Annotated in this window: 54 protein-coding genes, 4 tRNA genes and 1 riboswitch (2 of these 59 only partly in view); of the genes, 37 read left to right on the top strand and 21 right to left on the bottom strand. The window is 69.2% G+C overall.

Annotated elements, in window-relative coordinates; genetic code table 11:
* Positions 1–504 carry the 3' end of a cysteine desulfurase family protein gene (locus IFU30_RS10235; protein WP_159878423.1) on the top strand. It extends 720 nt beyond the left edge of the window, so 504 of the gene's 1,224 nt are visible here — the last part of the coding sequence; its start codon lies beyond the left edge, outside the window; it ends in the stop codon at positions 502–504.
* 60 nt (positions 505–564) lie between these two features.
* Complete coding sequence (gene mnmA, locus IFU30_RS10230; RefSeq protein ID WP_229938575.1) at positions 565–1,683, top strand: tRNA 2-thiouridine(34) synthase MnmA; 1,119 nt, start codon at positions 565–567, stop codon at positions 1,681–1,683.
* A 61-nt stretch (positions 1,684–1,744) separates the two neighbouring features.
* On the opposite strand, the gene IFU30_RS10225 is transcribed toward mnmA, so the two are convergent.
* Positions 1,745–3,223 (bottom strand): sugar porter family MFS transporter, encoded by a 1,479-nt coding sequence (locus tag IFU30_RS10225; RefSeq protein ID WP_079705678.1) that lies wholly within the window; start codon positions 3,221–3,223, stop codon positions 1,745–1,747.
* 151 nt (positions 3,224–3,374) lie between these two features.
* Between IFU30_RS10225 and ligA the strand changes: the two genes are divergently transcribed.
* Positions 3,375–5,702 (top strand): NAD-dependent DNA ligase LigA, encoded by a 2,328-nt coding sequence (gene ligA, locus IFU30_RS10220; protein WP_192005106.1) that lies wholly within the window; start codon positions 3,375–3,377, stop codon positions 5,700–5,702.
* 2 nt (positions 5,703–5,704) lie between these two features.
* Here the strand turns inward: ligA and IFU30_RS10215 are convergent, their stop codons facing one another.
* Positions 5,705–7,426 carry a long-chain-fatty-acid--CoA ligase gene (locus IFU30_RS10215; protein ID WP_342450847.1) on the bottom strand — a complete coding sequence of 574 codons (1,722 nt, stop codon included), beginning with the start codon at positions 7,424–7,426 and terminating at the stop codon, positions 5,705–5,707.
* Positions 7,427–7,516: 90 nt separating this feature from the next.
* Between IFU30_RS10215 and gatC the strand changes: the two genes are divergently transcribed.
* The 4 genes from gatC to IFU30_RS10195 all read left to right on the top strand — a co-directional run bounded on the left by gatC (position 7,517) and on the right by IFU30_RS10195 (position 11,539).
* Positions 7,517–7,816 carry an Asp-tRNA(Asn)/Glu-tRNA(Gln) amidotransferase subunit GatC gene (gene gatC, locus IFU30_RS10210; RefSeq protein ID WP_064295120.1) on the top strand — a complete coding sequence of 100 codons (300 nt, stop codon included), beginning with the start codon at positions 7,517–7,519 and terminating at the stop codon, positions 7,814–7,816.
* Entirely contained in the window at positions 7,813–9,324 is a 1,512-nt protein-coding gene (gene gatA / locus IFU30_RS10205; protein WP_064295121.1) for an Asp-tRNA(Asn)/Glu-tRNA(Gln) amidotransferase subunit GatA, read from the top strand. Before gatC ends, gatA begins: the two co-directional genes overlap by 4 nt.
* Before the next feature lie 3 nt (positions 9,325–9,327).
* Positions 9,328–10,827 carry an Asp-tRNA(Asn)/Glu-tRNA(Gln) amidotransferase subunit GatB gene (gatB, locus tag IFU30_RS10200; protein ID WP_137241849.1) on the top strand — a complete coding sequence of 500 codons (1,500 nt, stop codon included), beginning with the start codon at positions 9,328–9,330 and terminating at the stop codon, positions 10,825–10,827.
* A gap of 115 nt (positions 10,828–10,942) precedes the next feature.
* A complete protein-coding gene (locus IFU30_RS10195; protein ID WP_137241848.1) occupies positions 10,943–11,539 on the top strand; it encodes a hypothetical protein in 597 nt (198 codons plus the stop codon).
* Here the strand turns inward: IFU30_RS10195 and IFU30_RS10190 are convergent.
* The gene (locus IFU30_RS10190; protein WP_192005104.1) at positions 11,510–12,835 is read right to left on the bottom strand and encodes an acyltransferase family protein; all 1,326 of its coding nucleotides are present in this window, start codon (positions 12,833–12,835) and stop codon (positions 11,510–11,512) included. The two genes, IFU30_RS10195 and IFU30_RS10190, sit on opposite strands and share 30 nt — an antisense overlap.
* A gap of 82 nt (positions 12,836–12,917) precedes the next feature.
* Here IFU30_RS10190 and dinB point away from each other — a divergent pair, with 82 nt between their 5' ends.
* From dinB to IFU30_RS10160, 6 genes are all read left to right on the top strand, one after another.
* Positions 12,918–14,216 carry a DNA polymerase IV gene (dinB, locus tag IFU30_RS10185; protein WP_079705685.1) on the top strand — a complete coding sequence of 433 codons (1,299 nt, stop codon included), beginning with the start codon at positions 12,918–12,920 and terminating at the stop codon, positions 14,214–14,216.
* 9 nt (positions 14,217–14,225) lie between these two features.
* Complete coding sequence (locus tag IFU30_RS10180) at positions 14,226–14,555, top strand: hypothetical protein (RefSeq protein WP_079705686.1); 330 nt, start codon at positions 14,226–14,228, stop codon at positions 14,553–14,555.
* Positions 14,556–14,605: 50 nt separating this feature from the next.
* Positions 14,606–14,714, top strand: a riboswitch (TPP riboswitch).
* A gap of 36 nt (positions 14,715–14,750) precedes the next feature.
* Complete coding sequence (locus tag IFU30_RS10175) at positions 14,751–15,380, top strand: ECF transporter S component (protein ID WP_086473536.1); 630 nt, start codon at positions 14,751–14,753, stop codon at positions 15,378–15,380.
* Between the two features lie 86 nt (positions 15,381–15,466).
* Complete coding sequence (locus IFU30_RS10170) at positions 15,467–16,864, top strand: ABC transporter ATP-binding protein (protein ID WP_159880253.1); 1,398 nt, start codon at positions 15,467–15,469, stop codon at positions 16,862–16,864.
* Positions 16,861–17,661 (top strand): energy-coupling factor transporter transmembrane component T family protein, encoded by an 801-nt coding sequence (locus IFU30_RS10165; protein ID WP_192005102.1) that lies wholly within the window; start codon positions 16,861–16,863, stop codon positions 17,659–17,661. Before IFU30_RS10170 ends, IFU30_RS10165 begins: the two co-directional genes overlap by 4 nt.
* A complete protein-coding gene (locus IFU30_RS10160) occupies positions 17,658–18,230 on the top strand; it encodes a hypothetical protein (RefSeq protein WP_192005101.1) in 573 nt (190 codons plus the stop codon). The genes IFU30_RS10165 and IFU30_RS10160 overlap by 4 nt, the downstream gene beginning before the upstream one ends.
* A 148-nt stretch (positions 18,231–18,378) precedes the next feature.
* Here IFU30_RS10160 and IFU30_RS10155 read toward each other — a convergent pair.
* Both IFU30_RS10155 and IFU30_RS10150 read right to left on the bottom strand, forming a co-directional pair.
* Positions 18,379–18,451, bottom strand: a tRNA-Arg gene (locus IFU30_RS10155).
* Positions 18,452–18,481: 30 nt separating this feature from the next.
* Positions 18,482–18,706: an SCO4848 family membrane protein gene (locus tag IFU30_RS10150; protein ID WP_064295131.1), complete on the bottom strand. Its 225-nt coding sequence runs from the start codon at positions 18,704–18,706 to the stop codon at positions 18,482–18,484.
* 52 nt (positions 18,707–18,758) lie between these two features.
* Between IFU30_RS10150 and orn the strand changes: the two genes are divergently transcribed.
* The 4 genes from orn to nadE all read left to right on the top strand — a co-directional run bounded on the left by orn (position 18,759) and on the right by nadE (position 20,824).
* Positions 18,759–19,379, top strand: coding sequence for an oligoribonuclease (gene orn, locus IFU30_RS10145; RefSeq protein WP_064295132.1), 621 nt, complete (start codon positions 18,759–18,761; stop codon positions 19,377–19,379).
* 50 nt (positions 19,380–19,429) lie between these two features.
* Positions 19,430–19,505 (top strand) — tRNA-His (locus tag IFU30_RS10140).
* A gap of 55 nt (positions 19,506–19,560) precedes the next feature.
* Positions 19,561–19,911: a metallopeptidase family protein gene (locus tag IFU30_RS10135; protein ID WP_079705689.1), complete on the top strand. Its 351-nt coding sequence runs from the start codon at positions 19,561–19,563 to the stop codon at positions 19,909–19,911.
* A gap of 91 nt (positions 19,912–20,002) precedes the next feature.
* Positions 20,003–20,824: an ammonia-dependent NAD(+) synthetase gene (gene nadE / locus IFU30_RS10130; RefSeq protein ID WP_124769163.1), complete on the top strand. Its 822-nt coding sequence runs from the start codon at positions 20,003–20,005 to the stop codon at positions 20,822–20,824.
* A gap of 69 nt (positions 20,825–20,893) precedes the next feature.
* Here the strand turns inward: nadE and IFU30_RS10125 are convergent, their stop codons facing one another.
* Together IFU30_RS10125 and IFU30_RS10120 are read right to left on the bottom strand one after the other, a co-directional pair.
* On the bottom strand, positions 20,894–21,610 hold the full coding sequence (locus IFU30_RS10125; RefSeq protein WP_192005100.1) for a hypothetical protein: 717 nt from the start codon (positions 21,608–21,610) through the stop codon (positions 20,894–20,896).
* Positions 21,611–21,688: 78 nt separating this feature from the next.
* Complete coding sequence (locus tag IFU30_RS10120) at positions 21,689–21,889, bottom strand: hypothetical protein (protein WP_192005099.1); 201 nt, start codon at positions 21,887–21,889, stop codon at positions 21,689–21,691.
* A 282-nt stretch (positions 21,890–22,171) separates the two neighbouring features.
* Between IFU30_RS10120 and IFU30_RS10115 the strand changes: the two genes are divergently transcribed.
* The 5 genes from IFU30_RS10115 (at position 22,172) to IFU30_RS10095 (ending at position 26,985) form a co-directional block, all read left to right on the top strand.
* Positions 22,172–22,630 carry a single-stranded DNA-binding protein gene (locus IFU30_RS10115; protein WP_124769166.1) on the top strand — a complete coding sequence of 153 codons (459 nt, stop codon included), beginning with the start codon at positions 22,172–22,174 and terminating at the stop codon, positions 22,628–22,630.
* A gap of 22 nt (positions 22,631–22,652) precedes the next feature.
* The gene (locus IFU30_RS10110) at positions 22,653–23,177 is read left to right on the top strand and encodes a DUF6993 domain-containing protein (protein ID WP_241160868.1); all 525 of its coding nucleotides are present in this window, start codon (positions 22,653–22,655) and stop codon (positions 23,175–23,177) included.
* Positions 23,178–23,282: 105 nt separating this feature from the next.
* Positions 23,283–24,728 carry an amino acid permease gene (locus tag IFU30_RS10105; RefSeq protein WP_192005098.1) on the top strand — a complete coding sequence of 482 codons (1,446 nt, stop codon included), beginning with the start codon at positions 23,283–23,285 and terminating at the stop codon, positions 24,726–24,728.
* Positions 24,729–24,741: 13 nt separating this feature from the next.
* Positions 24,742–26,424: an energy-dependent translational throttle protein EttA gene (ettA, locus tag IFU30_RS10100; protein ID WP_085510665.1), complete on the top strand. Its 1,683-nt coding sequence runs from the start codon at positions 24,742–24,744 to the stop codon at positions 26,422–26,424.
* Between the two features lie 87 nt (positions 26,425–26,511).
* Positions 26,512–26,985 (top strand): acyl-CoA thioesterase, encoded by a 474-nt coding sequence (locus IFU30_RS10095; protein ID WP_192005097.1) that lies wholly within the window; start codon positions 26,512–26,514, stop codon positions 26,983–26,985.
* A 10-nt stretch (positions 26,986–26,995) separates the two neighbouring features.
* On the opposite strand, the gene IFU30_RS10090 is transcribed toward IFU30_RS10095, so the two are convergent.
* Positions 26,996–27,868: an acyl-CoA thioesterase gene (locus IFU30_RS10090; RefSeq protein WP_234993952.1), complete on the bottom strand. Its 873-nt coding sequence runs from the start codon at positions 27,866–27,868 to the stop codon at positions 26,996–26,998.
* A gap of 126 nt (positions 27,869–27,994) precedes the next feature.
* On the opposite strand from IFU30_RS10090, the gene IFU30_RS10085 reads away from it, so the two are divergent.
* Positions 27,995–28,675 (top strand): hypothetical protein, encoded by a 681-nt coding sequence (locus tag IFU30_RS10085; protein WP_192005096.1) that lies wholly within the window; start codon positions 27,995–27,997, stop codon positions 28,673–28,675.
* 3 nt (positions 28,676–28,678) lie between these two features.
* Here the strand turns inward: IFU30_RS10085 and IFU30_RS10080 are convergent, their stop codons facing one another.
* From IFU30_RS10080 to pepN, 6 genes are all read right to left on the bottom strand, one after another.
* Complete coding sequence (locus IFU30_RS10080) at positions 28,679–30,361, bottom strand: FAD-binding dehydrogenase (RefSeq protein ID WP_192005095.1); 1,683 nt, start codon at positions 30,359–30,361, stop codon at positions 28,679–28,681.
* A gap of 55 nt (positions 30,362–30,416) precedes the next feature.
* Positions 30,417–30,821, bottom strand: a complete 405-nt coding sequence (locus tag IFU30_RS10075) for a globin (protein WP_079705698.1) — start codon at positions 30,819–30,821, stop codon at positions 30,417–30,419.
* Between the two features lie 20 nt (positions 30,822–30,841).
* Entirely contained in the window at positions 30,842–31,849 is a 1,008-nt protein-coding gene (locus IFU30_RS10070; protein ID WP_079705699.1) for a mechanosensitive ion channel family protein, read from the bottom strand.
* Between the two features lie 81 nt (positions 31,850–31,930).
* A complete protein-coding gene (locus IFU30_RS10065; protein ID WP_192005094.1) occupies positions 31,931–32,605 on the bottom strand; it encodes a response regulator in 675 nt (224 codons plus the stop codon).
* Positions 32,602–33,891 (bottom strand): histidine kinase, encoded by a 1,290-nt coding sequence (locus tag IFU30_RS20670; protein ID WP_192005093.1) that lies wholly within the window; start codon positions 33,889–33,891, stop codon positions 32,602–32,604. Before IFU30_RS20670 ends, IFU30_RS10065 begins: the two co-directional genes overlap by 4 nt.
* A gap of 144 nt (positions 33,892–34,035) precedes the next feature.
* Positions 34,036–36,579 carry an aminopeptidase N gene (pepN, locus tag IFU30_RS10055; RefSeq protein ID WP_192005092.1) on the bottom strand — a complete coding sequence of 848 codons (2,544 nt, stop codon included), beginning with the start codon at positions 36,577–36,579 and terminating at the stop codon, positions 34,036–34,038.
* A gap of 142 nt (positions 36,580–36,721) precedes the next feature.
* Between pepN and IFU30_RS10050 the strand changes: the two genes are divergently transcribed.
* The 6 genes from IFU30_RS10050 to IFU30_RS10025 all read left to right on the top strand — a co-directional run bounded on the left by IFU30_RS10050 (position 36,722) and on the right by IFU30_RS10025 (position 42,687).
* Positions 36,722–37,345 (top strand): mycothiol-dependent nitroreductase Rv2466c family protein, encoded by a 624-nt coding sequence (locus tag IFU30_RS10050; protein WP_064295146.1) that lies wholly within the window; start codon positions 36,722–36,724, stop codon positions 37,343–37,345.
* Positions 37,346–37,380: 35 nt separating this feature from the next.
* Positions 37,381–37,869 (top strand): ribose-5-phosphate isomerase, encoded by a 489-nt coding sequence (locus IFU30_RS10045; protein WP_079705703.1) that lies wholly within the window; start codon positions 37,381–37,383, stop codon positions 37,867–37,869.
* Positions 37,870–37,931: 62 nt separating this feature from the next.
* Positions 37,932–38,933 carry an Fpg/Nei family DNA glycosylase gene (locus tag IFU30_RS10040; RefSeq protein WP_192005091.1) on the top strand — a complete coding sequence of 334 codons (1,002 nt, stop codon included), beginning with the start codon at positions 37,932–37,934 and terminating at the stop codon, positions 38,931–38,933.
* Positions 38,934–38,970: 37 nt separating this feature from the next.
* Complete coding sequence (locus IFU30_RS10035) at positions 38,971–40,521, top strand: amidohydrolase (protein WP_192005090.1); 1,551 nt, start codon at positions 38,971–38,973, stop codon at positions 40,519–40,521.
* A gap of 110 nt (positions 40,522–40,631) precedes the next feature.
* Positions 40,632–42,005 carry a sensor histidine kinase gene (locus IFU30_RS10030; protein ID WP_192005089.1) on the top strand — a complete coding sequence of 458 codons (1,374 nt, stop codon included), beginning with the start codon at positions 40,632–40,634 and terminating at the stop codon, positions 42,003–42,005.
* Between the two features lie 4 nt (positions 42,006–42,009).
* Positions 42,010–42,687, top strand: coding sequence for a response regulator transcription factor (locus IFU30_RS10025; protein ID WP_342450846.1), 678 nt, complete (start codon positions 42,010–42,012; stop codon positions 42,685–42,687).
* Between the two features lie 81 nt (positions 42,688–42,768).
* Here IFU30_RS10025 and IFU30_RS10020 read toward each other — a convergent pair whose 3' ends face one another.
* On the bottom strand, positions 42,769–43,257 hold the full coding sequence (locus IFU30_RS10020) for a Dps family protein (protein WP_064295149.1): 489 nt from the start codon (positions 43,255–43,257) through the stop codon (positions 42,769–42,771).
* A gap of 215 nt (positions 43,258–43,472) precedes the next feature.
* On the opposite strand from IFU30_RS10020, the gene IFU30_RS10015 reads away from it, so the two are divergent.
* Entirely contained in the window at positions 43,473–44,009 is a 537-nt protein-coding gene (locus tag IFU30_RS10015) for a gamma carbonic anhydrase family protein (protein ID WP_137241835.1), read from the top strand.
* Here IFU30_RS10015 and IFU30_RS10010 read toward each other — a convergent pair.
* Positions 44,006–44,197, bottom strand: coding sequence for a hypothetical protein (locus IFU30_RS10010; RefSeq protein ID WP_079705708.1), 192 nt, complete (start codon positions 44,195–44,197; stop codon positions 44,006–44,008). The genes IFU30_RS10015 and IFU30_RS10010 overlap by 4 nt on opposite strands.
* Before the next feature lie 210 nt (positions 44,198–44,407).
* Between IFU30_RS10010 and IFU30_RS10005 the strand changes: the two genes are divergently transcribed.
* Complete coding sequence (locus tag IFU30_RS10005; RefSeq protein WP_192005088.1) at positions 44,408–45,682, top strand: HNH endonuclease signature motif containing protein; 1,275 nt, start codon at positions 44,408–44,410, stop codon at positions 45,680–45,682.
* 466 nt (positions 45,683–46,148) lie between these two features.
* Here the strand turns inward: IFU30_RS10005 and IFU30_RS10000 are convergent.
* A tRNA-Gly gene (locus IFU30_RS10000) sits at positions 46,149–46,219 on the bottom strand.
* A gap of 193 nt (positions 46,220–46,412) precedes the next feature.
* Here IFU30_RS10000 and IFU30_RS09995 point away from each other — a divergent pair.
* From IFU30_RS09995 to clpX, 6 genes are all read left to right on the top strand, one after another.
* Positions 46,413–46,486 (top strand) — tRNA-Pro (locus tag IFU30_RS09995).
* A 55-nt stretch (positions 46,487–46,541) separates the two neighbouring features.
* On the top strand, positions 46,542–48,008 hold the full coding sequence (gene tig, locus IFU30_RS09990) for a trigger factor (protein WP_192005087.1): 1,467 nt from the start codon (positions 46,542–46,544) through the stop codon (positions 48,006–48,008).
* Positions 48,009–48,092: 84 nt separating this feature from the next.
* Positions 48,093–48,599: a tetratricopeptide repeat protein gene (locus IFU30_RS09985; protein WP_192005086.1), complete on the top strand. Its 507-nt coding sequence runs from the start codon at positions 48,093–48,095 to the stop codon at positions 48,597–48,599.
* Positions 48,600–48,743: 144 nt separating this feature from the next.
* The gene (locus tag IFU30_RS09980) at positions 48,744–49,337 is read left to right on the top strand and encodes an ATP-dependent Clp protease proteolytic subunit (RefSeq protein WP_056006680.1); all 594 of its coding nucleotides are present in this window, start codon (positions 48,744–48,746) and stop codon (positions 49,335–49,337) included.
* A 30-nt stretch (positions 49,338–49,367) separates the two neighbouring features.
* On the top strand, positions 49,368–50,036 hold the full coding sequence (locus IFU30_RS09975) for an ATP-dependent Clp protease proteolytic subunit (protein WP_192005085.1): 669 nt from the start codon (positions 49,368–49,370) through the stop codon (positions 50,034–50,036).
* 111 nt (positions 50,037–50,147) lie between these two features.
* The gene (gene clpX, locus IFU30_RS09970; RefSeq protein WP_064295154.1) at positions 50,148–51,425 is read left to right on the top strand and encodes an ATP-dependent Clp protease ATP-binding subunit ClpX; all 1,278 of its coding nucleotides are present in this window, start codon (positions 50,148–50,150) and stop codon (positions 51,423–51,425) included.
* 72 nt (positions 51,426–51,497) lie between these two features.
* On the opposite strand, the gene IFU30_RS09965 is transcribed toward clpX, so the two are convergent.
* The 4 genes in view from IFU30_RS09965 to valS are tightly spaced (at most 33 nt apart) and all read right to left on the bottom strand, a layout consistent with a single transcriptional unit that may run on beyond the window.
* Complete coding sequence (locus IFU30_RS09965) at positions 51,498–53,531, bottom strand: M3 family metallopeptidase (RefSeq protein WP_192005084.1); 2,034 nt, start codon at positions 53,529–53,531, stop codon at positions 51,498–51,500.
* Between the two features lie 33 nt (positions 53,532–53,564).
* Positions 53,565–53,822, bottom strand: a complete 258-nt coding sequence (locus IFU30_RS09960) for a hypothetical protein (RefSeq protein WP_192005083.1) — start codon at positions 53,820–53,822, stop codon at positions 53,565–53,567.
* Positions 53,822–54,268: a GNAT family N-acetyltransferase gene (locus IFU30_RS09955; RefSeq protein WP_191940915.1), complete on the bottom strand. Its 447-nt coding sequence runs from the start codon at positions 54,266–54,268 to the stop codon at positions 53,822–53,824. Before IFU30_RS09955 ends, IFU30_RS09960 begins: the two co-directional genes overlap by 1 nt.
* Positions 54,265–55,957, bottom strand: partial view of a valine--tRNA ligase gene (valS, locus tag IFU30_RS09950; protein WP_192005082.1) — the 3' portion only. It continues 905 nt past the right edge of the window; the window shows 1,693 of its 2,598 coding nt (coding positions 906–2,598); its start codon lies beyond the right edge, outside the window; the stop codon is at positions 54,265–54,267. The genes IFU30_RS09955 and valS overlap by 4 nt, the downstream gene beginning before the upstream one ends.

Below are 55,957 nucleotides of genomic sequence, written 5' to 3'. Positions count from 1 at the left end.
GGCGGACAGCAGCGCGGACTCCGCTCCGGCACGCAGGACGTCGCGGCAGCCGTCGGATTCGCCGTCGCCGCGGAGCTCATGGCGCTCGAGCGGACCGCGGAGCAGGAGCGTCTCGGCACCTTGCGCGACCGACTCGTGGCCGGCGTGCGGGCGACCGTTCCGGAGGCCGAGCTGACGGGCGATCCCAGCGAGCGACTCGCGTCGAACGCGAACTTCGTGTTCCCCGGCGCACAGGGAGACTCGATGCTCTTCCTCCTCGACCTCGCAGGGGTGGCGGTCTCGACGGGTTCCGCCTGCCAGGCCGGCGTCCCGGAACCGTCGCATGTCCTGCTCGCGATGGGACGCCCGGAGACGGAGGCCCGATCGGTCCTCCGGATCACGCTGGGTCGGACGACGACCGAGACGGACGTGGACGACTTCCTCCAGGCCCTGCCGCGCGCGTACGCACAGGCGAGTCGGGCCGGTTCCGCCGACCGCGACACGGCGCTGGGCGCTCGTCCCTGAGCAGCCGTCTCGTCACCGCTTGCAGGTGGCCGTCCAGCGGCTGGCGCGTAGACTTGCCCGGTGAAAGTTCTGGCAGCGATGAGTGGCGGAGTCGACTCCGCCGTGGCAGCGGCACGCGCCGTCGACGCAGGCCATGAGGTGGTCGGCGTCCACCTGGCGCTCAGCCGGATGCCGGGCACGCTCCGGACCGGCAGTCGCGGGTGCTGCACCATCGAGGACTCGATGGACGCCCAGCGTGCGGCGAACCTGATCGGCATCCCGTACTACGTGTGGGACTTCTCGGAGCGCTTCAAGCTCGACGTGGTGGACGACTTCATCGCCGAGTACCGCGCCGGCCGGACCCCGAACCCGTGCATGCGTTGCAACGAGAAGATCAAGTTCGCGGCGTTGCTCGAGAAGGCGCTCGACCTCGGGTTCGACGCGGTCGTGACCGGTCACTACGCCACGATCGTCACGAGCCCCGAGGGTGATCGTGAGCTGCACCGCGCGAGTGCCTGGGCCAAGGACCAGTCGTACGTCCTGGGCGTGCTCACCGCCGAACAGCTCGCGCACTCGATGTTCCCGCTCGGCGCGACACCGTCGAAAGCCGAGGTCCGAGCCGAGGCCGCGGAGCGCGGCTTCACGGTGGCGAACAAGCCCGACAGCCACGACATCTGCTTCATCCCCGACGGCGATACGAAGGGCTGGCTGGGGGAGCGGGTCGGCACCGAGACCGGCCAGGTCCTCGACCGAGACGGAGCCGTCGTCGGTTCGCACGAGGGTGCCCACGCCTTCACCGTCGGCCAGCGCAAGGGCCTGCACCTCGGCGTGCCCGCGCCGGATGGACGTCCGCGCTTCGTCCTCGAGGTGCGTCCGAAGGACAACACGGTCGTCGTCGGGCCGAAGGAGGCGCTCGCCATCGGCGAGATCGCCGGTTCGCGCTTCACCTGGGCGGGGAGGGCTCCGGAGGTCGGTGTCGCACCGATCCCGTGCGACGTCCAGATCCGAGCGCACGCCGATCCGGTTCCCGCCGCACTGACGCTCGTCGACGGCGAGCTCGTCGTCCACCCGGAGACGCCACTCGACGGCGTCGCTCCCGGACAGACCGCCGTGCTGTACAGCGGGACGCGCGTCCTCGGCCAGTTCACGATCGACCGCACCGTCAGTGCGGTGCCCGTCGGAGCCGCCGCCTCCGCCTGAGGACCCCAGGAACGACGGAACGCCCGACGAGCCAGGCTCGTCGGGCGTTCTGCGTCGGTCGTCAGGATCGGGTCTGTGCGCCCGCCTTGGACTTCTTGGGCTTCTTGACGAAGAGGGTCTCCGCCTCCTCGAGCGTCAGGCCGTTCGTCTCGGGGATCTTCGCGAGGACGAAGACGAACGAGAGGAGCGCGAACAGCGCGTACATGCCGTAGGTCACCGGCAGGGAGAACGCGGCGAGGGCCGGGAAGCTGACTGTGATGAGGAAGTTCGCGATCCACTGCGCCATCGCCGCGACACCGAGCGCCTTCGCGCGCAGGCGGTTCGGGAAGATCTCGCCGAGGAGCACCCAGACGAGCGGTCCCCACGACGCGCCGAACGCGACGACGAACACGTTGGCGGCCACGAGGGCGATCGTGCCCCAGGGCTGGGGCAGCGAGACCTCGCCGGCGCTGTCGGTGACCGACTGCGTGAACGCGATCGCCATCGCGCCGAGCGAGACCGTCATACCGATGGAACCCGCGAGGAGGATCGGCCGTCGACCGATGCGGTCCACGAGCAGGATGGCGACGACGGTGACCGCGACGTTCGTCACTGAGGTGATGACCGAGATGAGGAGCGAGTCGGACTCCTGGAACCCGACGGCCTTCCACAGCGTCGTCGAGTAGTAGAAGATCACGTTGATGCCGACGAACTGCTGGAAGATCGACAGGATGATGCCGATCCAGACGATCGGCAGGAGCCCGAAGCGTCCGCCCCAGAGGGTCGCCTTCTTCTGCTGCTCATCGTCCTTCACCGCCTGCTCGGCGAGCTTGACGGCGCGATCCACCTCCTCCTGCGGCCAGACGGTCGCGAAGATCCGACGGGCCTCGTCCGACTTGCCCTTGCGGACGAGGAACCGGGGCGACTCGGGGAGCCGCATCGCGAGCACGCCGTAGACCACGGCCGGGAGCGCGCAGGCGATGAACATCCAGCGCCAGGCCTCGACGCCGAACCACAGCGGGTTCGAGGCGCCGCCGGCGGCGCCCGCCAGGACGGAGTCGGACAGGAGCGCGGCGAAGATGCCGAGCGTGATGGCGAGCTGCTGCAGCGAGGCGAGACGGCCGCGGATGGCGCTCGGGGCGATCTCGGCGATGTACGCCGGAGCCACGACCGAGGCGATGCCGATACCGAGCCCGCCGACGATGCGCCAGATCACGAGGTCCCAGGGGGAGAAGGCGAAGCCGGCTCCGAAGGAGGAGATGAAGAACAGGCCTGCACCGAGCAGCATCGTGAAGATGCGGCCGCGGCTGTCGGCGATCCGGCCCGCGAGGTAGGCGCCGAGCGCGCAACCGAGCAGCGCTGACGCGACCGCGAAGCCGATGAGCGCCTCACTGAGCGCGAAGTGGTCCTGCATCGCGTCGACCGCGCCGTTCACCACGGAGGAGTCGAATCCGAAGAGGAAGCCACCGACCGCGGCCGAGACGGAGATGCCGATGACGCGCGCGGTCAGCTGCTTGCTGGTAGGAGCCGCCCCCGTTCCCGGACTGCTGGACTGGGACATGGTTCCTCCGATTCCGCGCGCATGGTTCCTGCGGCACTGCGACACCCTACTCCTCGATGAGACCCGCCCCGACCCGGTTGCGCACATCTGGGAGGACGTGCCGGGTGTCAAGCGCCCGCCGGTGTCGGACGCCGCTCGTAGACTGGACGCCGTGGCGAACAGCACCGGACAGACCCTCCAGCAGGCATCGACCGAGGCCGAGGAACTCACCTCGCGCATCCTCGAGCTTCGCGACGCGTACTACGAGCGCGACGAGTCGCTCGCCTCCGACGAGGAGTACGACGCGATGCTCCGTCGGCTCGAGGAGCTCGAGCGTCTCTTCCCCGAGCTGCAGAGCCAGGACAGCCCCACCCAGACCGTCGGTGGGCGTGCCGAGACCACGCTGTTCGCCCCGGTCACCCACCTCGAGCGCATGCTCAGCCTCGACAACGTCTTCTCGATCGAGGAGTTCCTCGCCTGGGCCGCCAAGGTCGAGCGCGACGCCGGAGGGTCCGTCCAGTACCTCTGCGAACTGAAGATCGACGGCCTCGCCATCAACCTCCGGTACGAGCGCGGCCGCCTCGTGAGCGCGGCCACGCGCGGCGACGGCGTCGTCGGCGAGGACGTCACGGAGAACGTGCGGTACATCCGTTCCATCCCCGAACGCCTGACGTCGTCCGACCCCGAGGTCGAGTTCCCGGAGGTCGTCGAAGTCCGGGGCGAGATCTTCTTCCCGGTCGAGGCCTTCCGCGAACTGAACGCCAACCAGGCGGCCGCCGGTGAACGGGTCTTCGCCAACCCGCGCAACGCGGCGAGCGGTTCCCTGCGCCAGAAGGCGGAGAGCAAGAACCCGGCCCAGCTCGCACTCATGCACGACCGGCTCGGCCGACTGCAGATGCTCGTCCACGGCATCGGCGCCTGGGAACAGCCGCCCGTCGCCCGGCAGTCGCAGGTCTACGAGTTGCTGCACAGCTGGGGGCTCCCGACCTCCTCGCACTACCGGGTCCACGACGAGGCGACCGGCGCGGCGGACTTCATCGAGTACTTCGGCGCCCACCGCGACAGCGTCGAGCACGAGATCGACGGCGTCGTCGTCAAGGTCGACGATCTCGCGCTCCACGGCGAGCTCGGCGCGACGAGTCGTGCTCCGCGATGGGCCATCGCCTACAAGTACCCGCCCGAGCAGGTGAACACGAAGCTCCTCGACATCGTCGTGAGCGTCGGGCGCACCGGCCGCGCTACCCCGTTCGCCGTCATGGAGAAGGTGCTCGTCGCCGGCAGCGAGGTGCGTCAGGCGACCCTGCACAACCAGGACGTCGTGAAGGCGAAGGGCGTGCTCATCGGCGACACCGTCGTCCTCCGGAAGGCCGGCGACGTCATCCCCGAGGTCCTCGGCCCGGTCGTCGAGCTCCGCGACGGCTCGGAGCGGGAGTTCGTCATGCCCGAGCGCTGCCCCGAGTGCGGTACCCCCCTCGCCCCCGCGAAGGAGGGCGACATCGACCTGCGCTGCCCGAACGCGCGGAGCTGCCCGGCGCAGGTGCGCGGACGCGTCGAGCACATCGGCTCCCGTGGCGCGCTCGACGTCGAGGCGCTCGGCGAGGTGGCGGCAGCGGCGCTCACCCAGCCGGTGGAGCCCGCGGAACCACCGCTGACGACTGAGGCCGGACTCTTCTCGCTCACGATGGCCGACATCTTCCCGGTCACGGTGATCGTCCGCGACAACGAGACCGGGCTGCCCAAGCTCAACGAGGACGGATCCGAGAAGCGCGTCACGCCCTTCCGCCGCCGACGCGCCAAGAGGGACGGCGTGCACGATCCGGCCGCGGCCGAGTTCGACGGCGACGAGTCCTCGGTGCCGTCCAAGAACGCGATCGAACTCCTCGCCAACCTCGACGGCGCGAAGACCCGCCCGCTCGCCCGGTTGCTCGTGGCACTGAACATCCGCCACGTCGGCCCGGTCGCCGCCCGGTCACTCGCGGAGTACTTCGGTTCACTTGATGCCATCCGTGCGGCCACCCGCGACGAGCTCGCAGAGGTCGACGGCGTGGGCGGGATCATCGCCGACGCCCTCATCGCCTGGTTCGAGGTCGACTGGCATCGCGAGATCGTCGAGGAGTGGACTGCGGCGGGCGTGCAGTGGGCGACACCCGGACACCCGGGGCCGGGCGCGGCGGTCGCGGCCGGTGGTGTGCTGTCCGGTGTCACCGTCGTCGCCACCGGTTCGCTCGACGGCTTCACCCGGGAGGGCGCGCTGGAAGCGATCGTGCAGGCGGGCGGGAAGGCTGCGTCGAGCGTCTCGAAGAAGACCGACTTCGTCGCCGCCGGCCCGGGTGCCGGGTCGAAGCTCGCGAAGGCCGAAGCACTCGGTCTGCGGATCATCGACGCCGAGCAGTTCGCCCTGCTCGTCTCCGAGGGTCCGGCGGCGCTCGGCGAGCCGGAGGCCCCGGCCGCGGATGAGGCCGAGGGTGCGGCGTCCGCCGACGAGGTGCCGACGGACTGACCTCAGTCCTGGTCGGCCTGCAGCAGCTCGTCGCGGACCTGGCGCCGCAGCACCTTGCCGATGAGCGACTTGGGGAGTTCGTCGACGACGACGACCCGCTTCGGCACCTTGTACGGGGTGAGGATCTCCCGCGCCCAGGCTCGGAGGGCATCCGGATCCACGGTGGCACCGGGAGCCGCGACGACGGCCGCGACGACCTGCTCGCCGGAGTGGGGATCGGGGAGCCCGACGACGGCGGCGTCAGCGACCGACGCGTGCCCGCGGAGCACCTGCTCGACTTCGCTCGGCGACACGTTGAACCCGCTGGTGATGATGAGCTCCTTGATCCGGTCGACGACGGTCATGAACCCCTCCTCGTCGATGGACACGATGTCACCGGTGCGGAACCAACCGCCTGGGAGCAGGACGGCGGCGGTCTCCTCGGGCTTGTTGTAGTAGCCGTTGAAGACCTGCGGGCCGCGGACGAGCAACTCGCCCGCCTCGCCGGCCGGACGATCGGTCTCCGGGTCGTCGGGATCCACGACGCGCACCTCGGTGCTCGGCAGCGGGAGGCCGATGGTCCCGGGCTTCCGCGCGGTCGAGACCGGGTTCGCGGAGATGACCGGTGAGCACTCGGAGAGCCCGTAGCCCTCGACGAGGAAGCCGCCGGACGCGGCTTCGAACGGGACGACGAGGTCGTGCGGCAGCGGCATCGCGCCCGAGATGGCGATCTCGGTGCCCTGCAGCGACACGCCCTGCTCGGTCGCCGCGGTCAGGAGTCGGTCGGCGATGGGCGGGACGGCGGGCAGGAAGGTCGGCGGTCGCTTCTTCATGACTTTGAGGACGAGTGCCGGGTCGAACTTCGGGAAGAGGACGAGGCGCGAGCCCATGCTCATGGCGAAGGTCAGGCAGAGCGTCAGGCCGTAGGCGTGGAACATCGGGAGCACCGCGTAGACGACGGCCTCCCCGCGCTTCACCGTGGGCACCCAGGCACGGGACTGCGCCGCGTTCGCGAGCAGGTTGCCGTGGGTGAGTGCAGCACCTTTGGGCGAGCCCGTCGTCCCGCTCGTGTACTGGATGAGTGCGAGGGCGTCGGTCGCGGGCTTCGGGTGGCTCGCCGGCAGCGGCCCCGAGGTCAGGAGCTGCTCCCACCGCACGGTGCCCGAGACCGGCGCGGTGAGCTGAGCCCGTGAGGCTCTCGCCTTCGGGATGGGCAGACGGAGAGCGGCGCGCATGTGGAGCGGCATCGCCCGGGTCACGTCGATCGTCACGAGCGAGTGCACCGCCAGGTCGGCCGGGAAGTCCTGCAGGTGCTCGGCGACCTTGTCCCAGACGATCGCGAACGTCGCGCGGTGGTCCTCGAACTGGTGGCGGAGTTCTTGGGGGGTGTAGAGCGGGTTGTGCTCGATGACGACGGCGCCCAGCCTGAGGACCGCGTAGAACGCGACGATGTGCTGCGGGCAGTTCGGGAGCATGAGGGCGACGGGGTCTCCCGCCCGGACACCGAGTGCGCGCAGGCCGGCGGCGGCACGGGCGATGAGCGTCTCGAGCTCCGTGTAGGTGGTGGTCGACCCGAAGAACTCCAGCGCGACGGCGTCCGGGTAGCTCGCGGCGGAGGCTTCGACGAGATCGCCGAGGCTGCCGGTCTGCTCAGGGATGTCGTCCGGCACGTCGGCGGCGTAGCTCGCGAGCCAGGGACGCTCGTGCGGGGGACGGGGACGGCTGCTCGAGTCGTTCTGGGTCACCGTCCCACTGTAGGGGCGGAGCCCGACGGACGACCACGTCCCTGGCGAATAGACTGGAGCGACCGCCACCGCTACACGTACGGGAGACGCATGTCGGAAATCACTACCGAGCAGGTCGCGCATCTCGCGAACCTCGCTCGAATCGCCCTGAGCCAGGACGAGATCGCCCACCTCACGACGGAGCTCGACTCCATCGTGGACAACATCCAGAAGGTGCAGCAGGTGGCCACGCCTGACGTCCCGGCGACGAGCCACCCGATCCCACTCGAGAACGTGTACCGCGACGACGTCGTCGGCAACACGCTCACGCGGGAGCAGGCGCTGCAGAACGCGCCGGAATCGGCCGACGGTCGCTTCAAGGTCTCGGCGATCCTGGGGGAGGAGCAGTGAGCGGGTTGATCGGTCTCACGGCAGCCGAGCTGTCGAGCAAGCTGCGCGCTGGCGAGGTCTCCAGCGTCGAAGCCACCCAGGCGCACCTCGACCGCATCGCGCAGGTCGACGGCGACGTCCACGCCTTCCTCCACGTGTCGGACCACGCACTCGACGTCGCCGCCGACATCGACGCACGCCGTGCCGCGGGCGAGGACCTCGGCGAGCTGGCGGGCGTCCCGCTCGCCATCAAGGACGTGCTGGTCACGACGGACATGCCGTCCACCTCGGGGAGCAAGATCCTCGAGGGGTACCTGTCACCGTTCGACGCGACCGTCGTAGCCCGGTCGCGTGCCGCCGGTCTCGTGCCGCTCGGCAAGACGAACATGGACGAGTTCGCCATGGGCTCGAGCACGGAGCACTCCGCGTACGGCCCGACCCACAACCCGTGGGACCTCGACCGCATCCCCGGCGGTTCCGGCGGTGGCTCCGCTGCCGCGGTCGCCGCGTTCGAGGCGCCCATCGCCCTCGGCAGCGACACCGGCGGGTCCATCCGCCAGCCGGCGCACGTGACCGGCACGGTCGGCGTGAAGCCGACCTACGGCGCGGTCAGCCGCTACGGGGCGATCGCGCTCGCCTCCTCGCTCGACCAGGTCGGGCCGGTCAGCCGCACGGTCCTCGACTCGGGCCTCCTCCACGACGTCATCGCCGGGCACGACGCCCTCGACTCCACCTCGCTCCGCGACGCCTGGCCGTCGATGGCCGCTGCGGCCCGCGAGGGCGCGCGCGGCGACGTGCTGCGCGGCCTCCGGGTCGGCGTCGTCACCGAGCTCAACGGTGAGGGCTTCCAAGCCGGCGTGAAGAGCCGCTTCCAGGAGGCGCTCGCGGTACTCGAGGCGAACGGTGCTGAGATCGTCGAGGTCTCCGCTCCGAACTTCGAGTACGCCGTCGCCGCCTACTACCTCATCCTCCCCGCAGAAGCGTCGAGCAACCTCGCGAAGTTCGACTCGGTGCGCTTCGGCATGCGGGTCACGCCCGAGGGCGGCGGCACGGTCGAGCAGGTCATGTCCGCAACGCGCGAGGCCGGTTTCGGTCCCGAGGTGAAGCGACGGATCATCCTCGGCACGTACGCGCTCAGCGCGGGCTACTACGACGCCTACTACGGCAGTGCCCAGAAGGTCCGGACGCTCATCCAGCGCGACTTCGCGGCGGCGTTCGACCAGGTCGACGTCCTCGTGAGCCCGAGTGCCCCGACGACGGCGTTCAAGCTGGGCGAGCGTATCGACGACCCACTGGCGATGTACCTGAACGACGTCACCACCATCCCGGCGAACCTCGCCGGCGTGCCCGGCATCAGCGTGCCGATCGGGCTCGCCCCGGAAGACGGTCTGCCCGTCGGCATCCAGTTCATGGCGCCAGCACGGGAGGACGCCAGGCTCTACCGGGTCGGCGCCGCTCTCGAGGCGCTTCTCGAATCGACGTGGGGGCACACCCTCATCTCGCAGGCACCCGCTCTCGGAGGTCGGTAACCCATGGCCAAGGACAAGCTCCTCTCCTACGAAGAAGCCCTCGAACTGTACGAGCCGGTGCTCGGCTTCGAGGTGCACGTCGAGCTGAACACCAAGACGAAGATGTTCTCCTCGGCGCCGAACGGCTTCGGCGACGCTCCGAACACGAACATCTCGCCGGTCTGCCTCGGTCTGCCCGGGTCGCTCCCGGTCGTGAACGAGCAGGCGGTGCGGTACTCGATCAGCCTCGGGCTCGCCCTCGGCTGCTCGATCGCACCCTCGAGCCGTTTCGCGCGGAAGAACTACTTCTACCCCGACCTCGCGAAGAACTACCAGATCTCGCAGTTCGACGAGCCGATCGCCTTCGAGGGCTCGGTCGACGTCGAGCTGGCGGACGGCACCATCGTGACGGTGCCGATCGAGCGCGCGCACATGGAGGAGGACGCCGGCAAGCTCACGCACATCGGCGGTTCCACCGGCCGTATCCAGGGTGCCGAGTACTCGCTCGTCGACTACAACCGCGCGGGTGTGCCGCTCGTCGAGATCGTCACCAAGCCGATCTACGGCACCGAGCACCGGGCACCCGAGATCGCGAAGGCCTACGTCTCCGCGATCCGCGACATCGTCGTGGCACTCGGCATCTCCGACGCGAAGATGGAGCGCGGGAACCTCCGCTGCGACGCCAACATCTCGCTGCGCCCGCGCGGCCAGGAGAAGCTCGGCACGCGAACCGAGACGAAGAACGTCAACTCCCTGCGTTCCGTCGAGCGCGCCGTCCGCTACGAGATCCAGCGGCAGGCCGCGATCCTCAAGGACGGCGGATCCATCATCCAGGAGACGCGGCACTGGCACGAGGACACCGGTGCGACGTCCGCCGGCCGGCCGAAGAGCGACGCCGACGACTACCGGTACTTCCCGGAGCCCGATCTGCTCCCGGTCGTGCCGTCGCCCGAACTCATCGAGGAACTCCGAGCGGCACTGCCCGAGCAGCCGGCCGTCCGTCGTCGTCGGCTGAAGAGCGAATGGGGCTTCACCGACCTGGAGTTCCAGGACGTCGTGAACGGTGGTCTGCTGAACGAGATCACGGCCACCGTCGAGGCCGGCGCCGCTCCGGCCGCCGCACGGAAGTGGTGGACGGGCGAGATCTCGCGGATCGCGAACCAGCGCGATGTCGAGGCGACGAGCCTCGTGTCACCCGAGCACGTCGCGGCACTCGCGGCGCTCGTCGAGGCCGGAACGCTCAACGACAAGCTCGCACGCCAGGTGCTCGAGGGCGTCATCGACGGGGAGGGCACTCCTCAGGAGGTCATCGACGCTCGCGGTCTCGCACTCGTGTCCGACGACGGTCCGCTGATCGCCGCCATCGACGAGGCACTGGCCGCTCAGCCGGACGTCCTCGCCAAGATCCGCGACGGCAAGGTCCAGGCCGCCGGCGCCGTGATCGGCGCCGTGATGAAGGCGATGCGCGGACAGGCCGATGCGGCGCGTGTGCGCGAACTCGTCCTGGAGCGCGCCTCGCAGTAGCGGTCGCCGCTGCACCCTCGGGCCCGCGCCACCGTCGATGACGGCGGCTCGGGCCCGATGTCGTCGGCCAGGGGAAGCCCTGGTGCCGACTGCTGGCCCGGCATACACTTCCGCCATGCTGGTCGAAGGCACCATGCGGTGGCAGGTCACGGAAGACGCTCCGATGGCCCTCATGCTGGCGCTCGCGTTCCGCGACATGGCGGGGCTCGGCGATCGATGCGTCGCGCAGCTTCCGGCAGTCACGCCGGGGCTGGAGCGGGTCGACGTCGCCGGCCTCGACCTCGACGCGCTCGCGGTCCAGTTCGACGGCTGGTGGACCGGGATCGCCCGTCGCGACACGCGCCTCTTCATGGCCGAGGTCCGCCCACCACACTTCGAGGTGTTCGATCGAGCCCTCGACCTGCAGGAGCTCGCCTACCGGGCGTACGACGAGGCGCACCGGTGGGCGGCGGCTCGCATCCGGGAGTACGAGCGTGCGCTCGCAGGCCGGTCGCCGAGCCGCCTCACCGACGTCTACGAACTCATCCGCGAGCGCCAGTTCGAGTTGCGCCGGCAATCCAGCTCGTTCCGGTTGGACCTCGAGGTGCTCCCGATCGGCCGACCGGGGGCCTGGGTGGTCGCGCCCGACACGATCGTGGTCAGTGAGTCGCTCCGGGACGACCGGGAGGCCTTCCGTGAATGGCTACGGCCGCTGGTCCACGGCCTGGTCTGATCCGCTCGCGACGCGCTCGACCGGCCGACGGGTCGGGTTCAGGAGCACGACCGCGATGATCGAGCCGACGGCGCCGGCAGCCGCCATCGCGGCGGTGAGCGGGTGGGAGATCTCCGCGAAGGGCATGATGAAGGCGCTCGCGAGCGCGATCCACACGGCGACGTGTGCAGGCTTGCGCTCCGGGTCGAGGCGCAGCTTGCGGGGGTGCTCGACACGGCCGAGGAGTGTGCCGACGCCCGCGAGCAGAACCGCGACGACGAGCAGTACGACCGGTCGGGTCCACCACCATGCCGCACTCAGCGGTTCCGCGAAGGGGATGCCGAGGGCGAGCTGGAGACCGGCGACCGCGATGATCAGGGGGAGATGCCAGAGGTACACCGTCATCAGCCGGGACCCGATGAGGAAGACGACCGCTCGCGCGGCGCGGGTCCGCATGATCGCCGTGAGCAGCGGGTGCGCCAGGGCGAGCAGGGCGAGCTGCCCGACGCCGAGGACGACGAGGGGGAGGGTCGGTGGGTTGAGGTTGCCGAGCATGCTGGTCGAGTACGGCAGCCAGGTCGTGATCGGCACGAGCGCACCGTAGGAGACGAGCACCACGGCCACGAGGACGAGGCGCGGAACGGAGCGGAGACGTCCGTCGGCCAGGAAGAACCCGAACTGCTGCAGCAGCGGCCAGACGAACACCAGGTTGACGAGACCGATGCCCAGGAGACCGGTCGAGTAACGGACGACGTCGACGAGGATCACGCCGGCCAGCAGTGCCGCACAGGTCAGGAAGGGGTGGCGGTCGTGGCAGGTGGCGAGGAACGGGGCGACCGCCTGGCACAGCAGGTAGGCGGCCAGGAACCAGAGCGGGGAGCCGACGCCTGCGGCGACGGCCTCGATGATGGCCGGGTCGACACCGAGCGCCCCGGCGAGCCACAGCCCCGCGGCGAGGAAGAGCAGGACCGGGATCGTCGGCAGGGCGAGTCGGAACACCCGGGACCGGAGGAAGTCGCTGGTCCCGCCACCACGTCGGACGGTGCTGCGCCAGCCGGTGATCGTCGCGAAGCCGCCAACGATGAAGAACAGCGGCATGATCTGGCCGAACCAGGTACCCGTGTCGAACCACGACTGCTGCTCGAGCGCTCGGGAGATGCCGATCGTGCCGTCCGGCTCGACGGCCACCGCGACCATCAGGAGGTGGACGATGACGACCGTCACGACGCACGCGACGCGCACGAGGTCGAGGGCGAGGTCCCGCCCGGAGAGGTCTGGGACCGCCGGGGCCGACCCGGTCCGCGTTCGCGTGCTCATCGCCGGACAGCCTAGCGTCGCCGGGCCCTCCCGCCTCGGCCCTTGTGGAGAGCGTGTCGGAGGCGACTGAGACAATGGAGGCATGAGTCGGCAGGATGGAGCGTCGCGTCGCGTCTCGGCGCACGATGCCGACGACAGCGGTACCCCCATCCTCCACGTCGACATGGACGCGTTCTTTGTCTCGGTCGAGCTCTTGGAACGGCCCGAGCTGCGCGGTCTGCCGATCATCGTGGGGAACAAGGAGGGGCGGTCGGTCGTCACCTCCGCCAGTTACGAGGCTCGCCGGTACGGCGTGCGAGCGGCGATGCCGGTGTCCCAGGCGATGCGCCTCTGTCCGAGCGCCGTCGTGTTGCCACCCCACCACGGCAGGTACCGCGAGTACTCCGACCGGGTGATGGAGGTCTTCGAGTCGGTCACGCCGCTCGTCGAGCCGCTGAGCATCGACGAGGCCTTCCTCGACGTGTCCGGCGCGGTCCGGTTGCTCGGGAGCCCACGGACGATCGCCGCGCTCGTGAAGCAACGGGTCCTCGACGCGACCGGTCTGCCGTGCTCGGTCGGCTTGGCATCGACGAAGTACGTCGCGAAGCTCGCCTCCGGCCTGTCGAAGCCCGACGGCCTGCTGGTCGTGCCCGCCGACGAGACCCTGGCGTTCCTCCACCCGTTGCCGGTCGGCGCGCTGTGGGGTGTCGGTGGTCGGACGGAGGAGCAGCTGACGAACCGGGGCATCCGGACCATCGGTCAGCTCGCCTCCACCCCGCTGTCGATGCTCCAGCGCGCGGTCGGTGAGGCCTCCGGTCGCCGACTCCTCGAGCTCGCGAACGGGATCGATCCGCGCGGCATCGAGCTGGCACGACGCGAGAAGAGCGTCAGCCACGAGGTGACCTTCCCGACGGACGTCTCCGACCCGACCATCCTCAAGCGCGAGCTGCTGAACCTCGCCGGTCTCGTCGCGATCCGGCTCCGGAAGGGCGGCTACGCCGGCCGGACGATCAGCATCCGTGTCCGCTATGCGGACTTCAGCGTCATCACCCGGTCGCGCACCATCGGCGAGGCCACGAACGTCGGGCGTCGGGTCTACGACGAGGCGGCGTCGCTGTTCGACGACCTCGATCGCGGCGGACGCCTCGTGCGCCTCGTCGGGGTGAAGGTGGACCAGCTCGTCCCCGCCGATGAGGCCGGTGCCGGGCTCTGGGACCCGGACGAGGAGTGGCGTGAAGCCGAGCAGACGATCGACCGGGTCGCGAGCCGGTTCGGCGATCTCGCGATCGCTCCCGCCTCCCTCCTCGGCAAGCCGAGGCGTCGCGGACTCGGCAGTCGCGGAGACTCGCAGGGTGCTGGGAGCACGGATCAACCCCTTGGACCGGTGGATACCGAGCGGTAGCCTCGCGGTATGACGAATCTCGTGGAGAAGCTGGCAGAACAGGCGAAGGGGCTCGGCGTGTCCGCAGCCTACGGGGAGCAGCAGGACGTCGACGGCACGAAGCTCGTGCCCGTCGCGCTGACGTACTACGGCTTCGGCGGCGGCTCCGAGGGCGACGGCGACGACGCCCCGAGCGGCGGTGGCGGTGGCGGCGTCTCGATCCCGGTCGGTGCCTACATCAAGACCGACGAGGGTCTCCGTTTCGACCCGAACCTCATCTCGCTCATCGCCGTCGCGATCCCGTTCATCTGGGTGAGCGGCAAGGCACTGGCCGGCCTCATCAAGGCCCTCAAGAAGTAGCCCTCCCCGTCGAACCCCTGTCGTGCGACTGCGTACGGCAGGGGTTAGACTCGTGCCACCACGGGAGTCCGGTGAACCGGGCTGAGAGGAAGGTATTCGCCTTCGACCGTCGAACCTGATCTGGATCATGCCAGCGCAGGGAGACCATTTCTCGCTATCCCGTGCTCTTTTCCGTCTACAGGAAGGGCACGTATCGTGTCAGCATCGACCAAGATCTCACCCTCTGAACGCGCTGCGTCGCGGACCTTGCGCTGGAGGGTCGTCGACATCGTCGTGGTCGCCGTGCTCGGCGTCGCGACCGGCCTCATCTTCTGGGCGTGGAACACGCTCGGATCACTCTGGTACGCGGGTGCCAGCGCCGTCACGCCCGGTTTCGGCGGGATCGCCGTCGGGATCTGGCTCCTCGGCGGGGTGCTCGGCGGACTCATCATCCGGAAGCCCGGCGCAGCACTCCTCGTCGAGACCATCGGTGCGATCGTCTCCGCCCTCATCGGCAACGCATGGGGCGTCACGACGGTGTACTCCGGCCTCGCTCAGGGCCTCGGTGCTGAGCTGGTGTTCGCGGCGCTCGCGTACAAGCGCTTCGGCCTCGTTCCGGCGATCCTCGCCGGCGCCGGCGCCGGGGCCGGCGCGTGGCTCCTCGAGCTCGTGATGTCGGGCAACCTCGAGAAGGGTGTCGAGTTCAACGCGATCTACCTCGGTTCGCTGCTCGTCTCGGGCGCGATCCTCGCCGGTGTCGTCGGCTGGGCACTCGTCAGGGCACTCGCGTCGACCGGAGCGCTCAGTCGGTTCGCGTCGGGGCGGGACGCTCGGCGCGAGGTCTGATCGTGCCGGGAGCGGCTGGGACCGGTCCGGCGCGCGTCGTCGCGCGGGACTGGGGGTGGCGTCATGCCGGTCGGAAGGCCTGGGCGGTGCGCGACCTCGACCTCGTGATCGAACCGGGCGAGCGGGTCCTCCTCCTGGGGGCGTCCGGTGCCGGCAAGTCGACGCTGATCCACGCACTGGCCGGCGTCCTCGGCGGTGCGGACGAGGGGGAGTCCCACGGCTCGCTCCTCGTGGACGGCGTTCCGCCTGAACGAGCGAGGGGTCGCATCGGGCTCGTGCTGCAGGATCCCGATTCGCAGGTGATCCTGTCCAAGGTCGGCGACGACGTCGCCTTCGGCTGCGAGAACCTCGGCGTCGAGCGCGAGGAGATCTGGCGCCGCGTCGACGCCTCGCTGGAGGCCGTCGGACTGGACCTGCCGCTGGACCACTCGACCTCGGCGCTGTCCGGGGGTCAGAAACAGCGGCTGGCCCTCGCCGGCGTACTCGCCATGCACCCCTCGCTCCTCCTGCTCGACGAACCGACCGCGAACCTCGACCCGGCCGGGGTGGCCGAGGTGCGGGACGCCGTCGCTCGGCTGGTCGATGACGGTTCGTCCACCCTGGTCGTCATCGAACACCGCGTCGACGTCTGGCGCGAGCTGATGACCAGGGTCGTCGTGCTCGACGCCGACGGCGGTGTCCTCGCCGACGGGCCACCCGACCTCGTCCTCGACGACGTCGGGCAGCGCCTGGCCGATGCGGGTGTCTGGGTGCCGGGCATCCCGCTGGGGTTGGCCCCTCGTCCGGTGTCCGGCCCATCAGCGGCGGTCATCACGACCGACGACCTGGCGATCGGTCGAACGCGGAAGCAGCCGGTGCAGGAGCACCTGGGGCTCGCGGTGCCCGAGGGCGCGGCGACCGTCATCGTCGGCCCCAACGGCGCGGGGAAGTCCACGCTCGCGCTCACGCTGGCGGGACTGCTGCCGGAGATCACGGGGACGGTGACCGCCGCTCCGCAGCTCGCCGGCAGGCTGGGATCCCGGCCGATCCGCTGGAAGTCCACCGAGTTGCTCACACGCATCGGGACGGTCTTTCAGGATCCCGAGCACCAGTTCGTCTCATCGACCGTGCGGAACGAGCTCGGTGTCGGCCTGCAGGCCCTCCGCTGGTCCCGGACCGCCATCGACGAGCGGGTCTCCGAGATCCTCGAGGCGCTCGGTCTCGGTCGTCTTGCCGAGGCGAACCCGTTCAGCCTCTCGGGCGGTCAGAAGCGCCGGTTGTCGGTGGCCACCGTCCTCGCCGCCCGGCCGGCGGTCATGGTCCTCGACGAACCGACGTTCGGGCAGGATCGACGCACGTGGTTGTCACTCGTCCGCCTGCTGCAGCACGAGCTCGAGCGCGGCGCGACGATCCTCTCCGTCACGCATGACGCGGGGGTCGTCGAACATCTGGGCGACCATCGCATCCTCCTCGAACCGCTGGAACTCGGGAGGCGGGCCGCATGACGAGCCTCACGGCAGCGGACCGCTCGACGGTGTTGCACCATCGACCGCCACTCGACCGCGTGAATCCGGTGACGAAGGTGCTGGCCGTTCTCATCCTGTCCGTCCCGTTGCTGTTGACGATCGACTGGGTGAGTGCGAGCACGGCGGTGCTGCTCGAAGTGATGCTGTTCCCGCTCTCCGGCCTGCGGTTCACCGCGCTGCTGAAGCGGGCACTGCCGGTGCTCGTCTTCGCGCCCATCGGCGGGATCAGCATGCTGTTGTACGCGAAGCCGGGAGGGACTGAGTACCTGTCGTTCGGGTTCGTCAGGGTGACGGACAACTCGATCGAGCTGGCGGTCGCCGTGACGATCCGCGTGTTGGCGCTCGGTCTCCCGACGATCCTGCTCTTCGCGCGGGTGGATCCGACCGATCTGGCCGACGGCTTGTCCCAGATCACGAAGCTGCCGTCGCGGTTCGTGCTCGGGATCCTTGCTGGCGCGCGGATGCTCGGACTCTTCATCGACGACTGGCGCAGTCTGGCGCTCGCCCGTCGTGCCCGTGGGCTGGGGGACCGGGGAGTGGTCCGGCGGTTCGCGTCCATGGCGTTCGTGCTGCTGGTGTTCGCCATCCGCCGCGGGAGCAAACTCGCGACGGCGATGGAGGCGCGGGGGTTCGGGGCACCGAACGAACGCACCTGGGCCAGACCGTCCCGCCTGGGCCGGGCTGACCTCGTCGCCGTCCTGGTGACGATCGTGATCATGGCTTTCGCGCTGTCCACGGCGGTCCTCGCCGGCACGTTCCGGGTCGTGGGCCAGTGAGCGCGGTTCCGCCGGTCCTGCTCATCGACGGACGGTCGGGCACGGGGAAGACGACGCTCGCCTCCTCGGTGGCGTCCGCATTGACGGCCAGCACGGTCGTCCACATGGACGACCTGTATCCGGGGTGGGAGGGGCTCGACGAGGGTGCTCGACTCCTCGTCGAGTGGATCCTCACACCGTTCTCCGAGCGGCGCGCGGGGGAGTGGCGGCGCTGGGACTGGGAACGGTCCGCCCGTGCGGAGACGCACCTCGTGCCGAGTGACCGTCCACTCATCGTCGAGGGTTGCGGGTCGTCGTCGCGGGCGTCGCGAATACTCGCCGACACGGTGCTGTGGCTCGACGCGCCGGTGGTCCAGCGCACCGACCGCCTCATCGGGCGCGGTGACGGCGTCGACTGGCTCGCCGAGTGGACCCTCCAGGAGGACGCCTTCATCGAGCGGGAGCGGCCCGACCTCGATGCGGGTCTCCGCATCGAGGCGACCGGCGCCGCGGACCAGGTCTCATCCCTCGTCCTTGATGTCCTTGCGCGCGACGAAGCGAAACGCTGGAGCCCCTGGCTCCGTTCCTGAGACCCACGGTCCGGGTTCTCGGTCCTTGAGCCGGTCTGAGGGTCAGGTTCCGGTCATCGGTCCCTGAGCTTGTCGAAGGGTGGTGTGCCCCCGGCAGGATTCGAACCTGCGACCAAGAGATGAGAAGGGTCCGCGATGTCGTGTGAGGTGCCCCCGGCAGGATTCGAACCTGCGACCAAGAGATTAGAAGGCTCCTGCTCTATCCCCTGAGCTACGGAGGCGGGCGTCGTCCAGGATACCGCAGCGGTGTCTCAGGCGCCGACGCCGAGGAGGCCGAGGACTCCGAAGACGAGCGACAGGGCTGCGAGGACGAGGGCGATGCTGATGAGGATGACGTGGACGCGCAGGAACGTCGTCGCACGTCCCTGATCGTCGCGGGCGCGCGGGTCGGCGACGATGCGCTTGAGGAAGCGGGGCCAGACGACGACGTTGTAGACACCGTTGACGAGCAGCAGGACGGAGATGGCGATGATCACCGCTCGAGTCTACGGAACCGGCGGCGTCGGTCGTGCTGAGTAGACTCGACCTATGAGTACAGCTGGGGACCGTCTGGTCTGGATCGACTGCGAGATGACCGGACTCGAGCTGGAGGTCGACGAACTCGTCGAGATCGCCGTCGTGATCACCGACTTCGAACTGAACATCCTCGACCCGGGTTACTCCGTCGTGATCAAGCCCGACCAGTCGGCACTCGACAACATGGGTGAGTTCGTGACGAACATGCACCGCACCTCGGGGCTGCTCGAGGAGATCCCGAACGGCGTGAGCGTCGCGGACGCCGAGTTCCAGGTCATCGAGTACATCCAGCGCTTCGTCCCCGATGAGTCGAAGGCGCCGCTGGCCGGGAACACCATCGGGACCGACCGAGGATTCCTCGCGCGGTACATGCCGCGGCTCGACGCCCACCTGCACTACCGCAACGTCGACGTCTCCTCCATCAAGGAACTGGCCCGTCGGTGGTACCCGCGGGTGTACTTCAACGCCCCGTCGAAGCACGGCGGACACCGCGCGCTGGCGGACATCCTCGAGTCGATCCGTGAGCTCGCCTACTACCGCGGAGCGTTGTTCGTCGACCTCCCCGGCCCGTCCTCCGACGACGCGAAGCAGGTTTCGGAAGCGGTCGTGTCACGGTACGCCCCAAACATGTAATAGACTCGTCCAGTCGCTTGTGACGCGGTCTCCGCGGAGCAGGTCGCATGGTGGGTATAGCTCAGTTGGCAGAGCGCCTGGTTGTGGTCCAGGAGGTCGCGGGTTCAAGCCCCGTTACTCACCCCATGTCGTACAGAAGCCGGAGGATCCCTCCGGCTTCTGTCGTATCCGGGGAGCGGGCATGTTGGAGCTGGACACCGAGGCGTTCGAAGCCCTCGTGGTGGACGAACTCGACCGCTTGCCCGACGAGATGGTCGACGGTCTCGACAACCTCGTCTTCGTCGTCGAGGACCGGCCTGAGAACGGCACGCTCGACACGCTCGGGCTGTACGACGGCGTCGCCCTGACGGAGCGCGACCGCTACGGCTTCGGCGAGATGCCCGACCGGATCATCGTCTACCGCGAGCCGCATCTGGCGGCGTGCGAAACACTCGACGAGCTCGCCGACGAGATCCACACCACCCTGGTCCACGAGATCGCGCACTTCTACGGCATCGACGACGAGCGGCTGCACGAGCTCGGCTGGGCCTGAGACCCGCCTCGCCCACCGAGCCGTGTTTCCGGTGTGTTGCAAGTGTCTCGGAGTTCCGGGTGCGCCTCCGGTGAGCGAGTAGCCTGGGGACATGCGCGAGATCCAGGCCCGCATCATTGCGGAACTCCATGTCAGCCCCACGATCGACCCGTCGGCCGAGGTCCGTTCCCGGATCGACTTCCTGAAGTCGTACCTGCGGGCGACGCACACGAAGGGGTTCGTGCTCGGGATCAGCGGGGGACAGGACTCGTCGCTCGCCGGGCGCCTGTGCCAGCTCGCGGCGGAAGAGGTCCGAGCCGAGGGTGGCGAGGCCCGGTTCGTCGCCGTCCGTCTGCCGTACGCCGTGCAGCACGACGAGGACGACGCCCAGTTGGCGCTGTCGTTCATCCGCCCGGACGACTCCGTCGTGTTCAACATCCAACGTGCGGTCGACGGGTTCGAAGCCGAGTACGCGGATGCAACCGGCGAACCCCTCAGTGACTTCGTCAAGGGCAACGCGAAGGCGCGCGCACGGATGGTCGCGCAGTACGCTATCGCCGGTCAGCAGGGGCTCCTGGTGGTCGGGACGGACCACGCGGCCGAGGCGGTCACCGGCTTCTTCACGAAGTTCGGCGACGGCGGGGCCGACGTGCTCCCGCTCAGTGGCCTGACGAAGCGTCAGGGGCGTGCGCTCCTCGAGTCGCTCGACGCTCCGGAACGCCTCTACCTGAAGGCCCCGACCGCCGATCTCCTCGACGGCACCCCCGGCCAGACCGACGAGGAGAACCTCGGACTCAGCTACCAGCAGATCGACGACTTCCTCGAGGGGAGCGAGATCGATCCGGTGGCCGCCGAAGCGATCGAGGCCCGGTACGCGGCGACGGAGCACAAGCGGCAGGTCCCGGTCAGCAAGTTCGACACCTGGTGGCGCTGACCACGCACCCCTGACACGAAGACGGCGGCCCGATCGGATGATCGGGCCGCCGTCTGTCAGTCGCGGTGGTCAGCTGACGCTGGGCTGCTTGCGTTCGGCTTCCAGGACCGCGACGTCGTCGATGATGCGCTGCGTCGTGCTGGTGTTGATCGTGCCGCCCGTCGAGCGAGTGATGTCGCCGGGCCGTGCAGCCGGGGCGGTGGACGCGGGCTTCACAGCGGCGTACTGCTCGTGGTGCTGCTTGGCGACCCACGACTCCTGCTCCGCGACGAGCGCCTGTTCCGATCCTGTGGACTCGGCACGCCAGCGACGGAGGTCCCCGTCGAAGTCCTTTCGGGCCCGTGCCGGCTTCTTCGACCACTCGACGAGGCGGTCGCGGAAGTCCTCGACCACCGGGTCCAACTCGTACCCGAACGTCGCGGAGTTGCGCTTCATCTCATGGAGCTGGTGGTTCGCCCAGTCTGCGGCGACGGCCGCACCCTTGATCGGGCTGAGTCGCACGAGGGTGTCGGCCTGGGCGACGGCCCGATCGCTGAGCACCTGCTCCTGCGGGGTGAGCGAGTTCCAGACGCTGGCCTCGGTGGCGGCGTCGACGAGCGCCAGGATCGCGACGTTCTTCTGCTCTCGATCGCGTTGGTCCACGATGGCTCGCAGCGCACGACGGCTTGCGCCGGCGGCGACGAGAGAGGACACCACGACGGCCACGATGAAGAGGGCCGCAGCGAACAGCATGGGGCGGACCTCAGCTGAGGTCACCCACTCTACGAAGTCATTCCACCACTGCATGGGCCGCAGACTACCCCTCGTTCGGGCGTGAACACGGGCGACGCACCGGGTTCGACGGAACGGCGGGAGGGTCGTCGCTCAGTTGCGGAATGCGTCGATGGCGATCGCGAGATCGCTGAAGCTGCCCAGTGGGGCGTACCCGAGGACTGCCGGTCGGAACCGGTTGGCCCGGTACTCCGGGACGCCGTCCGCTCCGACGGCCTCGATGTTGCCGAGCACGCGGCCGTCGGGGGTCGTCACGCGCCAGTAGCCGGGACGGATGCTCAGGGCGTTGGGCATGGGACTCCTCGTGCGCTGGTGGGGCGATGCCGGACTGGGACTGCCGGCTGGTACTCGTCAGCGTATGCGGGGCCACCGACATCGGCCCTGGTCAGAGCGGAGCGAGGGTCCTCCACAGCGAGGTGCGCGGTTGTGGACATCGACGAGGGTCGCCCGGCTCGACACGGGGCCCACAGGATCGGTGAGGCTGGCAGCGCGTCCGGGGTGGCGATCGGCACGGACCCGCCCCGGACGCTTCCGCGATCCACCGCCAGGATCGTCGGACCGACAGGAGAGGAACCCATGAACGACCAGATCACCGTCTGCGGACACGTCGCGACAGACCCCAAGCACCATCGCACGACGTCCGGGCTGGACATCACCAGTTTCCGCCTGGCGTCGCAGCAACGTCGGTACGACCAGAAGCAGGGTTCCTGGGTGGCGCAGGAGACGAACTGGTACACGGTGAGCGCCTTCCGTGGATTGGCGACCGCCTCCGCCACATCGCTCGTCAAAGGACAACGCGTGATCGTGCTCGGCCGGTTGCGGATCCGCGACTGGGAGCAGGGTGAGCGACGAGGGACGTCGGTCGACATCGAAGCCGATCACATCGGGCCCGACATCGGCTGGCAACCGAAGGGGTCCGGTGAGTCGCCGGTCGGAGCGGGGGTGTCTCCGGCGCCCGCCGCATCCGAGTCGACCGGTTCCGGAACCGGAACCGGGGAGTGGGCGTCGGCACCGCCGCAGGACACGCCGTTCTGACGCGCCGCGTAGACTGCTCGACGTGCAGAAGAGCCTCCGCGACCGCCCCGTCTCAGCCGTCACCTCGATCCGTCGCCGCACGTCGATCGCCGGCGTCCGGGTCGGCGTGGTGCTCGGCCTGCTCGGCATCGCCGTGACCGGCTGCTCCCAGCCCGCTCCCGAGCCGACGGCCACGCCGAGCCAGACGCCGACCGCCACTGAGACGGCTCCGGCGGCGCCCGTGCTGCTCCCCGAGGGCACCGCCACCGACAACCTGCCGTTCTTCGACGCCGTGAACGCAGCCACGCTCGCCGCGAACCCCGCCGCTGGCGGGCAGGCGATCATCGACGGTCTCGTCGCCGCCGGCTTCCCGAAGGCGGAGATGGAGGTCTCCTCGGACACGACGAGCATCGGCGAGCCGGCCGACTCGATCCAGTTCGCCATCCGGTGGCAAGGGCAGTGCATCCTCGGGCAGAACGGGCCGGCGACGGGGTATCACTCGTCGGTGGTGTCGCAGCTCGACACCGGGCGATGCCTCATCGGGGTCACGCGCGCGATCGACTGGTAGCGCCGCCGACCACTCACGGGCTGGTGCAAGCCGTGGGCATGCCATAACCTGACATTTCAGATATCGCTTCCTCCTAGGTGGCTCGATCCGGAATAGAGGGCCCGCATGACCGCCAACCCATCACCTGGCGGGGAACCTGCCACCGAGGCCGTCTTCCTGGCCGACGAACGTCTGGCCGTGGCGCCGACGGCGTTGGCGCATACACTCAAGCCTCGTCATCTGGCGCTGATCGCCCTCGGCGGCATGATCGGCGCCGGGCTCCTCGTGGCGTCGAGCACGGCGATCCTCGCAGCGGGACCCGGCGTGATCCTCGCGTACGCCCTGGCCGGCGTGGTCGTGGTGCTCGTCATGCGCATGCTGGGGGAGATGGCCTCCGCATCGCCCGAGACCGGGTCGTTCTCCGCCTACGCCTCGCGCTTCATCGGCCCCTGGGCCGGTCTCGCGATCGGGTGGCTGTACTGGTGGTTCTGGGTCGTGGTCGTCGGCATCGAGGCGACGGCCGCAGCGCAGATCGTCAGCCAGTGGGTGCCCGGTCTCCCGCAGTGGATCCCGGCGCTCGTAATCACCGTCGCGTTCCTCGCCGCCAACCTCGTCTCAGTGAGGTCGTTCGGTGAGTTCGAGTTCTGGTTCTCCTCGATCAAGATCACGGCCGTGATCCTGTTCATCGCGCTCGGTTCGCTCATCATCGTCGGCGTCATCCCGACCGAGACGGCGACCGTCACCAACCTCGCTCCAACGGACGGGGGCTTCCTGCCGTTCGGTATCGGCGGCGTCCTGGCGGCGCTGCTGCCGATCATCTTCTCGATGTTCGGTGCCGAGGTCGCCACGATCGCGGCAGGAGAATCGGTGGACCCGAAGGGTGCCGTCCGGCGAGCGGTGAACTCGGTCGTCTGGCGGATCCTGCTGTTCTACATCGGTTCGATCCTGGTCGTCCTCATCGTGGTGCCGTGGACGGAGATCACGCCGGGGATCAGTCCCTTCGTCACCATGCTGCACGCCGCCGGGATCCCCGGCGCCGGCGTGGCGATGGACATCATCGTCTTCACGGCCCTGCTGTCGACGCTCAACGCCTCGCTGTACACGGCGTCGCGCATGCTGTTCTCACTCGGCGGCCGCGGGTTGGCCCCGCGAGCGGTCCGCGCGACGACGCGACGCGGCACGCCGGCGGTCGCGATCCTGTGCTCGGCCGTCGTCGGGCTCGTGTGCGTCCTGTTGAACTACCTCGCACCGGACGAGGTCTTCACGTTCCTCGTCAACTCCACCGGCGCGATCGCGATCTTCGTGTGGATCGTGATCGCCGTCGCTCAATTGCGCAGTCGACGGTTCGACCAGGTCTGGGCGTCGGAGAGCGGCGACCGCGCCGGCGGGATCCGCATGTGGGGACACCCGTGGCTCACGGTCGTGGTCGTCGTCGCGCTCGTCGCGCTGCTGGTGTCGATGTTCTTCGGCGGACCCGCGCGGCTCCTCGAGGTGACGACGAGTTGCGCGATCGCGGCGGCGGCCGTCGTCGCGGGCGTCGTCGTGCAGCGCAAACGGAGGGTCCGCCCGTAGACTGGACGGCGACATGGCTGAATACATTTACTCGATGGTCCGCGCCCGCAAGGCGGTCGGCGACAAGCTCATCCTCGACGACGTGACGATGGCGTTCCTGCCCGGAGCGAAGATCGGCGTCGTCGGCCCGAACGGTGCCGGTAAGTCCACGATCCTGAAGATCATGGCGGGGATCGACACCCCCTCGAACGGCGAGGCGAAGCTCACGCCGGGCTTCAGCGTCGGCATCCTCATGCAGGAGCCGGAACTCGACGAGGACAAGACGGTGCTCGAGAACGTCCAGGAGGGCGTCGGCGAGATCAAGGGCAAGATCGACCGCTTCAACGAGATCTCGCTCGCGATGGCCGAGCCCGACGCCGACTTCGACGCCCTGCTCGCCGAGATGGGCGTGCTGCAGGAGGCGATCGACGCCGCTGACGCTTGGGACCTCGACTCGCAGCTGGAGCAGGCGATGGACGCCCTGCGCTGCCCGCCGTCCGACGCCACGGTCGCCCACCTCTCCGGTGGTGAGAAGCGTCGCGTCGCGCTCTGCAAGCTCCTCCTGCAGAAGCCCGACCTCCTGCTCCTCGACGAGCCCACCAACCACCTCGACGCCGAGAGCGTGCTCTGGCTCGAGCAGCACCTCGCTCAGTACGCGGGCGCCGTGCTCGCCGTCACCCACGACCGGTACTTCCTCGACCACGTCGCAGAGTGGATCTGTGAGGTCGACCGCGGTCGCCTCTACCCATACGAGGGCAACTACTCGACCTACCTCGAGAAGAAGGGCGAGCGTCTCAACGTCCAGGGCAAGAAGGACGCGAAGCTCGCCAAGCGACTCGCGAGCGAACTCGAGTGGGTCCGCAGCAACGCGAAGGGCCGCCAGGCGAAGTCGAAGGCTCGTCTCGCTCGCTACGAGGAGATGGCGACGGAGGCCGAGCGCACCAGGAAGCTCGACTTCGAGGAGATCCAGATCCCCGCCGGTCCGCGACTCGGCTCGACGGTCCTCGAGGCCAAGAAGCTCGAGAAGGGCTTCGACGGACGCGTCCTCATCGACGACCTCTCCTTCAGCCTCCCGCGTAACGGCATCGTCGGCATCATCGGCCCGAACGGTGTCGGTAAGACCACGCTGTTCAAGACCATCGTCGGCATCGAGCCGCTCGACGCCGGTGAGCTCAAGGTCGGCGAGACCGTGAAGCTCTCCTACGTCGACCAGTCCCGTGGGGGCATCGACCCCAACAAGACGCTCTGGGAGGTCGTATCCGAAGGGCTCGACTACATCCAGGTCGGCAACCAGGAGATCCCGTCCCGCGCCTACGTGTCGACCTTCGGGTTCAAGGGCCCGGACCAGCAGAAGAAGGCCGGCGTCCTCTCGGGTGGTGAGCGCAACCGACTGAACCTCGCGCTGACGCTCAAGCAGGGCGGTAACCTCCTGCTGCTCGACGAACCGACCAACGACCTCGACGTCGAGACGCTCTCGAGCCTCGAGAACGCGCTCCTCGAGTTCCCGGGTTGCGCTGTGGTCATCACCCACGACCGGTGGTTCCTCGACCGCATCGCGACGCACATCCTGTCGTACGAGGGCACCGAGGAGAACCCGTCGAACTGGCACTGGTTCGAGGGAAACTTCGAGTCCTACGAAGAGGACAAGATCAAGCGCCTCGGACCGGATGCGGCAAAGCCGCACCGCTCCGCCTACCGCAAGCTCACGCGAGACTAGGACTCGTGCGAACGGCCCATCGGCTTCTGCCGGTGGGCCGTCGTCCGTTCACGACCCGTACGTCCCCGACCCACGGAGGGCCCAGCAATGACCAGACTCCACGTGCCGATCCCACTGCGGTGGGGCGACCTCGACGCCTTCAACCACGTCAACAACGCCTCGATGCTCAAGCTGCTGGAGGAGGCGCGCGTCCGCGTCTTCTGGATCCCGACGCTGGCGTCGGAGGAGGCCCCTCCGACCGCGGTCATCGATGCGAGCCTCGAGGCCGAGACGCTGACGCTCGTGGCGCACCAGGAGATCGAGTACCTGGCCCCGATCCCGTACCAGCGCGATCCGCTCGACGTCCAGCTCTGGATGGGCAAGATCGGCGGTGCCAGCCTGCAGGTCGCGTACGAGGTCTACTCGCCGCTGGGCGGGGCATCGCAGACGCTGTACGCCCGAGCCTCCACGACGGTCGTCATGGTGGACGCCAAGACGCTCAAGCCGCGCCGGATCTCGGACGTCGAACGTGCCGCATGGGAGCCGTTCCTCGAGGATCCGATCGAGTTCTCGCGGCGCTGAGCGACGCCGGTCACCGAGGCGTCGGGAACCGCACCATGCCCTCCTGGGCGACGCTCGCGACGAGGCGACCCGCCCGATCGTAGATGCGCCCGAGGGACAGACCTCGTCCGCCGGTGGCGCTCGGGGAATCCTGCAGATAGAGCAGCCACTCGTCGACGCGGGCGGGTCGGTGCCACCACATGGCATGGTCGAGACTGGCGATCTTGATGCCCGGGGTGGCCCACGGGACGCCGTGACGACGGAGCACCGGCTCCAGGATCGTGTAGTCACTCGCGTAGGCGAGCGCGGCACGGTGCAGCGCCGGGTCGTCGGGCAGGTCCTCGATCGTCTTGAACCACACCGCTTGCCGGGTGGTCCGCTCGCCCTCCACCCGGAGGTAGACGGGGGAGCCGACGTGTCGGAGGTCGAAGGGGCGTCCCGTCGCCCACGCCTCGGCCGCCGGGTGGTCGATCCCGCTGAGGAGCTCGGCGGCCGACGGGAGCGTCTCCGGGTCCGGGATCCCGTCGGGCAGCTCGATCTGATGCTCCGGGCCCTCGTCCTGGGTCTGGAAGGACGCGATCATCGAGAGGATCGGCACTCCGTTCTGGTACGCCTGGGTGCGCCGGGTGGCGAACGAGCGTCCGTCGTGGATGCGGTCGACCGCGAAGGTGATCGGCAGGTCGACGTCGCCCGGTCGGAGGAAGTACCCGTGCATCGAGTGGATGATGCGCTCGGCGTCGACGGTCCGGGTCGCGGCGACGACGGACTGGGCGAGCACCTGACCACCGAAGACCCGCCCCTGTGGCATCCATTGGGACGGACCGGTGAAGATGTCCTCGTCGGTCCGGACACCGGGAGCACTGAGGTCGAGTGCGGTGAGCAGGGAGTGGATCGGTTCCTTCACGCGAACACGCCTTTCATCCGGGGGTCGAGGCTCGGTCGTCGATGCCCGACCCGACCCGCCGAGTCTATCCAGGCCCTGGCGACGCGGTGCCGGAGCGCACGCGGCGGTGGCGTAGATTGAGAGGAGATGTCCACCACCTTGCAGCTCCTCGACGCCACCTCGCTCGCCGACCTCCGCACCTTCCTCGCACGCGCCGCCCGGATCGACGACTCCGGCGTGCGACTCCTGGCTATCGGGGACGTCCTGGCGGTCTCCGCCCCGGTGCTGCACCCGCAGGGTCTGCTCGACCGGAGTCCGACGATCATCGGGATGCGTACCTTCGCACTCGCCGAACCCGCGACGGCCGACGTGCTCGCGACCCCGCGTGAACTCATCGACCGCATCGTCCGCACGCTCGGCGGCGTCGCTGCCGAGGACCTGGTCGCGGACGCCCGCGAGACCGTGCCGCTCGAGCTGCCACCGTCCACGAGGACGGCCCCGTGGGTCGGACAGGCGCCGCCGCGTGGCGGCTGGGAGCGCGCGGGCGACGTGGACACCATCGAGCTGGAACTCGTCGCCAGGACGGGGGCCGCGGAGATCGCCGAGACGCTCCCCACGGCCGTCGGCGATCAGATCGTCCAGAAGGTACGGTCGCAGGTCTGGTCCCGGCCCCTCGGCGACGGCCACGGGCTCCCGACCGGTGCCGCATTCGCGGCGGTCGGCCTCGGCTTCATCGCCGAGCCGGAGCGCGCGGCCGTCTTCCGCTCAGGCGGATGGGTGCGCTTGAGCACCCGACGCGGGCATGTGCTCGCGGGTGCTGTGTCCTGATCCTCAGGCGCCTGCCATCGCGCGGCCGGCGGTCCGACCGCTGAACAGACAGCCGCCGAGGAAGGTCCCCTCGAGCGCGCGGTAGCCGTGGATCCCTCCACCGCCGAAGCCAGCCGCCTCACCGGCGGCGTAGAGGCCGGGCACCGGGTTCCCGTCCGGGCCGAGGACCCGACTCGCGAGGTCGGTCTCGAGCCCACCGAGGCTCTTGCGGGTCAGGACGTGCAGCTTCACCGCGATGAGCGGTCCGGCCTTCGGATCGAGGAGCCGGTGCGGTGCGGCGACGCGGATGAGTTTGTCGCCCCGGTAGGAGCGGGCACCGCGGAGCGCCGTGATCTGCAGGTCCTTCGTGAACGGGTTGTCGATCTCGCGATCGCGGGCCTCCACCTCAGCGATGACGTTCGCCGCGTCGATGGGCGTCTCCGGGCTGAGCTCCTGCATCCCTGCGACCAGCTCGGTGAGCGTGTCGGCGACGACGAAGTCCGCGCCGTGCTCCTTGAACGCCTCGACCGGCCCGGGCGCTCCCGGGCCGATGCGCTTCGCGAGCAGCCCGAGGTCCTTCCCGGTGAGGTCAGGGTTCTGCTCGCTCCCCGACAGCGCGAACTCCTTCTCGATGATCCGCTGGGTCAGCACGAACCAGCTGTGGTCGTGGCCGGTGGCACGCAGGTGCGCGAGGGTACCGAGCGTGTCGAAGCCCGGGAAGAGCGGCACCGGGAGCCGCTTCCCGGTCGCGTCGAACCAGAGCGACGACGGCCCCGGCAGGATCCTGATGCCGTGCTGCGGCCAGATCGGATCCCAGTTGGTGATGCCTTCGACGTAGTGCCACATCCGGTCGCCGTTGATGAGATGCCCGCCCGCGCGTTCGCTGATCGCCAGCATGCGTCCGTCGACGTGCGCCGGGACACCGGAGAGCATGGTCGTCGGCGGCGTCCCGAGCCGGGCCGGCCACTGTTCGCGGACGAGGTCGTGGTTCCCTCCGATGCCACCGCTGGCGACGAGCACCGCAGGCGCCCTGCACGAGAACTCGCCGACGACCTCGCGCGAGCTCGGAGCTCCGCGCTCGGCATGCGACGGGGCGAGCACGGACCCGCGTACGCCGACGACCGCACCGTCCTCGGTGAGCAGCTCGTCCACACGATGCCGGAAGTGAGCCGACACCGAGCCGTCCTCGACGCCGGCGTTCACCCGTCGGACGAAGGGCGCGACGACCCCGGGTCCGGTGCCCCAGGTGATGTGGAAGCGGGGAACGGAGTTGCCGTGGCCGATGGCGCCGTAGCCGCCCCGTTCCGCCCAGCCGACGACCGGGAAGAACCGCATGCCCTGCTCGTGGAGCCAGGCGCGCTTCTCGCCAGCGGCGAAGTCGAGGTACGCCTCTGCCCAGCGCCTCGGCCAGTGGTCCTCGGGGCGGTCGAACGCCGCGGCGCCGAACCAGTCCTGGGTCGCGAGCTCGAGCGAATCACGGACGCCGAGGTGGCGCTGCTCGGGGGAGTCGACCAGGAACAGGCCGCCGAACGACCAGTGCGCCTGGCCACCGAGGTTCGACTCCGGCTCCTGTTCGAGCAGGATGACCCGCTTGCCGGCGTCGATGAGCTCTGCGGCGGCGACGAGCCCGGCCAGCCCGCTGCCGATCACGATCGCGTCGGCCTCGGTTCGATCGGCGGAGGGGTTGGGCGGGACGGCTGCTGGCATCTGCTGACTCCTTCGGCACGGACGTGCGTCCGATCCTACGACCGTGCGGCCGGAATCAGAGGAGACTGCGGCGCGGAGCCCCTGGATCCTCGTCGAAGGTGTTGACCATGGCGTGGGCTGCCCGCTCGAGGTAGTCCCAGAGCGTCGCCTCGTGCACCGGCGCGAGGTCGAGGCTGTCGACGGCGGCGCGCATGTGCAGCAGCCAGCGGTCGCGAGCGTCGGGGTTCACGTGGAAGGGCTGGTGCCGCAGCCGGAGACGCGGGTGGCCGCGTTCGGCGCTGTAGGTGCCCGGCCCACCCCAGTACTGCTCGAGGAAGAGCATCAGCCGGTCGGCCGCCGGACCGAGGTCCTCCTCGGGGTACATCGGTTTCAGGACGGGGTCGCCGGCCACGCCGCGGTAGAACTCGTCCACGAGGGCCTTGAAGGTGGCGTGTCCGCCGACCTGCTCGTAGAAGGACATGCCTGGTGCCTGGGAGTCGGTCACTGCTGCCCTCTCGGGGGTCGCTTGGTCTTCGGCGCCCGCGGCGGGACCACCGTGGTCGGGTGGGTGCGCGGGGGACGCGAACCGGTCACGCTCGCGGCACCTTCGAAGCCCGAGAGGACGATGCTGTTGAGCGACGGCAGCTTGACGTCCATCTCGTCGACGGCCCGCTTCAACCGCATCCGCAGTTCGCGAGCCACGTCGTCCTTGGCACTCGTGCGCGTCTTGATCACGAGGCGGATGACGAGGGCGTCGCCCGAGATCGACTCGAGGCCCCACAGCTCGGGCTTCTCGAGGATGCGGGAGCGCCACTTGGGGTCGTGGGCGAGTTCGTTCGCCGTGTCGAGCATGCGCTCCTGGACGGCCTCGACGTCGGTGTCGTACGGGATCGCCAGGTCGATGATGACCCGCGACCAGCCCTGCGACATGTTGCCGACCCGCAGGATCTCGCCATTGCGGACGAACCAGAGCGTGCCGTTGACGTCGCGTACCTGGGTGATCCGGATGCCGACGGTCTCGACGACGCCGGTGGCGGGCCCGAGGTCGACCACGTCGCCCACGCCCAGTTGGTCCTCGACCACCATGAACAGGCCGTTGAGGATGTCCTTGACGATGTTCTGCGCGCCGAAACCGAGACCGGCACCGACCGCGGCCGTCAGCAGGGCGAAGGAGCCGATGATGCTCGAGTCGATGACGTTGACGACGAGAATGGCCGCGACGATGACGATGGTGACGTTGACGATGTTGCTGAGCACGGTGCCGAGGGTCCGCGTGCGTTGGACGAGTCGGACGGCGGCGAGCGGCGAGGCGAGCAGCGATTGCGTGTCGGTGACGTCGGCACTCTTCTTGACGCCACTCACGATGCGGCCGACGACGCGTCGGATGACGAATCGGAGCACCCATGCGGCGGCGAACGCCAGGCCGATCACGACCACCACGCCGATGATCTTCCACCCCGCCGTCCAGAGGAAGGCGGTCACGTCAGGCCAGATCTCATCCCAGTTCATATGGGCCTCAGTGTATCGAGCGACCCGGAGTGAACCGTGTGAGCCGCCCGAGTGCGAGCCGGACGGTGCCTGCGTGAACGGTCATGGACGCACGAGTCCGTGCTTGTAGGCGAAGATGACCGCCTGGACGCGGTCGCGCAACTGCAGCTTCATGAGCACACGACCGACGTGCGTCTTCACCGTCGACTCGGAGAGGACGAAGTGGGCGGCGATCTCCGCGTTGCTCAGCCCCTCCGCCATGGCGACGAGGATGTCGTGCTCCCGCGGTGTCAGCTCGGCGAGTTCTGCTGCCGAGCCGTCCTCGGCGGCCGCGGGCGTGCCGGGGAGGGCCGTCGCGAAGAGTTCGAGCATCCGCTTCGTGATGCGGGTCGAGACGGCGGCGTCGCCGGCGTGGACCGCGCGGATCGCGGACGTCAGCTCGTTCGGCAGGGCGTCCTTCAGGAGGAAGCCGCTCGCGCCGGCCCGCAGCGCTCCGAAGGCGTACTCGTCGAGGTCGAAGGTCGTCAGGATGATGATGCGGCTGTCGGGGTTCGCGGCGACGATCCTCCTGGTCGCCTCGATCCCGTCGAGTCCCGGCATCCGGACGTCCATGAGGATCACGTCCGGCCGCAGGCTGGCGGCGAGGTCGATCGCCTCGGCGCCGTTCGAAGCCTCACCGACCACGTCCAGATCGTCCTCAGCGCCGAGCACGAGACCGAATCCGAGCCGGATGAGCTGCTGGTCGTCGACGAGCAGGATGCGGACGGGGTCGGTCATGGTGTGGTTCCTCGTGGTTCGGTGGTCGGCGGGGACGTTCTCGACGGGCGTGGTTCCAGGGGGAGGACGGCATGGACGCGCCACAGCCGATCGCCGACGGCTCCGGCGGTGACCCGACCTCCTTGGAACGCGACGCGTTCGCGGAGGCCAAGCAACCCCTGGCCGGCGCCGAGCGACGGCGCGTCCGGAATGGACCCGTCGTTCTCGACGATGAGCTCGAGGTGCTCGTCGTCGGTGGTGATGACGACGTCGACGCGCTTCGGCCGTTCCGAGTACCGCAGGGCGTTCGTGAGTGCCTCCTGCGTGATCCGGTGCACGGCGAGCAGGATCGACGGGTCGTCCGTCGACGGCCCCGAGACGGTGAGTGCGACCGGCAGGCCGAGCCCGCGGAAGGTCTCGACGAGCGCGGGGATCGACGCGGCGTCGGGTTGCGGAGCGAGGGGTGCGCTGCCGGTCTCGCGGAGGACGCCCAGCATGCGTCGCATGTCGACGAGGGAGCCGCGGGCGGCGTCGGTGACGGCGGTCATGGCGGACCGGGACGCCGTCGGGTCCTTCGTCGCCAGGGCCCCCTCGCTGAGCGCGACGATGACGGTGAGACTGTGGGAGACGATGTCGTGCATCTCGCGGGCGATGCGGGTCCGCTCGGCGACGGCGGCGAGCTGGGCCTGCTGGTCGCGCTCGCGGGCCAGCTGCGCCGCCCGATCGACGAGTGCTTCGACGTACCGCTTGCGATTGCCGACGTTGATCCCGATCAGCAGCCCGAAGAGCGCGAAGAGGACGACCGAGATGATGGTCTGCTGCGGCTCTCCCGGCTCATGTGGTGCGGCCCAGGGCAGGAACGGGGCGAGGACGGCGACGACCGCGGCGGCGGCGAAGGCCTGCCAGCCGAGTGCGACGGTCCGGTACACGGCCACCGAGTAGAGCAGGATCGGCACGGCGAACGCGTCGACGCCCACCGTCTGTGCGACCGAGACGAGCCCGACGGCGATGACGAGCACGGTCATCGCGAGCGGGCGCCGTCGCCTGAGCAGGACGGCGAGTGTCGTGATGCCCACGATCGCGACGGCGAGCGCGATGCGGCCGGGCTGGGCGGCCAGGTCGACGTCGAACCACTCGACGGTGCTGACCGAGAGCGCGACGAGGAGGTACCCGGCGGCGATGAGCGAGTCGGCGGTCCACGGATGCCTCGACCACCAGCGTCGGACGACCCCGGGTGGGCGCGGGAGCATCAGTGCGGCCTCCGTCGCGGCCCGGTCCCGGTCGGAGGACGGCTTCCGAGCGGTCACGACGAGGACGACCCTGAGGGTCGGTCGTCGTTCACTGGTCGGCGCATCCCTCCAGGATACGGAGAACCCCTCCACAGCGGGTCGTGCCGTGGAGGGGTTCTCGCCAGAGGATCCTGGTACCGGAGTGCTATCCGGCCGAGTGGATCACGCGGCGTCCCGTGCCTGTGCCGCGAGCGCCCGCTCGACCCCGGCGAGGGCTTCGACGAGCATGCGTCGGAGTGCCGGGACATCGGCGTTGGCTTCCAACCACGCGCGGGTGCGGTCGCGGAGCTCGGTGGAGGCGAGCGCCGCCGGGTAGAGCCCCTCGACGATGTACTCGGCGATCTTGTAGCTGCGCGACTCCCAGACCGAGGTGAGCGCGGCGAAGTACGGCTCGACGAGCGGCTGCAGGACGGCCGGGTCGATGACATGCCCGAACCCGAGACCGACGTTCCGGACGATCGCATTCGGCTGGTCGTCGTGCTCGACGACCGAGTCGAACGCTGCGCGCTTGCCCTCGACGGTGGGGATCGTCGCCCGTGCGCGAGCGGCCGCCTGCGCACCGTTGGCCGTGTTGTCCTCGGCGAGCGCCGCGTCGATGTCCGAACCGTCCGCGAGACCGAGGAGGACCAGTCCCTCGAGGAGCTCCCAGCGGAGGTCGGTGTCGATCTCCAGGCCCGGGAGTGCCGCGGAGCCGTCGCGCAGTGCACGCAGGTGCTCGCCGTGCTCGGGGGTCGAGGCGAGGGCGGCGAAGAACTTCACGAACTGGAACTGCGCATCGGAGCCGGCCTCCGCCTCCTGGGCGAGCGTCCGGAGCGCGTCGCCTACCCGGGAGATGGTCGCCAGGCGGCGTTCCGGAGCGACGTAGTTGCGCGCGGCCAGACCGAGCTGGCCGAGCGTGGTGCGCAGGGTCGTCGACTCGGTCTCCGTGGCGATGTTCCCGAGGACGAGCTCCACGTAGTCGGAGGCGCTCGACTCGGCGTCGCGGGTCGCGTCCCAGGCGGCGCCCCAGACCAGCGAGCGTGCGAGCGGGTCCTCGATCGAGGCGAGGTGGCCGATCGCCGTCGCGAGCGACCGCTCGTCGAGGCGGATCTTCGCGTAGGCGAGGTCGTCGTCATTCAGCAGCACCAGGTCGGGCTGCGTCTCACCGACGAGCTCCGGCACCTCGGTGAGCGCCCCGTCGACATCGAGTTCGACGCGTTGGGTGCGGACGAGCTTGCCGTCCTGCAGTCGGTACAGGCCGATGGCGAGGCGGTGCGGACGCAGCGTGTCGTAGTCCGCGGGGACCGTCTGACGGACGGCGAACGCGGTGAACGCGCCGTCGGCGTCGACCGTGAACTCCGGGCTCAGCGTCCCGACCCCGGCGGTCTCGAGCCACAGCTTGGACCACTCGCGGAGGTCGCGTCCGCTCGTCGCCTCGAGCTCGACGAGCAGGTCGTCGAGCACGGTGTTGCCGAACTCGTGCTTGCGGAAGTAGTTGCCGACTCCGGCGAAGAACGCCTCGATGCCCACCCAGGCGGCGAGCTGCTTCAGGACGGAGCCGCCCTTGGCGTAGGTGATGCCGTCGAAGTTGACCTGGACGTCCTCGAGGTCGTTGATCGTCGCGACGATGGGGTGCGTCGACGGCAGCTGGTCCTGGCGGTAGGCCCAGGTCTTCTCCATCGCGTTGAACGTCGTCCACGCCTCGGTCCACTCGGTGGCCTCAGCGGTGGCGATCGTCGAAGCCCATTCGGCGAACGACTCGTTCAACCACAGGTCGTTCCACCACTTCATGGTGACGAGGTCGCCGAACCACATGTGGGCGAGCTCGTGCAGGATCGTGACGACCCGGCGCTCCTTGATCGCGTCGGTGACCTTCGAGCGGAACACGTAGGTCTCGGTGAAGGTCACCGCGCCGGCGTTCTCCATCGCGCCCGCGTTGAACTCCGGGACGAAGAGCTGGTCGTACTTCTCGAACGGGTACGGGTACGCGAACTTCTCCTCGTAGTACGCGAAGCCCTGACGTGTCTTCTCGAAGATGTAGTCGGCGTCGAGGTACTCCGCGAGGCTCTTGCGAGCGAAGACGCCGAGCGGGATGGTCCGGCCGTCGCTCGAGGTGAGCTCGCTGCGCACCACGTCGTACGGGCCGGCCACGATCGCGGTGATGTAGGAGGACATGCGCTGCGTGGGTGCGAAGCTCCAGGTCGCCGCGCCGTCGTGAGCCGGTACCGGCTCAGGCGTCGGGGAGTTGCTGACGACCTGCCAGGCCGCGGGCGCCGTGATCGTGAAGGTGAACGTCGCCTTCAGATCGGGCTGCTCGAAGACCGCGAACACCCGACGGGAGTCCGGCACCTCGAACTGGCTGTACAGGTACACCTCGCCGTCGACGGGGTCGACGAAGCGGTGGAGGCCCTCACCGGTGTTGGTGTACTCGGCGTCCGCGTCGACGACGAGCACGTTCTCCGCAGCGAGGCCGTCGAGCTGGATGCGCACGCCGTCGGAGACGGTCGTCGGGTCGAGCTCGACGCCGTTCAGCGTGACGGAGTGGACGGTGCGCGTCATGGCGTCGATGAAGGTCGAGGCACCCGGTTCACCGGTGAAGCGGACCGTCGTGGTGCTGCGGAACACCTCGGGACCGGTCGTGAGGTCGAGCACGACCTCGTAGCTCGACGTGTCGACGAGCGCCCTGCGCTCCTGGGCTTCGACTCGGGTGAGGTTCTCTCCTGGCACAACTGCTCCCTGGTGTTGATGGACACGTGACGTGTGAACTGCACGTGGTCGCTCGTGACGACCGCGGCACGGTCAACCAGCCTAGACCCGCCGTCCGTCCGTTTCGGGGGAGTCGACGGGGATCGGCGCGTAGGGTGACGACATGACGACTTCCGCTGCAGACAACACCCGCGTCGACTTCTGGTTCGACCCCTCCTGCCCGTGGGCCTGGATGACCTCACGTTGGGTCGACGAGGTCACCGAAGCCCGGAACCTCGACGTCCACTGGCACATCATGAGCCTCGCCGTCCTCAACGAGGACCAGGACGTCAGCGACGACTACCGGGCCTTCTTCCCCCGGGCGCTCCGATACACGCGGCTCGTCGCCGCTGCGGCAGCCGAACACGGACACGCGGTCGTCAAGCCGCTCTACGACGCGCTCGGGACGCGGATCCACCCCGGCGGACGCGCGGAGGACGTCGACGCCGTGATCGCCGAAGCCCTCGCCGAGACCGGGCTCCCCGCGGCGCTCGCCGAAGCGTCGACGACGGACGCCTACGACGGGCCCATGCGCGAGAGCCACTTCGACGGCATCGGACGGGTCGGTCAGGACGTCGGCACCCCCGTCATCGCGATCGACGACGTCGCGTTCTTCGGACCCGTCATCTCGCCGGCGCCGAAGGGCGAGCAGGCGCTCGCACTGTGGGACGGTGTCGTCGCCGCTGCCGCCTACCCGGGCTTCTTCGAGCTGAAGCGCAGCCGTACGGCGGACCCGATCTTCGACTGACGCGACGCCGGCGCCCGGAACCCTAGACTTTCCACATGCGCATCCACATCGCCACCGATCACGCCGGTCTCGAGCTCAGTCAGTTCCTGCAGGACCACCTGCGCGCAGCCGGTCACGACGTCGTCGACCACGGCCCGGCCGAGTACGACGCGTTGGACGACTACCCGGCGTTCTGCATCAACGCGGCGAAGGCCGTCGTGCGCGACCAGCAGGCCGGTGTGGACGCCCTCGGCGTGGTGTTCGGCGGCTCGGGTAACGGCGAGCAGATCGCCGCGAACAAGGTCGTCGGTGTCCGCGCGGCGCTCGTCTGGAACCTCAGCACGGCGCAGCTGGCTCGGCAGCACAACGACGCCAACGTCATCTCGATCGGTGCGCGTCAGCACAGCATCGACGAGGCGGTGTCCTTCATCGACGCGTTCATCGCCGAGCCGTTCAGCCTCGAGGAACGTCACGCCCGCCGGATCGCCCAGCTCGCCGAGTTCGAGGCGACCGGCACCATCGCCGGCAAGCACGTCGACGCCTGACGCGTCCTCCACCGCCACCGCGCGGCGCGCCGGATCGCGCCCCCACCGAGTGAGGAGTCACCATGCCCGAGGGGCACTCCGTCCATCGCATCGCCCGACAGTTCGCTCAGAACTTCGTCGGACACCGGGTCGCCGTGTCGTCTCCCCAGGGGCGCTTCGCCGAGGGTGCCGCCGTGCTCGACGGACGGACGGTCACCGACGCCAAGGCCGTGGGCAAGCAGATGTTCCTCGAGTTCGACGACGGACTGTGGTTGCGCGTGCACCTCGGTCTGTACGGCGCGTGGGACTTCGCCGGTGAGATCCGGTCGGACCCGACCATCGCCGCCTCGAACGGCCGCATGGGGCAGACGAACCAGCGCGGCACGGTGCTCGACGACGACGATGCGCCGATCCACGATGCCGACGGCGAGAACTCCCTGCACAGCATCGGTGCACCGCGCCGGGCCAGGGTCCGGATGTCCGAGCAGTCGAGCCCACTCGCCGAGATCGACGAGCGGTTCCCACCCGAACCGGTGGGTCAGGTGCGCGTGCGGCTGTTGACCGAGACGACCGTGGCGGACCTCCGCGGGCCGACCGCCTGCGAGGTGATCGACGCCGCCGGGGTGCGGGCCGTCATCGATCGGCTCGGACCGGATCCACTGCTCGACCCGAGTGCGGAGGCAGGGGAGCGGTTCGTGTCGCGTGCGCACCGCAAGGGTTCCCCGATCGGTCTGCTCCTGATGGATCAGCAGATCATCAGCGGGATCGGCAATGTCTACCGCGCCGAACTGCTGTTCCGCGCCCGTCTCGATCCGCACCGCACTGGGAAGACGGTCCCCGTCGAGACGCTTCGCGAGATCTGGCTCGACTGGACGCGGTTGCTCGCGATCGGGGTCGAAACCGGCCAGATGATGACGATGGACGACCTGTCGGCGGCCGACTACCGCCTTGCGATGGCCAACCGCGCCGATCGCCACTGGGTCTACAAGCGGGAGGGACTGCCCTGCCGGGTCTGCGGGACGAACATCCTCCTCGAGGAGATGGGCGCCCGCAAACTGTACTGGTGCCCGAACTGTCAGCGCTGAACCGAACCCGCCTGCCGAACCGACGAGGACCGATGTGATGACCGAGCACCGCCCTGGACCCGACGACCTCGTCACGACGATCGCCGACGTCCACCTGTCCGGACCGCGCCGCGGAGGCTCGTCCGACGCCCAACGGGTCGACGTCCTGCTGGAGGACGGCTCGATCGTGGCGATCCGACCCGCCGACCCCGAGGTCCTGCTTCGCTCTGACCCCGGGGTGTTGGACGGCGGTGGTGGGTACCTCCTGACCGGGCTGTGGGACCACCACGTGCACTTCACCCAGTGGGCACGCACGGCGAGGCGCGTCGACCTGTCCTCGGCCGCATCCGCCGCCGAGGCGGTCGAGTTGGTCGCTGAGCGGATTGCCCAGGAGGCCGACGGCGACGGCTGGGTCGAGGGCGCGAGGTTCCGCGACGCCCTCTGGCCGGACACGCCGACGTTCGCGCTGCTCGACGCGATCGCACCGGACCGCGAGGTCGTGCTGGTCAGCGCCGACCTCCACTGCTGCTGGCTGAACAGCGCAGCGCTCCGGGCCACGGGCTTCGCCGACCATCCCACCGGCCTGTTGCGGGAGGAGGAGTCGTTCGCCGTCCTCAAACAGCTCGACCAGGTCGCCGACGAGCTCTCCGACCGCTGGGTCGACGCCGCCGCCGATCAGGCGGCATCCCGAGGCGTCGTCGGTGTCGTCGACCTGGAGATGCGCTGGAACGCCGCGGACTGGATCCGTCGGGTCGGGAACGGGACTCGCGCGCTCCGCATCTCCTTCGGTGTGTACGCCGAGCACCTCGAGCGCGCGATCGACGCCGGGCTCGTGACCGGGGGAGTGCTCGCCGGAACGGACGGCCTGGTGCAGGTCGGCCCGTTCAAGGTCATCACCGACGGATCCCTCAACACCCGGACGGCCTGCTGCGAAGCGCCCTATCCGGGTTCGGCTCCCGGAACCGACGCGCACGGGATGCTCAACGTCCCGCCGGAGCGACTCACCGCATTGCTCACCCTGGCGACCGCCAACGGCCTCCACTGCGCGGTGCACGCCATCGGCGACCGCGCCAACACCCTCGCCCTCGACGCCATCGAGACGACGGGTGCGAGGGGCACGATCGAGCACGCGCAGCTGCTCCGGGCGTCGGACCTGGAGCGGTTCGCCCGCACCGGAACGGCTGCGAGTGTCCAGCCGGAACACGCGATGGACGATCGGGACATCGCCGAGGTCCACTGGGCCGGGCGCACCGACCGTGCTTTCGTGCTCCGCAGCCTCCTCGACGCCGGCGCCACACTCCGACTCGGTTCCGACGCCCCGGTCGCTCCGCTCGACCCGTGGGTCTCCATCGCCGCCGCCGTGACGCGCAGCCGCGATGGACGCGAGGCCTGGCACGGCGAGCAGGCCATCACGGTCGAGGAGGCACTGGCGGCGTCGACCAGAGGAGACGACGACGTGGTGGCCGTCGGCCGCCCCGCCGACCTCGTCGTCGTGGGGTTCGACCCGTTCTCCTGCGCGCCGGAGGCGCTGCGCACCATGCCGGTCCGTGCGACGATGCTGGGTGGGCGCCTGACGGCCGCTCCATCCGTCCGCCCGGCCGGGGGATAACCCCCGATCGGAACGGGGCGTCCACCGGATGCCGTTCGTCGGCGGAGCCGAACAGACTGAGGCGAGCCCGGTGCGAGAGCCGGGACCGCTCCGTCGAAAGGACCTCCTTCATGACCACCGCCATCGGCCGACAGCTCGACGCGTCGGCGAAGCCCGATCCCTCCACCCGAGGCGCGTGGCGATACGGTCGGCTCTGGCGGGACGTCCCCGGATCGCTCCTGTTCCTGCTGCCCAACCTGCCGATCGTCATCGCCGGAAGCATCGTGGCCGTGGTGATCCTCTCCCTCGGCTTCGGGCTCACGATCCTGGGGGTCGGTCTCCTGATCATCGTCGGCGGCCTCTGGGTCTCGCGGGCGTTCGTGGAGCTCGAGGTCGCGCGTCTCCGCACGACGGGTCTCCCGCCGATCCGAGGAGGAGCCTGGCGGTCGTCCATCGGGACCGAGACGACACTGGGTGCCGTGCTCGCTCCACTCGCCGGACCGCGTTGGTGGCTCGCGGCCCTGCACACGGTCATCGTGAACCCGATCGTCGGGGGCGTCACCTGGGGGCTGACCATCACCTGGACCGTGGGTGCCGTCGCCGGCACGACCTACTGGATCTGGGCGGACCGGCTCTCGGCTGGTTCCTCCTCGGGCTTCGCGGAGCTGCTGGCTCCCACGCTGGACCCGTCGGACGCGTTGCTCGCCGACAAGCTCTGGAATCTCGCGCTCGGTGTCGTGTTCCTCGTGACGCTCCCGCTGGTCCTCCGGGTGCTGGTGCTGCTGCACCACGCCATCGCCTCCGGGCTGTTCGGTGCGCGGCCACAGGAGGAGCTGCGAGCCGAGCTCCTGGCGGAGCGGCGTGCACGCGGTGCCGCCGTCTCGGCTGAGGCGGGCGCGGTGCGGCGGCTCGAACGGGACATCCACGATGGTCCGCAGCAGCGACTCGTCCGGCTGCAGATGGATCTCGCGGCCGCCGAACGACGCCTCGACACGGACCCCGCCTCCGCACGCTCGCTCCTGGGTGAGGCGCGCGCCCAGGCCGCCGAGACGCTCGACGAACTCCGCGCGCTCTCGAAGGGCCTGATGCCGCCACTGCTGCAGGACCGCGGCCTCGTCGCCGCACTCGACGACCTCGCCGCGCGGTGTCCGGTGCCGACGAGGACGGAGCTGGCGGTCGTCTCATCGGTGACGCTGCCTCGTGAGACGGAACGTGGGATCTACTTCATCGTCGCCGAACTCCTGACCAACGTGTCGAAGCATGCGGATGCGCGGCGCGCCGGCGTCGAGGCCCACGTGACAGTGGACCAGCAGCTGGGTTCGCGGCTCACCCTCCGCGTGACCGATGACGGTCGGGGCGGCGCGCACCTGGAACCGGGCCACGGTCTCGAAGGCTTGACCGAACGGGCGCAGGGCCTCGGCGGGAGACTGGTGATCGAGCCGGCCCCGGTGTGGGAAGGCGTCGTACGTGGCAGCGCCGTGTCGATCTCGCTCCCCGTAGGCTGAACGCGTGATCAGCCCTGACCGTGCCGGTGGTGGACCGCTCCGCATCGTGATCGCCGAGGATTCGACACTGCTCCGCGAGGGCTTGATGCGGCTGTTCGACGAGGCCGGCTTCGTCACGGTCGCCGCGTACGCCGATGCGGAGGCGCTCCAGCGCGGACTCGCGGCGGACCGACCGGACCTCATCGTCATGGACGTCCGCATGCCGCCCACGTTCCGGGACGAAGGGGTCCGCGCAGCGATAGCGCTGCGTGCCGAGCATCCCGACCTCCCCGTCCTGCTGCTCAGCCAGTACGTCGAGACCGTCTACGCCCGGGAGCTGCTCGCGGACGGCGGGCGTGGGATCGGCTACCTGCTCAAGGACCGGGTCGCCTCGTTGGAGGAGGTGCAGGACGCCATCCACCGGTTGGTCGAGGGAGGGACCGTCCTCGACCCCGACGTGGTCCGCACCCTGTTCGCAGCACAGCTCGACCCGTTGGCCGGCCTGACCCCGCGTGAGACGGAGGTGCTCTCCGCCATGGCGGAGGGGCGCACGAACACGGCGATCGCCGAACGCCTGCGGGTCGGTGTCGGTGCGGTCGAGAAGCACATCTCGGCCATCTTCCAGAAGCTCGGTCTCGAGGACTCCGGGAGCGACCACCGACGCGTCCTCGCGGTCCTCGCCCTGCTCCAGCGCAACGGCTGAAGGGTGACACGCGCGACGAAGGGGCAGTCACGGATGACTGCCCCTTCGTGGGTGATGCGAGCGGGTCACCCCGCCGGAGTACTACCGGCTCAGGTGGGCGAAGAGGAACCAGCGGTCCTTGTCGAGGCCGCGGGCGATCTCGATCGCGATGTCCTGGCTGGTCTGGTCGAGCTCGTCGAGCTCGTCGACCGCGGTGTTGACCGAGGCGGAGGCGGCGTCGATGAGGGCGATGACCTCGGCGATGGTGCGGTCGGACTGCTGGAAGCCCTCGCTCAGCTCGGGCGTGCTGGTCTTCGCGGCGACGGTGCTGAGGCGTGCGTCGACCGGGAGGCCGAGGGCGACGATGCGCTCTGCGGCGAGGTCGGCCCACTCCTGGGCGTGGTCGACGATGTCGTCGAGCAGCTCGTGGACGCCGATGAAGTTCGCGCCACGCACGTGCCAGTGGGCCTGCTTGCCGTTGACGACGATGGCGGTGAGGTCGACGACGACGGGGCTGAGGAACTGAGCGGTGCCTGCTGCGACGTCCGGGTTGGCGACGGCCTGCGGAATGGAGGTGGTGATGTCGGTCATGGTGTTTCCCCTTCGTTGACGAGTGAGGCCCTGGTCGGGCGGATTCGTCGGTCTACTTGAATGCAACGGTACTCAGCCGCAGACATTCCGCAAGGAAGTCGAGGCTGGGCTTACGAAGGGTGCACTCAGCAAGGAAAGCCTGACCGTACCGGCGATTCACCCCGGAACGACGCGGGTTCCCGTCGGCCGGGGCCGCCTGCGATAGCGTGGCCGGTATGACGCTGCACGGTACGGTCAGGAAACTCTCAGACGGACGCTCGCCCCAGGTCGACCCGAGTGCCTACACGGCACCGGGCTCCGTGCTGGTGGGCGCCGTCATGCTCGCCGCGGATTCGAGCGTCTGGTACAACGCCGTCCTCCGCGCGGACTCCGACTCGATCACGCTCGGCGCAGGGTCCAACATCCAGGACGGCGTCGCCGTGCACACGGACAGCGGCCACCCGACGGTCATCGGGCGCAACGTCTCCGTCGGACACAACGCGGTCGTGCACGGCTGCACCGTCGAGGACGACTGCCTCATCGGTATGGGTTCCGTGGTCCTGAGCGGAGCAGTGATCGGTGCCGGGTCGCTCGTCGCCGGCGGAGCGGTGGTCCTCGAGGGCATGATCGTGCCGCCCGGGTCGCTCGTCGCGGGGGTCCCGGCCAAGGTGCGGCGGGAGCTGACGGCCGACGAGCAGGAGGCGATCAAGCAGAACGCCGCACACTACGTCGCCCTCAGAGCGGTCCACGCCGCAGCCGTCGACGAGGATTAGCGGCGGCGTGCGTCGCGCTTCCTGAGGCGACGCTGCGCGGCGAGCGAGCCGGAGAGGCAGACGACGCAGCCGATCATGCAGATGAGTCCGACGCCGAGTCGCCCGGTCGCGAGTGCGTACACCCCGACGAAGAAGACGAGCGCGCCGGCCACCGTCCAGATGTGGGGCCAGATCGCGTCGAGTCGCATGCGCTCAGCCTAGGGCGTCGGGCATCCTGTGCTCCGCCCCCGCCCTGACCTGTCGAAGCGCTCAGGAGGGACCTCCCGCTCCGGTGGCCTTCTCCCGGTCCCTGAGTAACCTCCTCCGCTCCCTGAGCTTGTCGAAGGGCACACGAGGGACTTCCACAACCGACCTCACTCACCATCTGGAATGTCAGTGGTCCATGGTGAACTTGTTCCATGACCGAGATCACCCCCGCCGCCGCGATACGCGCTGGTGACGAGTACGCCGCGCAGCTGGCTGAATTCTCGGACGAGTGGACTGAGATCCACCGGCAGCAGGCCGTCCTGGACGCGCGGAAGGCGCGCCTCCTGGCCCGCTCCGCCGCCTACGCCGACGCGTTCGCGGACGCCACGGTCCCGGCGATCTTCCCGCCGGCTGAACGTCAGGCGCTCTCACGCCGGTCGACGTGTGCGGCCCTCGCGATGGCGACCCGGATGCCGGAGCGGACGGTCCAGCTTGCGACGAACGACGCCGAACGTCTGGTGAATGACGCACCGGCTGTGCTGGCGTCGCTGGAGGCGGGGCGGATCTCGGCGCGGCATGCGCAGGTGATCACCGACCAGCTCTGTGACGTCCCGACCGCGGGCCGGGCAGCGTTTCTCGACCAGGTCCTGCCAGAGGCGGAGCGCATTACCGCCGCAGGCCTCAAGAACCGAGCCCGCGTCCTGCGGGAGCGTCTCCACCCGGAATCCATCAGCGCCCGCGCCGTCCGCTCCGAGGCTGACCGTCGGGTCGAGTTCGAGCCGGCAGCGGACGGCATGGCGTGGGTGCACCTGTTCACCACGGCACCGATCGCGCAGGGCATCCTCGAGCGGATCGAGGCGGCTGCCGCGGAGTCCCGAGCCGCCGGCGACACTCGCACGTGCGGACAACTGCAGGCGGACGCCCTCGCGGCCCTCGCACTGACCGGAGTGACCCCGGACGACGTCATGTCGAGCCCGGTCCTCCCGCACCCGATCGAAGTGCAGGAGCACATCAAGCCCACCGTGCAGATCACGGTGCCGGCGCTGAGCATGGCCGGTGTCTCCGATGCCCCGGCCACCCTCGACGGCTACGGCCCGATCGACCCGGAGACCGCCGCACGTATCGCGGTGAACGCGCCCAGCTTCACCCGGATCCTCGTGCAGCCGGAAACCGGCGCCGTCCTCTCAGTGGGGCGGAATCAGTACCGCGTTCCCGCTGATCTGCAACGGGCGGTCCGCCTCCGGGACGGCACCTGTCGCGCACCGGGCTGCGGGAGAAGGGCCCGGGCTTGCGACCTCGATCATTCGGTCGCGTGGCAGGACGGCGGGACGACAGATGTCGGGAATCTCGCCTGCCTGTGTCGACATCACCACCGGATGAAACACCTCCCCGGATGGGACCTCGAGCATCGGCCGGGCGGGGTGCTCGACTGGACGACACCCGACGGGAAACACCACCGCACCGAACCCGATCCTGCACCGTTCTGACCTCCGAACGACAAGGCGTCCTCGTGGGCACTTCGACAGGCTCAGTGACCGGGAGAAGTGTGCCCGGAATGTCTCGGTGTCTCAGTATGTCTAAGGGTGGCTCGTGGGCACTTCGACAAGCTCGGTGACCGGGAGAGGTGTGCCCGGAACGCTTCGGTGTCTCAGTGTGTCAACGGGTGACTCGTGGGCACTTCGACAAGCTCAGTGACCGGGACAGGTGTGCCCGGAACGATGAGGCGTCCTTGTGGGCACTTCGACAGGCTCAGCGACCGGGAGAAGTTTGCCTGGGACGCTTCGGTGTCTCAGCGTGTCGAAGGGTGGCTCGTGGGCACTTCGACAAGCTCAGCGACCGGGAGAGGTTCGCCCGGGAAGTTTCGGACCCTGAGCCTGTCGAGAGACGCGGCGTCAGGAAGTCCCTGCGCGATAACCGGACCTTCGCGGCGCTGCCTGGTTCTGACGAATGGAGAGGGGATGACGGGAATCGAACCCGCGTAATCAGTTTGGAAGACTGAGGCTCTACCATTGAGCTACATCCCCGAGGCGTCGCAGTGCGACGAACTCACCCGGCAATGCTACTGCATCCCGAGCGCCCATCCGTGCAGCTCCGTGTCCCGAGGCCGGTTCCGCCCCGGAAACCGCACAGGGGCCGCACAGATTCTGGGCTAGACTGACCGAGGCCATTTCGCCCACCGCTCGTCGGTCGGGCCGGCTGGCCGGATTGTCGCCGATCCGGGGCGTAGCTCAGCTTGGTAGAGCGCCCGGTTTGGGACCGGGAGGTCGCAGGTTCGAATCCTGTCGCCCCGACTCCGTTTTGCGTCCTCAACTGAGGCAGAATCCCCGACACAGGAGAAGTAATCACGTGAAGACCACGGTCGAGAAGCTGAGCCCCACTCGCGTCAAGCTCGCCATCGCGGTGACGCCCGAGGAGCTCAAGCCGAGCATCACCCACGCCTACGGACACATCGCCGAGGACATCAACGTCCCCGGCTTCCGTAAGGGCAAGGTGCCACCGGCGATCATCGACCAGCGCGTCGGCAAGGGCGCCGTGATCGAGCACGCCGTCAACGAAGGCCTCGACGGCTTCTTCCGCAAGGCACTCGAGGAGAACGAACTCCGTCCGCTCGGTCGCCCGCAGGCCGACATCGTCGAGTGGCCGAACGAGAAGGACTTCTCCGGCGACCTGCTCGTGAACATCGAGGTCGACGTCCGTCCCGAGATCACGCTTCCCGCCTACGAGGGCCTCAAGCTCACCGTCGACGCTCAGGAAGCCGGCGAAGCCGACGTCCAGGACGAGCTCGACCGCATCCGTGCACGCTTCGGCACGCTCGTGACCGTCGACCGCCCGGCCAAGACGGGCGACTTCGCCCAGCTCGACCTGGTCGCCAAGATCAACGACGCCGAGGTCGACCGCGCGAGCGGCGTCTCCTACGAGATCGGTTCGGGCGAGCTGCTCACCGGCATCGACGAGGCACTCGACTCCCTCACCGCCGGTGAGACCACCACCTTCACCTCGCCGCTGCTCGGTGGCGAGCACGAGGGCGAGGACGCCGAGGTCACCGTCACCCTGACCGCCGTCAAGGAGCGCGAGCTTCCCGAGGCCGACGACGACTTCGCTCAGATCGCGAGCGAGTTCGACACCATCGACGAGTTCAAGGCGCAGCTGCGCGAGGTCGTCGAGCGCCAGCAGGTCATCACCCAGGGCCGCGACGCACGCACCGCGCTCGTCGACGCCATGCTCGAGGCCGCGCAGATCCCCGTGCCCGAGAGCGTCATCGAGGACGAGGTGCACCGTCACCTCGAGGGCGAGAACCGCCTCGAGGACGACGAGCACCGCGCCGAGGTCACCGAGTCCAGCGAGAAGGCACTGCGCACGCAGCTCCTCCTCGACGCACTGGCGGAGTCGCTCAACGTCCAGGTGAACCAGAACGAGCTCACCGAGTACCTCATCCAGAGCGCGTCGCAGTACGGCATGGAGCCTGGTGAGTTCATCGAGGCACTCGGCCAGCAGGGCCAGATCCCCGCCATGGTCGGCGAGGTCGCCCGCAACAAGGCCATCGCCATCGCGCTCGGCAAGGCCGAGGTCGTCGACTCCAACGGCAAGCCCGTCGACCTGAGCGACTTCGTCGCCGTGGTCGAGGACGAGGATGCCGCCACCGAGACCGCGGCCGACGAGACGACCGAGGCTCCGGCCGAGGACGCCGCCGACGTGGCTCCGGCCGAGGCAGAGCCGAAGAAGACCGCCGCCAAGAAGGCACCTGCGAAGAAGGCGCCCGCCAAGAAGGCACCGGCCAAGAAGGCCGCTGCCGACGAGGCCGCTGCCGAGTAGGACAGCACCAGCAGTGGCGACAGGGGCGGAAGCGATTCCGCCCCTGTCGTCGTCTCCGGACACGTCAGCCGAATGGGAGCCATCATGACGACGACCGACGCAACCGGCTGGGACGACCGCGTCGCAGCCGTCTGGGCCGACGAGACCATCGACGACGAGCAGCGCATCGCGGCGATCGACGCCCTGGCCGCCGAGCGTCCGGCGGGTGACGCCCGCGCCGCGTTCGAGGCGGCCGGCGCGCGCGACTCCGCCGGCCACGAGGTCGAGGCCGAGGTGCTCTACCGGGCCGCCCTCGAGGCCGGGCTCGACGAGGAGCACCGTCCGCAGGCGATCATCCAACTGGCGAGCACCCTCCGCAACCTCGGCCGGACCGCTGAGAGCGTCGTCCTGCTCGAACAGCAGCTCGCGGACGATCCGACCGGTCCGTACGCGGACGCGACCGCGGCCTTCCTGGCCCTGGCGCTCGCCAGCTCGGGGGACCCGCGTCGAGCGACCGCCGTCGCGCTCCGCGCTCTCGTGCCGCACCTGCCGCGATACCACCGGTCCGTCCGCGCCTACGCCGACGAACTCGAGACGGATCAGCTCCGCTGAGCCCCGACGGTCGCGCGGTCCGTCCGCTCGCCGTCCGCCTCCGGCGAACCCCGCCGCCCGGGAGTCTGCCGAGGGCGAACAGGGCGTTGGTCGCGCGTCGCCTCCGATAGATTCGAACCACTGCACAACCGAAACGGAGCGATAATGGCCGAACCACAGTTCTCGCCCAGTGTCTTTGACCGCCTGCTGAAGGACCGGATCATCTGGCTGGGCGCCGAGGTCCGCGACGAGAACGCGAACGAGATCGCGGCCAAGCTGCTGCTCCTCGCCGCGGACGACCCGAAGCGCGACATCTACCTCTACATCAACTCGCCCGGTGGCTCCATCACGGCCGGCATGGCCATCTACGACACCATGCAGTTCGTGCCGAACGACATCGTCACGGTCGGTATCGGCATGGCTGCGTCGATGGGTCAGCTCCTCCTCACGGCCGGCACCAAGGGCAAGCGCTACATCACCCCGAACGCCCGCGTGCTCCTCCACCAGCCGCACGGCGGATTCGGCGGGACGTCGAGCGACATCCAGACCCAGGCGCAGCTCATCCTCGACATGAAGCGCCGTCTCGCCGAGATCACCGCGGCGCAGACCGGCAAGAGCGTCGAGCAGATCAACGCCGATGGCGACCGCGACCGCTGGTTCAACGCCGAAGAGGCGCTCGAATACGGTTTCGTCGACCACCTCCGTGAATCCGCGCTCGACGTGGCCGGCGGCGGCGGAACCGTCGACAGCGACAAGTAACCCGGCTTCGACCAGACAGGAATGCAACACATGGAGACTCCAACGTTCAGTGCGGCGGGCCGCTCGCTGCAGATGCCGGGTGCTCGCTACATCCTCCCGAGCTTCGAAGAGCGCACGGCCTACGGCTACAAGCGCCAGGACCCGTACGCGAAGCTCTTCGAGGACCGCATCATCTTCCTCGGCGTGCAGGTCGACGACGCATCGGCCGACGACATCATGGCCCAGCTGCTCGTGCTCGAGAGCATGGACCCCGACCGCGACATCGTCATGTACATCAACTCACCCGGTGGCTCGTTCACCGCGATGACGGCGATCTACGACACGATGCAGTACATCCGTCCGCACGTCATGACGGTGGTCCTCGGACAGGCGGCCTCCGCCGCTGCCGTGCTCACCGCCGCCGGTACGCCGGGCAAGCGCCTGGCGCTCCCGAACGCCCGCATCCTGATCCACCAGCCCGCCGTCGGCGAGGCCGGCCACGGACAGGCTTCGGACATCGAGATCCAGGCGGCCGAGATCCTCCGCATGCGCGGCTGGCTCGAGTCGACCCTGGCACACCACTCCAACCGTTCGGTGGAGCAGGTCAACAAGGACATCGACCGCGACAAGATCCTCTCGGCCGCCGAGGCGCTCGAGTACGGTCTCATCGACCAGGTGCTCACCTCACGGAAGAACCCGATCGCGGCCGTCACGGCCTGACCCGGTTCCCGTGCTCACGACTCGGCGCGTCATCCCAGCGGGGTGGCGCGCCGAGTTGTCGCAGGGACAGGTTAGGCTCGGAGCACCGAATCTCCAGGGAGAGGGAAAGACATGGCACGGATAGGCGAAAGCGCCGATCTGCTCAAGTGCTCGTTCTGCGGCAAGAGCCAGAAGCAGGTCCAGCAGCTGATCGCTGGTCCCGGCGTGTACATCTGCGACGAGTGCGTCGAGTTGTGCAACGAGATCATCGCCGAGCGACTCGCTGAAGCGAGCGAGGAGACGGTGAGCGAGTTCGACCTCCCGAAGCCGAAGGAGATCTTCGCCTTCCTCGAGGAGTACGTCATCGGCCAGGAGGCCGCGAAGAAGGCGCTCTCGGTCGCGGTGTACAACCACTACAAGCGCGTCCGCTCCCGCGCCACGCTCGCTCCCGCCGAGACGGTGCACGACGACATCGAGATCGCGAAGAGCAACATCCTCCTCATCGGCCCGACGGGCTGCGGCAAGACGTATCTCGCGCAGACCCTCGCGAAACGACTCAACGTGCCCTTCGCCGTCGCCGATGCGACCGCACTGACCGAGGCCGGCTACGTCGGCGAGGACGTCGAGAACATCCTCCTCAAGCTCATCCAGGCCGCCGACTACGACGTCAAGCGCGCGGAGACCGGCATCATCTACATCGACGAGGTCGACAAGATCGCCCGTAAGGCGGAGAACCCTTCCATCACGCGCGACGTCTCCGGCGAGGGCGTCCAGCAGGCGCTCCTCAAGATCCTCGAGGGCACCGTCGCCTCGGTACCCCCGCAGGGCGGCAGGAAGCACCCGCACCAGGAGTTCATCCAGATCGACACGACGAACGTCCTGTTCATCGTGGCCGGCGCCTTCGCCGGGCTGGAGGAGATCATCTCCTCCCGCGCGGGCAAGAAGGGCATCGGCTTCGGAGCCCCCCTGCACAGCAAGGGCGACGACGTGAACCTCTTCGGCGAGGTCCTGCCGGAAGACCTCCACAAGTTCGGTCTCATCCCCGAGTTCATCGGTCGCCTGCCGGTCGTCACGACGGTCACCCCGCTCGACCAGCATGCGCTCATGGAGATCCTCACGGTCCCGAAGAACGCACTCGTTCGTCAGTACCAGCGCATGTTCGAGATCGACGGCGTCGAGCTGGAGTTCGACCAGGCGGCACTCGAAGCGATCGCCGACCTCGCCGTCCTCCGGAAGACCGGTGCCCGAGGGCTCCGAGCCATCATGGAAGAGGTGCTCGGGCCGATCATGTTCGAGGTGCCCTCCACCGACGAGGTCGCTCGCGTGGTCATCACCCGGGAGTCCGTCGTCGAGAACGCGGCCCCGACGATCGTCCCTCGTGCGGCTCGCCGCCAGGAGAAGTCGGCCTAGACGACATCCAGCGGTGAACAGCCCGCCGCAGCGCCCCGGAACCTCCGGAGCAGCTGCGGCGGGCTTCGTCGTTCAGTCCTCGAGCCCGCGGCGTCGGAGGAGCGGCTCGATGACCGCGTCGCGTCCACGGAAGTCGCGGTAGGCCTCCAGAGGATCCTTCGAACCGCCGACCCCGAGGAGCTTGGTGCGGAAGCGGTCGCCGTTCTCCCTCGTCAGTCCGCCGTTCTCCGTGAACCAGTCGACGGTGTCCGCGTCGAGCACCTCGCTCCAGATGTAGGAGTAGTAGCCGGCGTCGTATCCACCCGAGAAGGTGTGGGCGAAGTACGTGCTCGCGTAGCGGGGCGGGACGGCCGGATTGTCGAGTCCGGCGGACCGGAGTGCCGCCGCCTCGAACGCCTCCACATCGTCGACCCGGTCTTCTGCACCGATGCTGTGCCACGCCTGGTCGAGCATCGCCGCTGCAAGGTACTCGCTCGTCGAGAAGCCCTCGTTGAACCCCTCGGACGCCTGGAGCTTCGCCACCAGTTCCTGCGGCATCGGCTCACCGGTCTCGACGTGCCTGGCGTAGCCGGCGAGCACCTCGGGCCACAGCATCCACATCTCGTTCACCTGGCTCGGGAACTCGACGAAGTCCCGGAAGACGTTCGTACCGGAGAACCGCGGGTACTCGACCTCCGCGAAGAGACCGTGCAGCGCGTGGCCGAACTCGTGGAAGAAGGTCGTGACCTCGTCGAGGCTCAGCAGGGTCGGCTCACCCTCGGCAGGCTTCGGGACGTTCAGATTGTTGACCACGACGGTGGGCTGGTCGAGCAGGCGGTTCTGGGAGATGAGCGCGTTCATCCAGGCGCCGCCGCGCTTGCTGTCGCGGGTGTACAGGTCGAGGAGGTACAGGCCGAGGCCGGAGCCGTCCTCGTTCCAGACCTCGAAGACACGGACGTCGGGGTGGTAGCCCTGGAGATCGGTCCGTTCGGCGAAGGTGAGGCCGTAGAGCTTGGTCGCTGCGGCGAGCACCCCGTCGAACAGGACTCGCTCCGCTTCGAAGTACGGGCGCATCACGCTGGTGTCGACATCGAACCGGTCGATCCTGACCTGTTCGGTCGCGAACGGCCAATCCCAGGCCTCGACGGTCTCGAGACCAGTGACCCGCTCGAGCTCGCGCTGTTCCCGATCCGCGTTGCGGGCGGCGGGGATCGCCAGACGGGAGAGGAGCGCTGCGACGGCCTCCGGGGTCCCCGCGGTCTGGTCCGCGGTGACCACTGCCGCGTGCGACGGGAACCCCAGGAGCGCGGCGCGCTCGGCTCGGAGGCGGGTGATCTCGAGGACGAGGTCGCGGTTGTCGTTCGGCCCGCCGTGTGTGCCTCGGGCACGGGAGGCCGTCATGATCCGCTCGCGGACGCCACGGTGCGTCAACGACGACAGCGCCGGATGGCCGGTCGGGAGGACGAGGGTGACGAGCCAACCGTCGAGGCCTCGCTCGGCGGCCGCCTGGGCCGCGGCGGAGATCTCGCCCGCACTCAGGCCGTCGAGCTCTGCGGCATCGGTGAGGTGGACGGCGAGCTCGTTGGTGTCGGCCAGGAGCTGCTTCTCGAACCGGGTGGTCAGTGTCGAGAGGCGGAGATTGAGGTCGGAGAGCCGCTGCTTCTCCTCGGCGTCGAGACCGGCGCCCGCGAGCGTGTGTTCGCTGTACACGCGTCGGACGAGGTAAGCCGCCTCGTCCGTCAGCTGGAGGTCGTCGAGATTCGCGTGGACCGCCGCGATCCGCGCGTACAGCGCGGGGTCGAGCCTGATCGCGTCCTCGTGGGCGGCCAGCTGCGGAGCGAGCTCCTCCTCGAGTTCATTGGTGAACGCGGAGCTGTCCGCCGAACTCTGATTGAAGAAGACCGCTGCGACCCGCCGGAGGATCGCGCCGCTCCGTTCGAGTGGGATCAGCGTGTTCTCGAAGGTCGGCGCGTGGTCCTGCGCGGTGATCGCCGCGATCTCGTCGAGTTGCTGCGCGAACCCGGCGGTGAAGGCGGGGCGGAAGTGCTCCTCGCGGATCTCGCCGAACGGCGGCAGCTGATAGGGGAGCGTGCTCGGCTGGAGGAACGGATTCGTGTGTGATTCCATACCTCACCCTATCCAGCATGCCGGGGAGGAGGCTCAGTCCTCGTCGTCGTCGTGGTCGTCGTCCGGCCGGGTGAGGCTGACGGATCCGTCCGCGTGTTGACGGATGATCGTACCGTCGTCGAGCTCGACGACGGGTCGGCGTTCGAGCCAGGTGAGGGTCCAGCGCCACGAGGACGTGTCGACACCCTGCGCGAGCAACTCCTGCTCCTCAGCGGCGATGGCCGTCTGCACCGGCGTCGGCACGTTCTCCGGTGGCTTGGCGCCGACGGCCCAGCGGGTTCCGAGTTGCATCACGGCTCCAGGTCGTAGGTGACCCAGCTCGTGCGGGTCGCCAGCTTGTCGTACACGGCCTGGGCGCGCTCGTTGTCGGCGGCGGTGATCCACCGGACGACGCTGTGGCCGTCCGCCTTCGCGAGGTCGCGGACGTGCTCGATCAGCGCGGTCCCGACCCCGCCGGTGCGGGCGTCCTCGGCGACGAAGAGGTCGTCGAGGTAGAGCCCGGTCCCGCCGGCGAGGGCACGGGGGAACACGCGATAGTGGGCGAGCCCGACGAGGGCGCCCTGTGCGTCCTCCGCGACGAGCGCGGTCAACGGGTGGGTCGGGTCGCTGAGCCAGCGCCACACGAGGACGGCCTTCTCGTCGGTCAGGGGGTTGCCGTAGAACTCCCCGTAGCCGGAGTACAGCGCGTGCCAGGCGAACAGGTCGCTCTCGACGGCGGGACGGATGGTGACGCTCATGCGCGTGCCTCCTCGGCGTCGGCCGCCGGCGTGAAGACGATGTCGCCGACCGACAGGACGTCGGCGGTGCGGAACTCGAGGGACTCGATGCGTCCGACGGCGCGGAGGTCGTCTGCGACGAGCGCGAGCAGCTCGATCGATGCGGCGGGTCCGGCGATGACCGCGGAGTCCACTGGGGTCTTCTGGGAGGCCTTGGCGTCGGTCTTCGCGCGCCGGATGCCCGTGAGCGCCTCGCTCGCGAGCTGCAGCACCTGCGGTTCGCCCGCTGCGAGTCCTGCGAACTCCTCGTCGGTCGGCCAGCTGGCACGGTGCACGGAGCCGTCGTGCGTCCAGGACCAGGCTTCCTCGGCCGCGAACGGGATGAACGGGGCGAACAGGCGGAGCAGGGTCGAGAGCGCGATCCGCAGCGCGGCCACCGCCGAAGCCTGCTCAGGGCTCTCCTCGCCGTAGGCCCGTTCCTTGACGAGCTCGAGGTAGTCGTCGCAGAACGTCCAGAAGAACGCCTCGGTGAGCTCGAGCGCGCGCGCGTGGTCGTAACCCGCCAGCGCACCACTGGCGTCGGCGACGGTCTTGCGGAGGACGCTCAGCATGGCGAGGTCGACGGCCTCGGTCACCGGGGCGTCTTCACGACCGGTGAACCCGAGGATGAACTTCGAGGCGTTGAGCACCTTGATCGCCAGGCGCCGGCCGATCTTGATCTGCGTCGGGTTCTGCGGGTCGAAGGCGGCGTCGGTGCCGAGACGGCTCGAGGCCGCCCAGTACCGGACGGCGTCCGAACCGTGCTGTTCGAGCATGGCTGCCGGCGTGACGACGTTGCCCTTCGACTTCGACATCTTCTTGCGGTCGGGGTCGACGATGAAGCCGGACACGGAGGCGTGCTCCCACGGCTTCTGGTCGTACTCGAGGACGCTGCGGAGCATGGTGGAGAACAGCCAGGTGCGGATGATGTCCTGACCCTGCGGGCGCAGCGAGTACGGGAACACCAGGTCCCAGAGCTCGGGGTCGCGCTCCCAGCCGCCGGCGAGCTGCGGGGTGAGGCTCGACGTGGCCCAGGTGTCCATGACGTCGACCTCGCCCATGAACCCGCCGGGCACGCCGCGCTGCGACTCGTCGTAGCCGGGTGCGGCATCGCTGGACGGGTCGACGGGCAGGGTGGCGTGGTCTGGCGCGATCGGCTGGTCGTAGACCGGGGTGCCGTCGGCGTCGAGCGGGTACCAGAGGGGGATCGGCACACCGAAGAAGCGCTGGCGGGAGATCAGCCAGTCGCCGGACAGGCCACCGACCCAGTTCTCGTAGCGCACGCGCATGAAGTCGGGGTGCCACTCGAGCTCCGAGCCGAGTTCGAGGAGGCGGCTGCGGAGCTGTTCGTCGCGGGCGCCGTTGCGGATGTACCACTGGCGGGTCGAGACGATCTCGAGCGGCTTGTCGCCCTTCTCGAAGAACTTCACCGGGTGGGTGATCTGCTTCGGCTCGCCGATCAGGTCGCCCGAGGCGGCGAGGAGGTCGACGACGGTCTGCTTGGCGCTGAAGACGGTCTTCCCGGCGAGCTGCGCGTACGCCTCGAGGCCGGCTTCGGAGGTGATCGCCTCAGGGGCCTCCGAGATGACGCGGCCGTCGAAGCCGAGGATCGCGCGGTTGGGGAGGTCGAGTTCGCGCCACCACACGATGTCGGTGATGTCGCCGAAGGTG

This window comes from Plantibacter sp. CFBP 8798 (genome assembly GCF_014841195.1).
GTDB classification, from domain to species: domain Bacteria; phylum Actinomycetota; class Actinomycetes; order Actinomycetales; family Microbacteriaceae; genus Plantibacter; species Plantibacter auratus.
Note: the sequence above shows the minus strand (reverse complement) of the source record. Positions and strands in the feature narration are given on the sequence as shown.

Excerpts from the sequence above, each read along its gene's own strand:
- IFU30_RS10165 (WP_192005102.1), top strand. The coding sequence starts at position 16,861 with ATGACGAGCCTCACGGCAGCGGACCGCTCGACGGTGTTGCACCATCGA.
- IFU30_RS10115 (WP_124769166.1), top strand. The coding sequence starts at position 22,172 with ATGAACGACCAGATCACCGTCTGCGGACACGTCGCGACAGACCCCAAG.
- IFU30_RS09975 (WP_192005085.1), top strand. The coding sequence starts at position 49,368 with ATGGAGACTCCAACGTTCAGTGCGGCGGGCCGCTCGCTGCAGATGCCG.
- IFU30_RS10190 (WP_192005104.1), bottom strand. The coding sequence starts at position 12,835 with ATGAGCACGCGAACGCGGACCGGGTCGGCCCCGGCGGTCCCAGACCTC.
- IFU30_RS10095 (WP_192005097.1), top strand. The coding sequence starts at position 26,512 with ATGACCAGACTCCACGTGCCGATCCCACTGCGGTGGGGCGACCTCGAC.
- IFU30_RS10085 (WP_192005096.1), top strand. The coding sequence starts at position 27,995 with ATGTCCACCACCTTGCAGCTCCTCGACGCCACCTCGCTCGCCGACCTC.
- nadE (WP_124769163.1), top strand. The coding sequence starts at position 20,003 with ATGCGCGAGATCCAGGCCCGCATCATTGCGGAACTCCATGTCAGCCCC.
- IFU30_RS10070 (WP_079705699.1), bottom strand. The coding sequence starts at position 31,849 with ATGAACTGGGATGAGATCTGGCCTGACGTGACCGCCTTCCTCTGGACG.
- IFU30_RS10010 (WP_079705708.1), bottom strand. The coding sequence starts at position 44,197 with ATGCGACTCGACGCGATCTGGCCCCACATCTGGACGGTGGCCGGCGCG.
- IFU30_RS10075 (WP_079705698.1), bottom strand. The coding sequence starts at position 30,821 with ATGTCCTTCTACGAGCAGGTCGGCGGACACGCCACCTTCAAGGCCCTC.
- IFU30_RS10015 (WP_137241835.1), top strand. The coding sequence starts at position 43,473 with ATGACGCTGCACGGTACGGTCAGGAAACTCTCAGACGGACGCTCGCCC.
- IFU30_RS09960 (WP_192005083.1), bottom strand. The coding sequence starts at position 53,822 with ATGCAACTCGGAACCCGCTGGGCCGTCGGCGCCAAGCCACCGGAGAAC.
- ettA (WP_085510665.1), top strand. The coding sequence starts at position 24,742 with ATGGCTGAATACATTTACTCGATGGTCCGCGCCCGCAAGGCGGTCGGC.
- IFU30_RS10065 (WP_192005094.1), bottom strand. The coding sequence starts at position 32,605 with ATGACCGACCCCGTCCGCATCCTGCTCGTCGACGACCAGCAGCTCATC.
- IFU30_RS09980 (WP_056006680.1), top strand. The coding sequence starts at position 48,744 with ATGGCCGAACCACAGTTCTCGCCCAGTGTCTTTGACCGCCTGCTGAAG.
- IFU30_RS10005 (WP_192005088.1), top strand. The coding sequence starts at position 44,408 with ATGACCGAGATCACCCCCGCCGCCGCGATACGCGCTGGTGACGAGTAC.
- dinB (WP_079705685.1), top strand. The coding sequence starts at position 12,918 with ATGAGTCGGCAGGATGGAGCGTCGCGTCGCGTCTCGGCGCACGATGCC.
- IFU30_RS10045 (WP_079705703.1), top strand. The coding sequence starts at position 37,381 with ATGCGCATCCACATCGCCACCGATCACGCCGGTCTCGAGCTCAGTCAG.
- IFU30_RS10050 (WP_064295146.1), top strand. The coding sequence starts at position 36,722 with ATGACGACTTCCGCTGCAGACAACACCCGCGTCGACTTCTGGTTCGAC.
- gatC (WP_064295120.1), top strand. The coding sequence starts at position 7,517 with ATGTCGGAAATCACTACCGAGCAGGTCGCGCATCTCGCGAACCTCGCT.
- IFU30_RS10125 (WP_192005100.1), bottom strand. The coding sequence starts at position 21,610 with ATGCAGTGGTGGAATGACTTCGTAGAGTGGGTGACCTCAGCTGAGGTC.
- IFU30_RS10135 (WP_079705689.1), top strand. The coding sequence starts at position 19,561 with ATGTTGGAGCTGGACACCGAGGCGTTCGAAGCCCTCGTGGTGGACGAA.
- IFU30_RS10040 (WP_192005091.1), top strand. The coding sequence starts at position 37,932 with ATGCCCGAGGGGCACTCCGTCCATCGCATCGCCCGACAGTTCGCTCAG.
- IFU30_RS10105 (WP_192005098.1), top strand. The coding sequence starts at position 23,283 with ATGACCGCCAACCCATCACCTGGCGGGGAACCTGCCACCGAGGCCGTC.
- IFU30_RS09965 (WP_192005084.1), bottom strand. The coding sequence starts at position 53,531 with ATGGAATCACACACGAATCCGTTCCTCCAGCCGAGCACGCTCCCCTAT.
- orn (WP_064295132.1), top strand. The coding sequence starts at position 18,759 with ATGAGTACAGCTGGGGACCGTCTGGTCTGGATCGACTGCGAGATGACC.
- IFU30_RS10195 (WP_137241848.1), top strand. The coding sequence starts at position 10,943 with ATGCTGGTCGAAGGCACCATGCGGTGGCAGGTCACGGAAGACGCTCCG.
- IFU30_RS09955 (WP_191940915.1), bottom strand. The coding sequence starts at position 54,268 with ATGAGCGTCACCATCCGTCCCGCCGTCGAGAGCGACCTGTTCGCCTGG.
- IFU30_RS10020 (WP_064295149.1), bottom strand. The coding sequence starts at position 43,257 with ATGACCGACATCACCACCTCCATTCCGCAGGCCGTCGCCAACCCGGAC.
- IFU30_RS10030 (WP_192005089.1), top strand. The coding sequence starts at position 40,632 with ATGACCACCGCCATCGGCCGACAGCTCGACGCGTCGGCGAAGCCCGAT.
- IFU30_RS10120 (WP_192005099.1), bottom strand. The coding sequence starts at position 21,889 with ATGCCCAACGCCCTGAGCATCCGTCCCGGCTACTGGCGCGTGACGACC.
- IFU30_RS09985 (WP_192005086.1), top strand. The coding sequence starts at position 48,093 with ATGACGACGACCGACGCAACCGGCTGGGACGACCGCGTCGCAGCCGTC.
- IFU30_RS10180 (WP_079705686.1), top strand. The coding sequence starts at position 14,226 with ATGACGAATCTCGTGGAGAAGCTGGCAGAACAGGCGAAGGGGCTCGGC.
- IFU30_RS10080 (WP_192005095.1), bottom strand. The coding sequence starts at position 30,361 with ATGCCAGCAGCCGTCCCGCCCAACCCCTCCGCCGATCGAACCGAGGCC.
- gatB (WP_137241849.1), top strand. The coding sequence starts at position 9,328 with ATGGCCAAGGACAAGCTCCTCTCCTACGAAGAAGCCCTCGAACTGTAC.
- IFU30_RS10225 (WP_079705678.1), bottom strand. The coding sequence starts at position 3,223 with ATGTCCCAGTCCAGCAGTCCGGGAACGGGGGCGGCTCCTACCAGCAAG.
- clpX (WP_064295154.1), top strand. The coding sequence starts at position 50,148 with ATGGCACGGATAGGCGAAAGCGCCGATCTGCTCAAGTGCTCGTTCTGC.
- IFU30_RS10035 (WP_192005090.1), top strand. The coding sequence starts at position 38,971 with ATGACCGAGCACCGCCCTGGACCCGACGACCTCGTCACGACGATCGCC.